Source organism: Aromatoleum aromaticum EbN1 (assembly GCF_000025965.1).
GTDB classification, from domain to species: domain Bacteria; phylum Pseudomonadota; class Gammaproteobacteria; order Burkholderiales; family Rhodocyclaceae; genus Aromatoleum; species Aromatoleum aromaticum.
Genome location: NC_006513.1, coordinates 1,079,066 through 1,135,276 on the forward strand (window position 1 = coordinate 1,079,066; position 56,211 = coordinate 1,135,276).

Below are 56,211 nucleotides of genomic sequence, written 5' to 3' on the forward strand. Positions count from 1 at the left end.
CGCCGAGCTGCGCTACCGCGAAGGCGCCGACGATCTCCTCGCGGTGCTCGACGCACAGCGCACGCTGTTCCAGGCGCAGGACCTGCTCGCCCAGCTGCGCTTCGCGCGCCTGTCCGCCGCGCTCGACCTCTTCAAGGCGCTCGGCGGCGGGTGGGAACATCCCCGCCCGACAGCTTCCGCAACGACCAGAACATCCGCCATGTATCCCGGCGATGACGCCGGGGACTGACCGGCTGCGTCCGCCCCTTCACGGGCAAGCCCCACCCAAGGTCTGCCCCGCTGGCAGTCAAACCTCACGCCGCGACGCATTCCTAGCCTGATCGGCGGGGCTGAGGTGCGCCCCCGGCGGCACTGCTCCCGCCGTCCATCCTGGACCCTGCCACCGTCGTCCCTCGCGGGCGGATATTCGTATGGTGCGACTACATCAGAAGTTCGGAGTCGACGTGACTTACATACTCGCGAGTGAATCCCATCGCTCCATGGCGCAGGCCAAGGCACCGCCGTCTTATGCTGGTGGGCGCGTGGCACGGAAGCCGATCGGGCGTGGCCACAGGTCATGGGATGGGTGTACGACACGCTCCGCGAGAAGAAACGTCCCATAATCTCCGGGAGATGGTGACTGCCGTGCTGGTCGTGCTGCGCTTGGAAGAGGGAGAACCTACCCGTGAAAAGACCCGCTGCAAGACCGATGCCATTCTGTGACAGGCATCACGGCTCGCCCCGATCCCGTTCCCGCCGCTTATGGCAAGCGGATATGATTGCTGCCTAGCGGGCAACCATGGAGGGCGAAGAGGTGGAAAACCAATGGGCGCGGGAGCGCGTGCGGAAACTCTTTACGGGTGCGCCGCACGAGCCCGAGCTAACGACGACGTACAAAGTAGGCGGAGTACCCCTCAGTGTGACCGGCGCACACGTTGCGCTGATGGTAGTGCCCCAGGCGGTGCGGCGCAGTGACGAGGACTCGGTCGATGAGTCATGAGTCGAGCGACGTTTACAAACAGGCGCGCGAGAGGGTGCGCGAGCTCATAAAGAACGCACCCGCTATCGATGTGTTAGCTCTCGCGGACTTGCGCGCCGCAATCGAGACGGTCGGGGACGAACTTCACAGTAAGCAAGAGCTGGTTTCGGGAAAGGAATTGGCGACCCGCGTCGAGTTTGTATTGCGCTGCTTTCAACAGGGTCGCGAGTTGGACCGCACATCGAAGCGCGTGCCCGACTCTGCAGCGAGGGACGAGGCGTGAAGCGGATCGGCCTGTTAGCCGTTCTCGCCGCGAGTATCCTGCCCGTTCAGGCGCAGGTCTACAAATGCCCGGAAGGTGGAAGGGTGGTGTTTTCCGACCGGCCCTGCCACGCCGATGCTGCTCCCCTCGACGTCAAACCAGCGTCAGGTGATTACAACTACCTCGACGACATGCAAGCACAAAACCGCACGCTCAACAAGAAGATCGAGCTGATGAAGATCGAGGGCGAGCGAGAGGAAAACCGGCGCGCGGGAATGATCGAAAGCGAGCGGCGCAAGAAGGCCGAATCGGACCGCTGCAAACAGATCCGCGAGGACAAGGCCGATGCCGAGCATTTGGCGAAAACGTTCATCTATGAGGAGAACATCCTGCGCGAGGAGGAGAAGGCCAGAAAGCTCGCCGAGCGGGAGTTCTTCGATTGCCAGTAGACGATCGGCTCTAAACCTCCCGAGGAATTCCGATGGCCACTTGCCCGAAATGCGATTACACCCGGCAGCCGAGCGACACGGTTCCCGACTACGAATGCCCGAAGTGCGGCGTGATCTACGCGAAGGCAATAGCGGCAATGACGCAAGACGCCTTGCGCCAACAGGAGGCTGAGCAAGCCGCGCAGGCACGCAGCGAGAGGGCCGCAAAACTCAAGGCACGACTCACACGACCGAAGACGGTCGGCATCGTGGCCGGGACGGTCTTGGTCGTTCTCGCGGGAATTGTCGGCGCGCGTCAGTACACGATCCATTCGGCACAAGAAGCGGTTGAGGCAAGGCTGTTCGATCCCGACAGCGTGAAGTTCCGCAACGTCACGTTAAGCGGCGACAGGGTGTGCGGCGAAGTGAATGCCAGGAACCGCATGGGCGGCTACGTCGGTTTTTCCACGTTTGCAGCCGACAAGATTCAAGGCGGATGGCGGGTGATTGTCGATTCGGAAGATGCGAGCAACGCTTGGCTTCTCTGCTGGGAAGAGCAATGAACGTCACATCTTCACTGTAGGCACGCGCGGCGTGTCCGGCTCCGCAGCCTTCTTGATGATGATCACCTCGCCGAACCCGAAGTAATAAACGAAGTTGCCGACCCCGAACATGCCGCACAGGGTCAGCACGATCGGCAGCCAGCCGACCAGCGCGGCAATCGCGTTCAGTGCGTCTCTCATAGCCTCCCCCGCGCGCGCGACCGCCAATAATTGAAGCGCTTCATTTATTGAGCGCGCCCCCGTGCCGCCATCCTTGCGGCATGGACACCCCCGACGAAGCCCGCCGCTGCGGCACCTGCGCGCGCTTCGGTCGCCGGGCCGACGATCGCCTGGCGGCGGTGTCCGCGTTCGGCAACTGCACGTTGATGCCGGCCTGGCAGTACCGCTCGCCGCATGCGCAGTGCCATTTCGATCCGCTGAAATGGGAGCATCACCGTGATAAAACCCCGCTTTGCCCTATGGCCGCGCCTGACTGACTGGGCGCTGGTGTTGCTCGTGCTGGTCGTGCTGGTCGTGCTGGTCGTGCTGGTGGCGCTGATCGCGCCGCACCAGCTGCCGGTGAGCCTGTACAAACTGAGCCTGGTCGCGCTGGCCGGCGTGGCCGGCTATTGGCTCGACCGCAGCATGTTTCCGTATGCGCGGCCGGACGGGTATCTGTGCGTGGACTGGCGCCGCGGCACGCTGGAGCCGCAATACGCAGCAGCGCGAGACCGCCTCCCAGACCCTGGCTGCGGTCGCCGAGCACGCGAGCCGCTGCCTACTGGATGTGCAGACCCGCGGCGATGAACTAACCACGCAACTGCACGCCGCGAACCGCGCGGCGGCACTCACCCAGGAGAAGCTCGGTGACGCGGCGTGCTCGAGATCGTCAGCAGCTACTTGGCCGGCTAGGGGGACGAGGCGAATGAAGACGTACTATTACGGCGAGCCGTCGCGTACCTTGCTCCGGGCGTTGCTACCAATCCGCAAAGGCCCCGTGGCTTCGCTGGCCGCTCGCGGCGGTGCTGGTGGCCTGCTGGATCCTGCTGCTGCCCGTCGCCTGGGTTCTCGGGCCGGCGAAGTGGGCCACGCCATCGCTGGCTGGTGCGGGCTGAACTCGCGAGACTGGTGACGCGGCGCGCGGTCACTTTTCACTGAGAAAGAATGGCCCGAAGGAATCGCCGCGCCTCTTTCGAATCCGGGCCGCGCGGTGTTTTCTGTCACGAAAGAGATTTTCCAATCCCCGCCCGATAAATCCCGCCTCGTCCCGCTAGATCCCGGATTTATCTCACCGCCGAGCCTGTGAATATCTCACTCGTTCTTATTTTTACGCGATGGCGAATCTCAAATTGGCTATTGCGAACCACTCTCATTCTCCTTATCATTCTCACGCATACCTCTCATGGGTGCCGCAGCCTGCCCATTCCAATTTTCGAAAGGATTCCCGATGCACCGTTTCCCGCTTCGCTCCCTCGCCGTCGCCGCGCTGGCCAGCCTGTCGTTCGCCGCCCACGCCCTGGAATATCCCATCGGCACGCCGCAACACCGCGACGGCATGGAAATCGCAGCCGTCTATCTCCAGCCCGTCGAGATGGAACCGGAAGGCATGATGAAGAAGGCCTCGGAGTCGGACATCCACATCGAGGCCGACATCCGCGCGCTGGCGAACAACCCGAACGGCTTCGAGGAAGGCAGCTGGATTCCGTACCTGACGGTCAAGTTCGAGATCGCGAAGGTCGGCAGCGACTGGAAGCAGTCGGGCGAATTCATGCCGATGGTGGCGAGCGACGGCCCGCATTACGGCGACAACATCAAGCTCGCCGGACCGGGCAAGTACCAGGTCAAATACACCATCCTGCCGCCGGGCGCCCACCACGGCAGCCACTTCGGCCGCCACACCGACCGCGCCACCGGAGTGCGGCCGTGGTTCAAGGAGTTCGAGGTCGAGAACGAGTTCACGTACGTCGGCGTCGGCAAGAAGGGCGGCTACTGAAATGGCGCTGACCCGATTCGCCAGGACCGCCATCGCGCTCGCGGTGCTGGGCGCAACCGGCGCGGGCCACGCCGCGTCCGGGCAGGACAAGGTCCTTGCCGAACTCCGGCGGCTCGCTGAACGGATCGAGAAACTCGAGCAGCGCAACAGCGAACTCGAAGCACGGCTCGCGGCGACAGCCACGCCCGCTCCGGCACTTGCGCAGCGCGTCGAAGCGCTGGAACAGGCGAACCAGGATCTCGCCACGAGCCTCGAGAGCGACCGCATCAGCGAGCGCGAACCAGAACTTGCGATCCGGCTCAAGGCGATTGAGGAACGGACCAATGCGATGGGCGCGCCGTCGCGCCTGGCGGAAGCCCTCGATGGCATCGCGGTCGAAGGCAGCGTCGCCACCGTCGCGCAGCGGATCGACGGCGACGCGCGCGAAGACGGCAGGCACGAATCGCAGCTGTCATGGCGCGGCGACCTCGGCATCACGCTGCCGGCCGGCGACATCGGCCAGGGCCAGGGCGAGTTCTACACGCAGTTGCGGATGGGCCAGGGCGACAGCTTCACTGGACTGAAACCCACTTTCACCGCCGCGTTCAACAGCCTCGCGTTCCAGACCGGTGGCGGCTCGGAGGAAACCTACGCGATCGTCGCACAGGCCTGGTACCAGCTGACGACGCCGCTCGGCGAAGCCGTGGAGTCGCCGCACAGCCTGCAGCTCACCGTCGGCAAGATGGACCCGTTCGTGTTCTTCGACCAGAACGCGATCGCCGACAACGAAGCCGAAAAGTTCCTCAACAACGTTTTCGTGCATAACCCGATGCTCGACTCGGGCGGCGAGGTCGGCGCCGACAGCTACGGTTTCACGCCCGGCCTGCGGCTCGCGTACCGCAACGAAAGCGGCGCGCCCGACTGGTGGCAGGCGTCGATCGCGGCGTTCGGCGCCGGCGAAGGCGCGCGCTTCGGCCGCAGCTTCGACAAGCCGTTCGTCATCGGCCAGCTGGAGTACGGCCGCAAGAGCCACGGCTTCGACGGCACGTACCGCCTGTATGCGTGGCGCAACGGCCAGTACGAAGGTTTCGATGCGACGACCCGCAGCGCCAGCGGCTGGGGCGCGAGCGTCGACCAGCGCGTGCATGAGGACGTGACGCTGTTCGCGCGCTACGGTCAGTCGAGCAGCGGCAAGGCCGCGTTCGACCGCGCCGTGACGATCGGCACCGAGATCGCCGGCAACGCCTGGGGACGCGGCGCCGACAGCGTCGGGCTCGCGTGGGGCTGGCTGCGCGCGAGCGACGAATTCCGCGACGCCGCCCCGCTGCTCGACGATTTCGGTTTCGCCGCGCGCGGCGCCGAGCAGGTTGCCGAGCTGTATTACCGCTGGCACCTGAACGACCAGCTGTCGCTGACGCCGGACCTGCAATACGTGCGTCGCGCCGCCGCCGACCCGGACGCGAAAGCGATCACCGTCGTCGGCCTGCGCGGGCTGTATGCGTTCTAGACCTGCACGCCCCTCCTGCCCCGCCCGGCTCCCCGCCGCGCGGGGTTTTCGTCATTTTCAGCACAGGAACTCCCGATCGTGATTGTTCCGCGCCTGCTCGCCCGTGTACTGGGCATCCTGGCCCTGACGGCGTCGAGCGCCGTGCAAGCCGAATTGCCGACGTTCGAAGTCGTGGCCGAAAACGGCTGCTTCACGCCCGACACGATAATGGTGCCGGCCAACACCCGCTTTCGCCTGCAGCTCACGAACCGCAACGCCGGCCCCGAAGAGTTCGAGACGACGAGCCCGTTCAAGGAACTCGTCGTCGCGCCGGGCGTGACGCGCAGCACCATCTTTCCGCCGCTGAAGCCCGGCACGTACCCGTTCTTCGGCGAGTTCCACCCCGACACGGCAAGAGGCCGGTTCGTCGCCCAGTAACCGCACGCTCGGGAAACATCATGGGTAATTCACTTTTCATCGTGTGGCGCGAGAGCGTCGAAGCGATCCTGGTGATCAGCATCCTCTACGCGTGGATTCGCACGCGCGGCGACGGCCGCATCGGCGTCCATCACCTGTGGGCAGGCGTAGCGGGCGGGCTGCTGCTCGCCGGCGTGCTCGCGCTGGCGATGCTCGGGCTGCAGAGCCAGCTCGCCGGCGACGCGCTGGAGGCCTTCCAGGCCGCCATCGTCATCGTCGCCGCCGGCCTGATCACGCACATGGTGTTGTGGATGCGCGCGCACGGCCGGCACCTGAAGCGCGAGCTCGAAGCGGGACTGACGAAAGCCGCCGACGCCGCGGGCGGGGTGTCGGTTGCGCTGCTCGCGGCGATCGCGGTCGGCCGCGAAGGGGCCGAGACCGTGCTGTTCCTGTACGGCCTCGGCGTCGAGCAGTCCGGCGAGGCGCTGAACCGCATGCTCGCCGGCGCCGGCCTCGGCTTCGTGCTGGCACTGGCGACGGCGTGGCTGATCCAGCGCGGCTCGCACTGGCTGCCGAGCCGGGTGTTCTTCCGCGCGACCGAGATCGTGCTGTGCCTGCTTGCCGCTGCGCTGCTTGTCTCGGGTGTCGAACGGCTGATCAACATGGAATGGCTGCCGCCGCTGCTCGAGCCGGTGTGGGACAGCTCCGCGCTGCTTGCCGACGGCAGCACCGCCGGCGGCATCGCCGCGGCATTCGCCGGCTACCGCGCGCAACCGTCGCTGACCGTGCTGATCGCGTGGTTCGGCTACTGGGCGCTGTTCGCATGGTTCGGCCGCCCGCCGCGGAGAACCTGACCATGACGAGCTGCAGTCTGCCCGCAATGCGCCCGCCGCGGCTCGCCCGCCTCGGCAACCTGATGCGCCGTCACCGCAGCTGGATCGTCGGGGTCCAGTGGGCAGTGCTCGTCGCCTACGTTTTCCTCATCGTCACGCCGGCTTTCCTGCCGTTGCCAGAGTCCGGCGCGCACCTGTGGGACAACCTCACGCTGTTCGCGCAGTTCGTGTTCTGGGGCATCTGGTGGCCATTCGTGCTGGTGTCGATGATGCTGATGGGGCGGGTGTGGTGCGGCGTGCTGTGCCCTGAAGGCTTCGTCGCCGAACAGGTATCGCGCGTCGGCCTCGGCCGTCCGGTGCCACGCTGGATCAAGTGGGGCGGCTGGCCGTTCGTCGCGTTCCTCGCGACGACGGTGTATGGGCAGCTTGTCAGCGTGTATGAATACCCCAAAGCCGTGCTGCTCGTGCTTGGCGGTTCGACGGTCGCAGCGGCTGCGGTCGGCCTCGTATACGGCCGCGGCAAGCGCGTGTGGTGCCGGCACCTGTGCCCGGTGAGCGGTGTGTTCGGCCTGCTCGCGCGGCTCGCGCCGGTGCATTTCCGCACCGACCGCGAAGCGTGGCAGGCGCATCCGGCAAAGCGGGTGATCCCGGTCAATTGTGCGCCCCTGGTGGACATCCGCCGCATGGAAAGCGCCTCCGCATGCCACATGTGCGGGCGCTGCAGCGGCCATCGCGACGCGGTGCAGCTGGCCGCCCGCCTGCCCGGCGCCGAAGTCGCGAGCCTGCGCAGCGATGAAACCGATGTCTGGGAAGCACGCCTGCTGGTGTTCGGCGTCATCGGCACTGCGATCGGCGCGTTCCAGTGGTCGGCGTCGCCGTGGTTCGTGCAGGCCAAGCTTGCTGCCGCCGAATGGCTCGTCGAGCGCGACGCTTTCGCGCTGCTCGACAGCGACATTCCGTGGTGGCTGCTGACGCATTACCCCGAAGCAAACGACGTGTTCACGTGGCTCGACGGCCTGATGATTCTCGGCTACATCGGCACGACGGCGCTCGTCATCGGCGGCTGGATCACGCTATGGCTGCGTGCCGCCGGGTGGCTCGTCGGCGAAGCGGGGGCGCACCGGCGGCTCGCCTACGCGCTGATTCCGCTCGGCGGCGTCGGCGTGTTCCTCGGCCTGTCGGCGCTGACCGTCACGCTGCTGAGTGCCGAAGGCGTCGTGCTCGCGAGCCTGCCGCTGGTGCGCGGACTGCTGCTCGCCGTGGCTGCCGGAGCCAGCCTGGTGCTCGGCGCGCTGCAGGTGCAGCGTACGGTATCGTCCGGCATGCGCCGGGCCGCTGCGCTGCTCGCTTTTTGCACCGCCGCCGCAGGCGCGGTTGCGCCGTGGGTGACAATGTTCTTTATCTGGTGAAACGTGGTACGGGCGAGGACAGCAGTCCGCCGCCCCGACGCCTTCAGGCAGCCAGGTCCTGAATGCGGGACGCGATCAGCGTCTGCGCCGCTGCGGACCGAGAGGCCCGCGGCCTTCAAGGTGGCGGAAAGTGATGCGCCCCTTGCTCAGGTCGTAGGGGGAAAGTTCGAGTGAAACCTTGTCGCCGCACAGGATGCGAATATGGTGCTTGCGCATCTTGCCTGCGGAGTAGGCAACGAGGTTATGGCCGTTGTCGAGGGTGACACGGAAACGGGAGTCGGGCAGGACTTCAACTACCATCCCGCTCATTTCGATCAGTTCTTCCTTGGCGATGACGATGTCTCCAAAAAGGAAAGCAGAAAGGGAAAAAGTCCGGCATGTGCCGTGATTTTTCCCTCGCGGAGGCGTTCTTGAAGGAATGCCGCGGTCCCGGCCCCGCATGGGGCCGAAGGCATGGCATTGCTGCCATGCCGCGTCCGGGAACGCTCAGTCAGCCGGACGGATGTTCGACGCCTGCTGGCCCTTCGGACCGGAGGTGACGTCGAAGCTGACGCGCTGGCCTTCGGCCAGGGTCTTGAAACCCTGTCCCTGGATCGCGGAGAAATGCGCGAAAAGATCGTCGCCACCGCTTTCCGGAGTGATGAAACCGAAGCCCTTGGAGTCGTTGAACCACTTTACGGTACCTGTTGCCATGTCTTGAATATCCTGAAGAATGAAGGGACGTGCCCTGAGGTGAGGGCGAAGCTCAAGACGGCAAGGTGATCAGGGAAAGATACCGCAGAAAAGCAGATACTGAACCGGACAACAACGGTGCTACTTGAAGATCGCTGCGGTGCACTGTGGACTGGATCGCCGGGTTTTGCAAACGGAACGAACAGTCTTACATCTGTGCAGCGCCGGATGGATGCTTCGCGCATCTACGGCTCTCGCCGTTCCGGGCCCGTCCGAAAGAGCGTGGCGGCAAACCGAAGCGCTGCTCCACGCGCTGTCGCGGCCAGTTATAATCCCGGCCTGCCGAGGAGCGCTGCGAGACTTCCGTCCCAGGCTCGGCCCTTCAAAAACTGCGCTCACCTTAACCCGTGCCGGGCACGGGGTGACAAGGTGAGCCCACCGCAGCACCCCTTCCCGGCCACACGTTCAAGGAACTCACATGAACTCTGTGGCTGAAAACTTCACTGATTACGTCGTCGCCGACCTCGCGCTCGCCGGCTGGGGCCGCAAGGAAATCCGCATCGCCGAGACCGAGATGCCCGGCCTGATGGCGATCCGCGAGGAGTTCGCCGTCGTGCAGCCGCTCAAGGGTGCACGCATCACCGGGTCGCTGCACATGACGATCCAGACCGCGGTGCTGATCGAGACGCTGACTGCGCTCGGCGCCGAAGTGCGCTGGGCGTCGTGCAACATCTTCTCGACGCAGGACCATGCCGCGGCCGCGATTGCCGCTTCCGGTGTGCCGGTGTTCGCGGTCAAGGGCGAGTCGCTCGCCGACTACTGGGATTACACGCACCGGATCTTCGAGTGGCGGGACGGCGGCTACTCGAACATGATCCTCGACGACGGCGGTGACGCGACGCTGCTGCTGCACTTGGGCGCCCGCGCCGAGAAGGACGTTTCGGTGCTCGCGAAGCCCGGTTCGGAAGAGGAGCGCGTGCTGTTCGCCGCGATCCGCGCGAAGCTCGCGAGCGATCCGACGTGGTATTCGGTGCGGCTTGCCGCGATCCGGGGCGTCACCGAGGAGACGACGACCGGCGTGCATCGCCTGTACCAGATGTTCGAGCGCGGCGAACTGAAGTTCCCGGCGATCAACGTCAATGATTCGGTGACGAAGTCGAAGTTCGACAACCTTTACGGCTGCCGCGAGTCGCTCGTCGACGGCATCAAGCGCGCGACCGACGTGATGGTCGCCGGCAAAGTCGCGGTGGTGTGCGGCTACGGCGACGTCGGCAAGGGCTCGGCGCAAGCGCTGCGCGCGCTGTCGGCCCAAGTGTGGGTCACCGAGATCGACCCGATCTGCGCGCTGCAGGCGGCGATGGAAGGCTACCGCGTCGTGACGATGGACTACGCCGCCGAACATGCTGACATCTTCGTCACCTGCACCGGCAACTATCACGTGATAAGGCACGATCACATGGCGAGGATGAAGGACCAGGCGATTGTCTGCAACATCGGCCACTTCGACAACGAGATCGACGTCGCCAGCATCGAAGGCTACGAGTGGGAAGAGATCAAGCCGCAAGTCGATCACGTGATCTTCCCGGACGGGAAACGGATCATCCTGCTCGCGAAAGGCCGCCTCGTGAATCTCGGTTGCGCAACCGGCCACCCGTCCTACGTGATGAGCTCGTCGTTCGCGAACCAGACGATCGCGCAGATCGAGCTCTTCACGCGCACCGCAGATTATCCGGTGGGCGTGTATACGCTGCCGAAGCACCTCGACGAGAAAGTCGCTCGGCTGCAGCTGAAGAAGCTCAACGCGCAGCTCACCGAACTGCGCCCGGACCAGGCGGCCTACATCGGCGTGCCGGTCGAAGGGCCATACAAGTCGGCCCACTACCGCTACTGACAGGGGCCATCATGCACAGACCCGAACTTTCGATCGAATTCTTCCCGCCGCAGACGCCCGAGGGGGAAGAAAAACTGCGGGCGACGCGCACCGCGCTCGCGGCCCTGAAGCCGACGTTCTTCTCGGTGACGTACGGCGCAGGCGGCTCGACGCGCGAGCGTACGTTCTCGACCGTCAGGGAGATCGCCGCCGACGGCTTCGAAGCCGCGCCGCACCTGTCGTGCATCGGCTCGACGCGCGCCGGCATCCGCGAAATCCTCGACGACTACGCGTCGGCCGGCATCCGGCGCATCGTCGCGCTGCGCGGCGACCTGCCGTCCGGCGTCGGCGATCCCGGCGAGTTCCGCTACGCCAACGAGCTCGTCGAGTTCATCCGCACGGAGACCGGCGACCGCTTCCGCATCGAAGTCGCAGCGTATCCCGAATGGCATCCGCAGGCGAAAAACCCGAAGGACGACCTCACGGCATTCAGGCGCAAAGCCGAGGCCGGCGCCGATTCGGCGATCACGCAGTATTTTTACAACTTCGACGCCTACCTGCATTTCGTCGATCAGGTGCGCGCGATGGGGGTGGAGATCCCGATCGTGCCCGGAATCATGCCGATTGCGAGCTTCTCGAAGCTCGCACGCTTCTCCGATGCGTGCGGCGCCGAGCTGCCGCGCTGGATGCGGCGCAAGTTCGAGGGATACGGCGACGACGCGGACTCGATCCGCGCGTTCGGCCTCGACGTCGTGACGAGCCTGTGCGAGCGCCTGCTCGCCGCCGGCGCCCCTGGTCTGCACTTCTACAGCATGAACCAGGCGGGGCTGACGACGGCGATTTGCGAGCGTCTCAAGCTGGGTTGAAGGGAGGCCTTCCGTTGAAGGCTCGTCGGACGGCAACCGAACGGAGCAAGTAATGAAGATTCGCAACAGTTTCCTGGCCGCTGCCCTCGTAACCGTCTCCCTGCTTTCGGGCGGAGCGGCAATCGCTCACGGAGAGGCGACGCACGCAAGGAACGCGGCACCGGTCAACAAGGAACAGCAGGACTGGGGCATCGCCGGGGACGCGGACGCAGTGACTCGCACGCTCCGGGTGACGATGACCGATCAGATGCGTTTCGACCCGGACCGCATTCAAGTGCGGCTGGGCGAGACGATCCGGTTCGTACACCGCAATGCCGGGAAGATGATGCACGAGATGGTGATCGGAACCAAGTCGGCGCTTGACGAACATGCCGATCTGATGGTGCGGTTCCCGGAAATGGAGCATGACGAGCCGTGGATGACACACGTGGCGCCCGGCGGAAGCGGCGACATCATCTGGACTTTCAATCGGCCGGGCGAGTTTGACTTCGCGTGCCTGATTCCCGGCCATTACCAGGCAGGGATGGTAGGCCGCATCATCGTGTCCGGCGGATGACGGGGCCTGCCCCATACCCCTTGCGGAACCAGCTCGTACCACGCCTGCAGCCAAGTTTGCATATCGGCGGCCTGCTGAGCGGCGATGATCTGCTGGCACAGCGATCGCAACGCTTCGTGGACGGCCTTCGCAGGTTTCAACTTCGAAGCCGGTGATCAAATGCAGCCGTTCGACCCGAGCCTATCGAAAAGCGTCGACACTGTCGCTCGCACGGCAGTTAGCTCATGCCGTGGCGTCGCATCCAGGTGCGGAAATCCTCTTTCGCCGCGGCGCCCCGCAAACGCCCGAGATGCAGCACGAGGTTTTCCACCATCGTGTGCGCGGCTATTGCGGCCATCACTTCCAGCCGTGCTTCGGCAGTCATGCCATGTTCGGCGAGTTTGCGGTCGATGGCGCAGAAGTGCTGAGCCATCAGGCGGCGGGCTTCATGCTCGCCGATGGCGAGGTCGCCGAAGTCGATGCGGTCTTCGGCCTCGATCTCGGCAATCAATGATTCAACGGATTGGGGCGTCATCGCGGACCTCCAGCTGACAATGGGTGGCGATTGGACCTGCGCCACCCCTCATCAGTGCCCGCCGACGCGTCATCCGTCTGCGACAGGCGACCCGTGCACGCGCAAAATCAGCGCTTGCGGCTGCTCCCGCCGAACAGCGAGCCGAGCACGCCGCGCACGATCTGCCGACCGACCGAACTGCCGATCGTGCGCGCGACGGTTTTCGCCGCGATATCGACGAGCCCGTCGCGCTTGCCGCCGCGTGGGCCGGTCGAACCGAACAGGATGTCGCCCATGCCGCCCATCAGGCCGCCTGACCCCCAACCTTCCGCGGGACCGGACCCGGAAGCCTGGGCTGCATCGGCCGCAGTCGCGGCAGCCACCTGCGCCCGCAGCAATTCGTATGCGGACTCGCGGTCGAGCAGTTTCTCGTAATGACCGTACAGCACCGAGCTGCGGATCGCCTGGCTGCGCTCGTCGGCGGTCAGCGGGCCGAGCCGCGACCCGGGCGCGATGACGGAGGCGCGTTCGACGATTTCGGGACGGCCTTTTTCGTCGAGGAAGGACACCAAGGCTTCGCCGACACCCAGCTCGGTGATCGCCGTTGCGGCGTCGAACGCCGGGTTCGCGCGCATCGTCTCGGCTGCGGTCTTGACCGCTTTCTGGTCGCGCGGCGTGAAAGCACGCAACGCGTGCTGGACGCGGTTGCCGAGTTGGCCGAGCACGGACTCGGGCACGTCGAGCGGGTTCTGGGTGACGAAATACACGCCGACGCCTTTCGAGCGGATCAGCCGCACGACCTGCTCGACCTTGTCGACGAGGGCCTTCGGTGCGTCGTCGAACAACAGGTGCGCTTCGTCGAAGAAGAACACCAGCTTCGGCCGGTCGAGGTCGCCGACTTCGGGCAGCTGCTCGAAAAGCTCCGCGAGCATCCACAGCAGGAAAGTCGAATACAGCGCCGGCGAGTGGTACAGCTTGTCGGCAGCGAGCACGTTGATGACCCCGCGGCCCTCGGCGTCAGTCTGCATCAGATCGGCGAGGTCGAGCATCGGCTCGCCGAAGAACCGGTCGCCGCCCTGCTCCTCGAGCGCCAGGAGACCACGCTGGATCGCACCGATCGACGCTGCCGAGACGTTGCCGTATTCGGTCGTGAAGGCTTTCGCGTTGTCGCCGACGTGGCGGATCATCGCGCGCAAGTCCTTGAGATCGAGCAGCAGCAGACCGTTGTCGTCGGCGATGCGGAACACCAGTTGCAGCACGCCGGACTGCGTGTCGTTGAGGTTCAAGAGGCGCGCGAGCAGCAGCGGCCCCATGTCGGACACCGTTGCGCGCACCGGGTGGCCGGACTCGCCGAACACGTCCCAGAACACCACGGTGTTGGCGCGCGGCGTGTAGTCGGTGATGCCGATCGCAGCGAGCCGCTGCAGCAGCTTGTCGCTTGCGACGCCTGGCGCCCCGATGCCCGACAGGTCACCCTTGATGTCGGCGACGAACACCGGCACGCCGATGCCCGCGAAGGATTCGGCCATCTTCTGCAGCGTCACCGTCTTCCCGGTCCCGGTCGCGCCGGCGACGAGGCCGTGCCGGTTGGCGAGACGCGGCAGCAGGTTGATGTCCTTGTTCCCGGCGCGGGCGATCAAGAGCGGCTCGACCATGGCGAAATCCTCGATGGATGAATTCGCCCGAGTTTAGCAGGATGCCGGGGCGCAGGCCCCGGGCATCCTGCGGCGATCACGTCGGAACGCGTTCGATGACCAGCGCGATGCCGTGGCCGACGCCGATGCACAGGCTGACGACCGCGTAGCGCCCGCCGCGGCGCTCGAGTTCGCGCGCCGCCGACAGCGCGATGCGCGCACCGGACGCGCCGAGCGGATGGCCGATCGCGATCGCGCCGCCGTTCGGATTGACGCGCGGATCGTCGAACGCAACGTCGAGCAGCTTCAGGCAGCTGAGCACCTGCGACGCGAACGCTTCGTTGAGCTCGATGACGTCCATGTCCTTGAGCGTCAGTCCGGCGCGCGCGAGCGCCTTCGGGATCGCGTAGGCCGGCCCCACGCCCATGATGCGAGGCTCGACGCCGGCGACCGCGCCGCCGAGGATGCGTGCCATCGGCGCTGCGCCGGCCCGCTCGCCTGCTGCGCGGCTACCGACGATCAGCGCGGCCGCGCCGTCGTTGATGCCTGAAGCGTTGCCGGCGGTGACGACGCCGTCGGCGAACAGCGGCTTCAGTTTCGCGAGCGACTCGTACGTCGATCCGGGCCGCGGGTGCTCGTCCTCGGCGACGACCAGCGGCGGTGTCTTGCGCCCGGTCGGCACCGAGATCGGAAGGATCTCGCCCGCATAAAAACCGGCTTCTTTCGCCGCCGCGTATTTCGCCTGCGACGCAGCGGCGAAGCGATCCGCGGCGTCCCGCGTGATGCCGAACTCGGCAGCGACGTTGTCGCCGGTCTCCGGCATGCTGTCGTTGCCGTACTCTTCGACGAGGCGCGGATTCGGGAAGCGCGCGCCGATCGTCGTGTCGAACACCTTGAAATCACGGCTGTACGCGGATTCGGCCTTCGCGACGACGAAAGGCGCACGGCTCATGCTTTCGACGCCACCGGCAACGTACAGATCGCCTTCGCCGCAGGTCACTGCGCGCGCGCTGTCGAGCACTGCGGCAAGCCCGCTGCCGCACAGGCGGTTGATCGTCTGGCCGGCGACCGTCACCGGCAGGCCGGCGAGCAGCGCCGCGTGGCGGGCGACGTTGCGCGAATCCTCTCCGCCCTGGGCAGCGCAACCGAGGATCACGTCCTCGACGTCGGCGCCCTGGAACGGCGAGCGGGCGAGCACTTCGCGGATCACGGTCGCGACGAGGTCGTCGGGGCGGACTGCGGCGAGCTTGCCGGCGTGGCGGCCGATCGGGGAGCGCAGGCCGGCGTAGATGTAAGCGTCGAGCATCAATAGTCCTTGTAGGAAAAACAGGTTCAGTTTTCGGGAGTCAGCAGCGACACGCCGAGGCGTGCGCGCCGGATCAGCCACGGACTCGGGCGGTAGCGCGGGTCGCGGTAGAAATCGTGGAGCCGCTCGAGGATCGTCAGCACCGTCGCGGCGCCGAGCGCGTCGCCCAGCGCGAGCGGGCCTTTCGGGTAGCCGAGGCCAAGCCGGACCGCGCAGTCGATGTCGTCGGGAGTGGCAATGCGCTGCTGCGCGATATCGCAGCCGATATTGACGATCATCGCGACGACGCGCTGCGCGACGAAGCCCGGGCTGTCGTGGATCACCGAAACCATGGTGTCTTCGCCCGCGAGCGCGGCCCACGCGGCATCACGCGCGTCGGGCGTCGTCAGCGGGTTCGTCATCAGCGTCAGGTGCCCGTCGAGAAACAGCGGATCGAGCGCGAGCGTGCGCGACGGATCGAGATCTTCGGCGAGCGCAGTCGTCGTGGTGTCGTTGCCGACCGGCAGCACGAGGCACACCGAGCTGTCGCCCGGACGCTCGCCGTAATCGATCGGGATGCCGCGCCCGGCGAGCAGCGTCAGCACGCGCGCGTGCCGGACCGGATCGCTCGGGCTGACCCAGATCGGCGTCTGCGTCAGCGCCGGCACCTCCGGCGTCGCGACCGGCTCGGCCCGGCCGTTCGTGTACGTATAGAAGCCGCGCCCGCTCTTGCGCCCGAGCAGCCCCGCGGCGAGGCGCGTGCGCGTCAGCGGCGACGGACGGAAACGCGGCTCCTGGTAATACTGCGCGTAGATCGACTCCATGACCGGGTGCGAGACGTCGAGTCCGGTCAGGTCGAGGAGCTCGCACGGTCCCATGCGGAAACCGGCGGCTTCGCGCAGGATCGCATCGACTGCCGGGACTTCGGCAATGCCTTCGCCGAGGACGCGCAGCGCTTCGGTCAGATAGCCGCGCCCGGCGTGATTGACGATGAAGCCCGGCGTGTCCTTCGCGCGCACCGGCGTGTGCCCCATGCGCCGCGCGAGCGCCGTCAGCGCTTCGCCGGCCCACGGCGCGGTCAAGGCGCCGTCGATGACTTCGACGATCTTCATCAGCGGCACGGGGCTGAAGAAATGGAAGCCGGCGACGCGTTCAGGCACGCGGCAGCCGGCGGCGATCGCCGTCACCGACAGCGACGACGTGTTCGTCGCGAGCAGGCATGCGTCGGGGACGATCGTTTCGAGGTCGCGGAACAGCTGGCGCTTGGCGTCGAGATCCTCGACGATCGCCTCGACGACGATCTCGCAGTCGGCAAGATCCTGCGGCGTATCGGCGATGTGCAGGCGCGCGACCGCGGCCTGCGCGTCGTCGGCGCCGAGCTTGCCTTTCTCGGCGAGCTTCGCGAGCATCTGCGCGACCGCATCACACGCTTCAGCCGCCGCGCGCGGGCGGCTGTCGAAAAGCCGCACCTGCACGCCGCCCTGCACGGCAATCTGCGCGATACCGCGGCCCATCAGGCCGGTGCCGACGACTCCGAGAGTCAGGTTCTGGCGTGTCGCGTCGAGCATGATTCACCTTCCTTCAAAGTTGGCTTTCCGTTTCTCGAGGAAGGCCTGCATGCCTTCCTTCTGGTCCCGGCTCGCGAACAGCAATTGGAATGCCTTGCGCTCGAGCATCAGCGCCGTCTCGAGCGAAGCGTCCTGGCCGGCGATCAGCACTTCCTTGATCTGCGCGATCGCCAGCGGCGGCAGCGCGGCGATCTGGGCGGCAAGCTCAACGGCGTGCGCCTGCACGTCCGCGTCGGCGACGACTTCGCTCGCCAGGCCCATTTCCAGCGCGTCGCGGCCGTTTACCGGCTGCCCGGTGAGGACCATCTTCATCGCCTTGAACTTGCCGACTGCGCGGGTGAGCCGCTGCGTGCCGCCCGCGCCGGGCATGATGCCGACTTTCACTTCCGGCTGGCAGAACGATGCGGATTCGCCTGCGACGATGATGTCGGCATGCATCGCAAGTTCGCAGCCGCCGCCCCAGGCGTAGCCGTTGACCGCGGCGATCACCGGCTTGGGGCAGCTCGCGATCGCCTGCCACAGGCGATGGGTGTGGCGCAGCATCATGTCGATCGCCCCGGCATCGGCCATCGCGCGGATGTCCGCTCCCGCGGCGAAGAACTTGTCGCCGCCCGTCAGGACGATGCAGCGCACGTCCGGGTCCTGCCCGAACGCGGTGAAATGCGTGGCGAGCTGCTGCCGGACTTCCTGGTTCAGCGCATTGCGGGCGTCGGGCCGGTTCAGGCGCAGCAGCACGATGCCGGGCCCCGGGCGCTCGATGAGGACTTCGTCCATGGTCTTCCCCTTTTTGTTTCGCTGTGCGAACGATACGTTTGCACAACACGTTAAATGAACGATACGGTCTTTGCCGTCCGGTGTAAATACTGCGCCGAGAACGGGCACACCGCACTCGCCGTAGTGTTTCGCTGTGCGAATCATAGTGCCGCATTTGCATTGACACGTGCGAATTCGCCATGCCACCATGCCGACGGAAAACGAAACTGAAAACCGCCACGCGGAACCCCTGGGACTTCTTATGGATGACGACATCCAGGTATTTGCCGACGACGAGGAAAGCAAGGACCGCCAGTTCGTCAACGCGCTCGCGCGCGGCCTCGAGCTGCTGCGCTGCTTTCGCCCCGGCGACACCGAACTGAGCAACGCCGAACTCGCGCGCCGCACCGGCCTGCCGAAGCCGACCATTTCACGGCTCACCCATACGCTGACCAAGCTCGGCTACCTCGGTTTTTCCGAGAGCCGCGGCACCTATCGTCTCGCTGCCGGCGTGCTCGCGCTCGGCTACGCGCTGCTGTCGAACCTCGACGTGCGCAAAGTCGCGCGGCCGTACATGGAAGAGCTGTCCGAGTACGCGCAGGTGTCGGTGTCGATCGGCGCACGCGACCGCCTGAGCATCGTCTATATCGAGAGCTGCCGCAGCAGCGCGAACGTCACGCTGCGCCTCGATGTCGGCTCGCGCATCCCGCTCGCAACTTCCGCGGTCGGGCGCGCGCTGCTGTGCGGCCTGCCGCAGGGCGAGCGCGACTACCTGATGGATCACATCCGCCTGCGCGACGAGGAAAACTGGCCGCGCGTCAAAGCCGGCATCGAGCAGGCGCTGCGCGACTACCACGAGCGCGGCTTCGTCGTGTCCGCTGGCGACTGGCAGAAGGACGTCCACGCGGTCGGCGTGCCGATGACCGGCGTCGACGGCGAGCGCGCGATGGCGTTCAACTGCGGCGGCCCGGCTTTCCTGCTGTCGCGCGAGCGGCTCATCGGCGAGGTCGGCCCGCGTCTCGTCGAGCTCGTGCACAAGGTGGAAGCCGATCTCGGGCGCGCCTGAAACACGCGCCTGAAACATTCTCGGATCGAGTCGTTCCGCCCTGCAAATCGGGGCGGAACGCGACGAAATACAGCCTGTGGAGATGCAAAGATGAGTCGTGAAGCAATGGAATTCGACGTCGTGATCGTCGGCGGCGGCCCGGCCGGGCTGTCCGCGGCGATCCGCCTGAAGCAGCTCGCCGCGGACGCTGGCAGCGAGCTGTCGATCTGCGTCATCGAGAAAGGCTCGGAAGTCGGCGCGCACATCCTGTCGGGCGCGGTGATGGACCCGCGCGCGCTCGCCGAGCTTTTTCCCGACTGGCAGGCGCTCGGCGCGCCGCTAAAAGCCGCGGTCACCGAAGACCGCTTCCTGCTGCTCGGTGACACCGGCGGGCGGCAGCTGCCGAACGCGCTGCTGCCCCAATGTTTCCACAACCACGGCAATTACGTCGTCAGCCTCGGCAACGTGTGCCGCTGGCTCGCGACGCAGGCCGAAGCGCTCGGCGTCGACGTCTATGCCGGCTTCGCCGGGGCCGAGATCCTGTACGACGCCGAAGGCCGCGTGACGGGTGTTGCGACCGGCGACATGGGACGGCTGAAGGACGGCTCGGAAGGCCCAAACTTCCAACCGGGCATGGAGCTGCAGGCGAAATACACGCTGTTCGCCGAAGGCTGCCGCGGCCACCTCGGCAAGCAGCTCGAGGCGAAGTTCGACCTGCGCCGCGACTGCGATCCGCAGACCTACGGCATCGGCATCAAGGAGCTGTGGGAACTCAAGCCCGAACGCCACCGCCAGGGCCTCGTGATCCACACCGGCGGCTGGCCGCTCGAGCCGGACACCTACGGCGGTGGCTTCCTGTACCACATGGAAGACAACCTGGTGTCGGTCGGCTTCGTCGTCGGCCTCGGCTACCGCAACCCGCACCTGTCGCCGTTCGACGAGATGCAGCGACTCAAGACTCACCCGCTGCTGAAGGATTTCTTCGCCGGGGCGCGTCGCGTCGCGTACGGGGCGCGCGCGATCGCGGCCGGCGGCCTGCAGTCGATGCCGAAGCTGGTGTTCCCGGGGGGAGCGCTGATCGGCGACGACGCGGGCTTCCTCAACGCGAGCCGCATCAAGGGTTCGCACTGCGCGATCAAGTCCGGCGCGCTCGCCGCGGAAGCCTGTTTCGCCGCGCTCGCGACGGGCCGCACGCACGACGAGCTCACCGCCTACCCCGAAGCGTTCCGTGCGAGCTGGCTGTACGACGAACTGCACAAGGCGCGCAACTTCAAGCCGTGGATGAGCAAAGGCCTGAAGACGGGCTCGTTGATGTTCGGCATTGACCAGATCGTGCTGCGCGGGCGCGCGCCGTGGACGCTGAAGAACAGCGCCGACCACGGCAAGCTGCGACCTGCGGCCGAAACTGCGCCGATCGTCTATCCGAAGCCGGACGGCGTGCTGACGTTCGACCGGCTGTCGTCGGTGTTCATCTCGAACACGAACCACGAGGAAGACCAGCCCTGCCACCTGACGCTGGGCGATGCCGCGGTGCCGATCGCCGTGAACCTCGCGCAGTTCGACGCGCCGGAGCAACGCTACTGCCCGGCCGGCGTCTACGAGATCGTGCGCGACGCGGACGCCTCATCTGCCAGCAGCGCGCGGCTGCAGATCAACGCGCAGAACTGCCTGCACTGCAAGACCTGCGACATCAAGGATCCGACGCAGAACATCACGTGGGTCGTGCCGCAGGGCGGCGAAGGACCGAACTACCCGAACATGTGAGCGCCATCGCGGCTGCCGGCAACCGCGTTCGCGGACCGGCGCCGCCCGCCGCGCGTGTCGTGATGCCGTGCCATCCCGACCCCGCGCCATCCGACCCATTTCGCCCGCACGAGCGCGGGCAGCAAGGAGACAGCATGAAACCGCCCCGCGTCTATGCCATCGACGGCGTCGTCCCGGTCGTCGACCCGAGCGCCTATGTCCACCCCTCCGCCGTGCTGATCGGCGACGTCATCGTCGGCCCCGGCTGCTATGTCGGCCCGTGCGCGAGCCTGCGCGGCGACTTCGGCCGGCTGATCCTGATGGCCGGCGTCAACGTCCAGGACACCTGCGTCATCCACAGCTTTCCGGACCACGACACGGTGATCAACGAGAACGGCCACATCGGCCACGGCGCAGTGCTGCACTGCTGCACGATCGGGCGCAACGCGCTCGTCGGCATGAACGCCGTCGTCATGGACAACGCGGTCGTCGGCGAGAACGCGTTCGTCGCCGCGTGCAGCTTCGTCAAGGCCGGCATGCAGGTGCCGCCGGCCACCCTCGTCGCCGGCACGCCGGCCAAAGTCGTCCGCCCGCTGACCGAACAGGAAATGGCGTGGAAAGTCCAGGGCACCGGCATCTACCAGAACCTCACCCGCCGCTGCCTCGCGACGATGGTCGAGACCGACGCACTCGCGGCGGTCGAGGCCGACCGCAAGCGCATCGTGATGCCGGAAATTGTCCCGCTGAGCGAGCAGAAACAGCGCAGCTGACGGAGCGGCTCACGAGAGCCGAAGTCTCTTTTGCCCGCGAGCCGCAGGCAAAGGAGACGCTATCCTTCGCCGAAAGAAATATGCTGCTTCAGGAAGGGGTGACCACTCCGTTACACACTGGGCAGAATCTCGCCGACTTCCTGCCTCGCTCCGAAAGCCTTACTTTCCCGGACGGGAAAGCCATCTACAGTCGCGGCAATGGCTGCTCGTGAGCATCGCCAGTTGAATCAGCTCACCCAATGATTTGACCCCGAGCTTGCTCATCAGCCGACCCCGATGCGCCTCCACGGTCTTATGGCTGATCCCCAGAATTCGTGCAACTTCCTTGCTGCTGTTCCCACCGACAACCAGATCGAGAATTTCCTTCTCTCTCTGTGAAAGGCTTTCGAGGCAGTCGCGATATTTGAGCTTCTCGCTTTGCTTGCCCATCGCCTCCTTGCTCAGCGTCAGCGCCGCATTGACCGCGTCGAGCAGATCCTGATTGCGGTAAGGTTTCTGCAGAAAGTCGATGGCACCTTTCTTGATCGCTTGCGCCCCGATCTGCGCATCGCCGTATGCCGAAAGAAAAATGATCGGCAGGCTGAACCCTCGTGCGCAAAGTGCCTCCTGAAGTTGCAAACCGCTCAGCGCCTGCATCCGGACATCGAGAATGAGACAGCCATAGGAACAGGAAATATCGGCGTCGAGAAACGCCTGCGCCGAGTCGTACATTTTCACATCGAGCGCAATCGAGCTGAGCAACCAGTTCAGGGAATGCCGAACCGACTCTTCGTCGTCGACGACGAACACGGTCGGCAAAGTATCTTCCACCTGCATCGACTCCTCCTTTGTTCATTACCGGCGCCGCGGACGAAGGCTCTTCGGCCTCCATGCCTGCACCGGATCTCCTCCTACATCGGCAAGGTAAATTGAAAGCGCGATCCTCCTTTGCCGATTCTCGAAAAAGAAAGCTGCCCGCCGTGCGATTCGACGATCGACCGGCAAATCGTCAGCCCTATCCCCATCCCGTCCGGCTTGGTCGAAAAGTAGGGTTCGAAGACACGCTTGGCGGCCTCTCTCTCGAGCCCCGTCCCGTGGTCCTGAACGAACACCTTCACCGCCCTGCCCTCGCCGACGATTTCGCTGCCGATGACCAGCTTCCGCGCCTCGGCCGGCAGCGTCGTCATGGCCTCCATGCCGTTCTTCATCAGGTTGAACAGTACCTGCTGGATCTCGACCTTGCACAGCGGCACCAGCGGCGGATTCGGCAGCAGTCGGAGGTCGACCTCGACGTCGTGACGGCGGACTTCGAAATTGAGAAACGAAAGCGCGTCCCTGATCACTTCGTTGATGTCTTCCGGTTCCTTGTCCGGCTTGTGCTTGCAGACAAACTCCTTGACGTGACGCAGGATCTCGCCGGCCTGCTCGAGATACTTGAGCGCCAGGCCGACGGACTCGGTGATCTCCTCCACGCCTTCGACGCGCTCGAGCCGAAGCCGGCAGCCGTTCAGGTAATTGACGGCGGACACCAGCGGCTGGCCCATCTGGTGCGCGAGGGCCGCAGCCATTTCGGCCATCGAATTGATCCGGCCGAGTCGGGTCAGCTCCGCATGGCGCAGGCGTTCCAGTTCTTCAATGCGCTTGCGGTAGGTGATGTCGGTAAAGGCCGCGACGACGAACTGCTTGTGCTTGCGTTCGAGGAGGGATGAACTGACGCTCAACCAGCGCAGCTTGCGGCCCTTCTCGTCGCGCATGCCGATTTCGATGTTGTTGATCGAATCCTTCTGACAGTCGCGGATCTGCCAAGGCAGTTGGTGGCGGGGGATTTCCGTCCCGTCGTGCAAAAAGAATCGCAGCGGCAGCTTGCGCCAGCTCTCCGGTTGAATTCGCCGCGCGCCGACCATCTCCGCGAACTGGCAATTGGCCTCGAGAATGTCGCCATGCGCATCGGTAATCGAGATTCCGATCGGCAGCATGTGAAAAAGCTTCTGGTATTTCTCGCGGTTCTCGTTGGCGACTTCCTCGGCGCGCTTGCGCGTGACGACTTCCTGCTTGAGGCTCGCGACGTGCCGGCTCAGCTCCACGGTGCGCTGCTGCACCAGAATTTCGAGTTTTTCGACGTCGGCCTTCAGTTCGTCTTCGAGCCGTATATGTTCCGATATGTCCTGCACCACCCAGATGCTGCCGAGCTTCGGCTCGGCGGGGTCGAGCAGCGTGCCGCTGACGATGCACCAGATCAGCGTTCCGTCCTTGCGGACGAACGGCCGCTCCTCCTTGAAAGTATGGTGCCGCTCGAAGAAGTGGCCGTATTTCTCGCCGATCGTCGCAAACGAGTCGTCACTCGGGTAGTGCACCCGCACCGACTGCTTGTCGAGCTCACCGCGTCCGTAGCCGAACAATTCCTCGTATCGCGTGTTGCAGCGCCTGATTATGCGGTTGCGCAAATGGCAGATCGCCACAGGCGTGTTGCGAAAGATCGCCTCGTAGCCGACCGAGGCATCCTCGTCCTGTTCGTCGTCCTGCTCCACATCGAACGCGTAACCCATCATGCGCATCGCCTCCTTGCGTCCGCCCAAGATGTTCCGTTGACCAAACAGTCAGTCTCCGTACAGTCGGCTACTTATACAGTACGATAGTGCTCGGCCCGGCGCAACCGGCGCGCCGACGGCCGCGGAATATCGTTCCCGTTGCGCGGCCCGACGCTGCCACGATTGGAGCGCACTGCGCCGACGCCATTAAGGGCAATCCCTCCTCTCCTTAAGTGTTCGCACCAATTGGTCGCACCGAGAGCCGATGCTTAAATACACCACATCGACGTTAGGCCCGGGTGCTCCGGAAACGGATTCCTCCGATGCACGCGGATCAACAACCTTCGCAAGAAACGCAGGGGCTGTCGTGAGAATTCCTCTTGTTACCGAAATACAGAGGTTCAGCCTGCAGGACGGGCCGGGAATCAGGACCACCATCTTCCTGAAAGGCTGCCCGCTGCACTGTCCATGGTGTCACAACCCGGAAACCCAGGACGCGCGACAGGAATTCTATTACTACCCTGCCCGCTGCGTCGGCTGCGGCCGGTGCGTCGCAGTCTGTCCGGCCGGAACATCCCGCCTGGTGCATCATTCGGACGGCCGCACGAGGATCGAGCTCGACCGCACGAACTGCCAGCGGTGCATGCGCTGTGTCGCTGCCTGCCTGACCGAGGCCAGGTCGATCGTCGGCCAGCGCATGAGCGTCGAGGACATACTGCGCGAAGCGCTGTCGGATTCGGCGTTCTATCGCAACAGCGGCGGCGGCGTCACGATCAGTGGCGGCGAGCCGCTCTATTTCCCCGAATTCACGCGGCAACTCGCGGGCGAATTGCACGCCGCCGGCGTGCACGTCGCGATCGAAACCTCGTGCTTTCCGAAGAACAGGGAGACCGTCGAATCGCTTCTCGATGTCGTCGACCTGTTCATCGTCGATCTCAAGTCGCTCGATCCGCGCAAGCACTTCGAGGTCATCGGCTGGCCGCTCGCGCCGATTCTCGCGAACCTCGAAATGCTGTTTGCCGCCGGGGCGAACGTACGCATCCACATTCCGTTGATTCCTGGTTTCAACGATTCGCCCGCCGACTTCGACGCCTATGTCGACTATCTCGGCAGCCGTGCGGAATCGATCACCGGCGTCGACCTGCTCAGTTTCCACAGCTACGGCGAAGGCAAGTACGCGTTTCTCGGCCGATCCGACAGCTATCAGTACAGCGGCGTGGAGGAGCCCCCCGCCGAGAAGACCATGCCGTTGGCACGGGCGTTGAAGAACAAGGGGCTTGCCGTCACCGTCGGCGGCATCGTCGGCATCATCGATAGCAAAAGCGAGCTGACCGATGGCGACATCCTTGAAGTGCACCAATGATCCGCAATAGGAGGAAACCAAATGACAACGTGCAAGGACTGTGAATTCTTCTTTTCCGTTCCTGAAGATGCCGACGATTTCGAGAAATCCAAGGGAGATTGCGTCACCCAAAAGGAAGATGAAAAAGGCAAGTACTGGCTGACCCGGCCGGTCTTCGAGAACGACCAGTGTTGCGGCACGTTCCACAAACGCTGAGCACCGCCACCGAATAACAGGACAAGGTAGGAGACAGGAATGACCGGCGCACAAACGATGGAGTACAAGGGTAAAGTCCTGCAGTTCACCCCGGAGAATCCGGCCGAGGCCGATATCCCGGCTGACGAACTGCACGAGCACTTGCAGAATCCGTCCACCGAGCGCACCCGCCGCCTCAAGGCGCGCTGCCGCTGGAAGCACGCATCGGCCGGCGAATTCTGCGAGAAGGGCGTGACCGCCGGCATCGAGCGCATGCGGCTGCTGACCGAATCGCACTGGGACACCCGCGGCAAGCCCGAGCCGATCCGCCGCGCACTCGGGCTGAAAAACATCCTCGACAAATGCACGCTCGTGCTGCAGCCCGACGAATTCATCGTCGGCTACCACGCCGAGGACCCGAACATGTTCCCGCTGTATCCGGAACTGTCGTACATGGCGGTGCAGGATTACCTCAAGAGCAAGTACTCGCCGCAGCCGGCCAAGGAAGCCCAGGAGATCGTCGATTACTGGAAGCCGTTCAGCCTGCAGGCCCGCTGCGAGCCCTATTTCGACCCGGTCGACCTGCGCCGCGGCTACCAGGTCAGCACGATCGAAGGCCCCGTGTTCGCGTCCGGCTACAACAGCGTGATCCCGCCCTACGAGACGATTCTCGAAGACGGCCTCCTTGCGCGGATCGCGCTGGCCGAAAAGAACATCGAGCATGCGCGCGCGGAAATGGAGAAATTCCCGTGGAACGCGCCCACCGGCCTGGAATGGATCGACAAGATCGACAACTGGGAAGCGATGGTGATCGCCTGCAAGGCGGTCATCGCGTGGGCGCGCCGCCACGCGCGGCTGTGCAAGATCGTCGCCGAACGGTTCGAGACTGACCCGAAGCGCAAAGCCGAGCTGCTCGAAATCGCGGACATCTGCCAGCGGGTGCCGGCGGAACCCGCCCGCGGCCTGAAGGACGCGATGCAGGCGAAGTGGTTCACATTCCTGATCTGCCATGCGATCGAGCGCTACGCGAGCGGCTACGCGCAGAAGGAAGATTCGCTGCTGTGGCCGTATTACAAGGCGAGCGTGATCGACAAGACCTTCCAGCCGATGGAGCACAAGGACGCGGTCGAACTCATCGAGATGGAACGGCTCAAGGTCTCCGAGCACGGCGCCGGCAAGTCGCGCGCGTACCGCGAGATCTTCCCCGGCTCGAACGATCTCTTCATCCTGACCTTGGGTGGCACCAACGGCGACGGCTCGGATGCCTGCAACGACATGACCGACGCCATCCTCGAAGCGGCCAAACGCATCCGCACGACCGAGCCGTCGATCGTCTTCCGCTATTCGAAGAAGAACCGCGCCAAGACGCTGCGCTGGGTCTTCGAGTGCATCCGCGATGGCCTCGGCTATCCGTCGATCAAGAACGACGACCTCGGCATCCAGCAGTTGCTCGAGATGGCGAAATACAGCCGCAACGGCAACGGGGTGACGCCGGAAGAGGCGCACTACTGGGTCAATGTGCTATGCATGGCACCCGGTGTCGCCGGTCGGCGCAAGGCGCAGAAGACGCGTTCCGAAGGTGGCAGCGCGATCTTCCCGGCGAAACTCCTTGAAATCACGCTCAGCAACGGCTACGACTGGTCGTACGCCGACATGCAGATGGGCCCCGAAACCGGGCACGCGAAGGATTTCGCGACTTTCGACCAGCTCTGGGAAGCGTTCCGCAAGCAGTACCAGTACGCGATCGCCCTGGCGATCCGCTGCAAGGACGTGTCGCGCACGATGGAGTGCCGTTTCCTGCAAATGCCGTTCGTCTCGGCGCTCGACGACGGCTGCATGGAACTCGGCATGGATGCGAACGCGCTGTCGGAGCAACCCAACGGCTGGCACAACCCGATTACGACGATCGTCGCCGGCAACTCGCTCGTCGCGATCAAGAAGCTGATCTACGACGAGAAGAAGTACACGATGGAGCAGCTCATGGACGCCCTGAAGGCGAACTGGGAAGGCTACGAGGAGATGCGCCGCGACTTCAAGAACGCGCCGAAGTGGGGCAACGACGACGACGCCGCGGACACGCTTATCTCGCGTTTTTACGAGGAAATCCTCGGCGGCGAGATGATGAAGAACATCAACTACTCGGGTGGCCCGGTCAAGCCGGTGGGACAGGCGGTCGGCCTCTACATGGAAGTCGGCTCACGCACTGGTCCCACGCCGGACGGGCGCTTCGGCGGCGAAGCGGCCGATGACGGAGGCATTTCGCCGTATTCGGGCACCGACAAGAAAGGGCCGACCGCGGTGCTGCGCTCGGTGTCGAAAGTGCAGAAAAATCAGAAGGCCAATCTGCTCAACCAGCGTCTGTCTGTCCCGATCATGCGCAGCAAGCATGGGTTCGACATCTGGCACGCCTACATGGACACCTGGCACGAGCTCAACATCGACCACGTGCAGTTCAACGTGGTCAGCACCGAGGAAATGAAAGCTGCGCAGCGCGAGCCTGAAAAGCACCAGGACCTGATCGTGCGGGTATCCGGGTTCAGTGCCCGCTTCGTAGACATCCCGACTTACGGGCAGAACACGATCATCGCCCGCAACGAACAGGACTTCAACGCACAGGATCTCGAATTCCTGAACGCCGAACTGTGACGGCGTGGGCCGGGAACGCGGCGAAACGACCCGCGTTCCTGCCCTCTCCCGCGGCTTCCACGGATTGATCGACAACCTTGTCATTGGGATACCCATCATGAGCGCAACCCCGCATACCCAGGTGCACTGGGAAGAAAACACGCCAAGCCCCTGTCGCAAGTGCAAATGGCAGACGCCCGACCCGACGGATCCGCTGCGCGGTCAATGCACCGTCAACCGGCACGCGATGGGCGGCGTCTGGAAACGCTGGATCCGCGACGTCGAGCACATGACCTGCAGCCGTCACGAGGAAGGCGAACTGAGCTTCCGCGACCACGTGTAACGCCACGCGTGCCGGAATGATCCGACGGCCGTGCGGGGGCGACATCCTCCCGCCGGCTGTCGAACCGGACGGGCCGGCGTGCCCGAAATGCTTCCCCTCCCCCAACAGGGCCAGACATCATGAAGACCAGCGGACTCCTCGACAGCGTGCACGTCCCGGCCGCCGACCCCTACTACTACCTGAATACCGAGACCCTGAGCCTGCTCAACCGCATTCACCGGATCTCGGAGAAACATCCGGTCAATGTGCTGGTCGTCGGCAAGCAGGGCTGCGGAAAATCTTCCCTCGTGCGGCAATACGCTGCCGTGCACCGCCTGCCGCTGGCGACTTTCCAGATCGGCGTGCTGTCCGAACCCGGGCAGCTCTTCGGCGAATACGCGCTCGAAAACGGCGAGACCCGCTACAAGCAGTTCCTGTTTCCGCAGGCGATCCAGACGCCGCGCTGCGTGATCCACCTCGAGGAGATCAACCGCCCGGAGCATCCGAAAGCGCTCAACATGCTGTTCTCGATCCTGTCGGACGACCGCCAGGTGTGGATGGACGAGCTCGGACTGCTGAAGGTCGCCGACGGCGTGGTGTTCTTCGCGACGCTCAACGAAGGCGACGAATTCGTCGGCACCGAACTGCTCGACCCGGCACTGCGCGACCGCTTCTACGTCACCGCGATGGACTTCCTACCCAACGACGTCGAGAAGGAAGTGCTGCAGAAGAAGGCCGGCGTCACGCCCGCGCAGGCGAGCGAGATCATCAACGTCGTCAATAGCCTGCGCGCGAGCCCGGAACTCGGCGTCGAGGTGTCCACACGCAAGACGTTGATGATCGGCGAGATGATCGCGGCCGGCGGCAGCCTGCGCGAAGCGATCGCCGCGAGTCTGCAGACGGACCGCGAGACGCTCGAGTCGGTGCTGCTGTCGCTGCACGTCGGTCTCGGCAAGATCGAGCGGGGCAAGACCGAATACGTGCTGTTCACGCCGCGCCCCTGACCCGTTTCGCCCGCGCTCCCTCCTCCACACAAGGGATTCCGTCGATGCCTTCAACTCCCGCCTCGCCCGTGATCGAACGCTTCGAGATTCCCGGCGCGGAAGGCCATTCCGAGTTCTGGCGCCGCGACAGGTCGCCGATCGAACCGCTGGAGCTCGCGAAGCTGCTGCGGGCGCTGCGCAAGGTGGCCGCGTTCGTCGGCCGCAACACCGGCGACATCATCTGGTCCGGCATGGCCGAGGACGGCTCCGGGACGATCGCGATCGACCCGTCACCCGTTCTCGGCTGCTACCCGGTCCCGGCGGCGCTGACCGACCTGATGGTCGGCATCACCGCCCACGAAGCCACCCTGCGCACCGAATGGAGCGCGCGGGTCCACGAACTCGCGCACGCCCGGCTCGAGCCGCCGCCGCAATACGAGTACAAGTTCAGGCTCTTCGTCGACCTGTGCGAAGCCGTCTACGTCGATAACCTCGCGAACCGCAACGTCCTCGGGCGCTACACGGAGATCGCGCGGCGCTGGCGCGTCGAGAACAACGCGCGCAAGCTGCTGTCGCCGCCGACGCTGTCCGAGTTGCTGCACCTGTGGTGGGTTTTCGCGACCAACGGCGACGCGGAGCGGTACCGGACGCGATGGCTCGATCCGTGGCTCGAAGGCCTGCTCGACCGGGCCGCGTTCGACAAGTTCTACCGCGAACCGCTCGAACAGCTCGCTACGCTCGTGCCTGCGCTGCGCGAGCAGTGCCCGGCGATTCCCGGGATCGCCGAGCGCGTCGAGTTCCGTGTCGAGCGCTACCTGGCATTGTGGAAAACGCTGCTGCCGCGCGTGCGCTTCTGGATCGGCGACAGCGGCGACCGGTTCATGGTGCCTGCCGAGTGCGACGACGACGCCGCAACCGAGGACGCCGAGCGCAAGGCGGTCAAGGCGACCATCGTCAGCTACGCGAAACTGATCGAGCGCGCGCTGCCGGCGAAGAACCGCGACCTCACCGGGCAGGTGCTCGACAACGTGATGAACGCCGAAGGCGTCGTCCGTATCGAGGGCAGCGACATCCTGATGCCGGCGCAGAACCTCGTCGACGCAGTGTTGCGGCGCAAGCTCGAGCGTGTCGTGCGCAGCGCCGCGCAGCGCACAGCCGCGTTCAACCGCGGGCTCACCTCCGGCAAGATCCACAGCCGCCGCCTGTATCGCGCGCATACCACCGGCACGGTGTTCCAGGAAAAGAAGAACGAATTCGACCTGCGCAACGACGTCGTGCTGCTCGTCGATGCGACCGGCTCGATGGCCGATCCAGCGAAATGGAACCAGGCCGAGACGCTGTTCCAGACCCTGTTCATGGCCATTCACGCGTACGCGAAGAACGCGCGTCTCTTCGCCTACAACGAGGCGCGCGGCGCGTGCCGGATCTCGGAGCTGTTCCGCGGCGGGCGCATGCACACGGTGCTGCCGCAAGGCAAGACGGCGTCCGGCGAGGCGATCATCGCCACCGTGCTGGCGAGCCCGAGTCGCGCGCGGCGCCGCATCGTCGTGCACATCACCGACGGCGCGTCGAACTGGGGCTGCGGCGTGGCCGAGGCGATCGCGTTCTGCCGCCGGCGCAACATCGGCCTGCTGACGCTCGGCATGGGCTGCAGCCCGGCCGCGAAGCAGTCGCTGCGCGACGAGTACGGCAAGCTCGTGCAGTTCGTCGACGATCCGGGCGAGCTGCCGCCCCTGCTCGCGAGCCTGCTCAATTACGACGCTCGCCACTGAGGACGCGCCATGACGGAAACGCTCGTCGCTCACGTGCTCGACTATGAATGGGGGCTGTTCATCCAGGTGCGCGGCGCCGGTCCCGCTCCGTGCCAGAGCGCTCCCGACAGTTTCCGCGCGATTCGCGGCAGCCTCTTCGCGCTATGGACCGACGAAATGCTCGCGGCCTACCTCGAAACGCTCGAACGCGCGGTCGCGCAGGGGCGCAACCCGCTCGCCGAGAAATACGCGCGCATGGACGGGCTGATCCCGCCGCTGTCCGACAACCCGCTGATTCCAACGATCGTCGCGATCGAGGAGCGCTGGCAGGGCGAGCTGCAGGCGCGTTTCCCGGCGCTGTACCGCCGCTGCTGCCGCAGCCGCGCGCCGACCGGGGACGGGCGGGAGTTCTCGGTCTATCTGCATTGCGAGCTAGAGACGTACGGCGAGCGGACCGTGCAGCTCTACTACGAGAACGTCGCGCGCGCCGACGCCGCCGGCCGCAATCTCGCGATCGACGCGCTCGACCGCCTCGTCGCGCAAAGCGGCTACGCCGATCTCGAACAGGCCGAGCGCGTGCTGGCCGGGCAGGCGTCAGGGTGAACGGCTCGAGTCCGCGCTTCGCTCGCGCTCCAAGGCCCGCGCCGGCCGAGACGCGCGTTGCCGCCGTGCTGCTGCCGGGCCGCACGCGCCCCGCGCATCTGCTGTGGCTGATCACCGGCTTCTGGATGCTGCAGCCGTTGTCGACGGACCTGTATCTGGCGTCGCTGCCGGAACTGGCGTCGTATTTCCATGCGTCGCCGGCGCTCGTGCAGCAGACGCTGTCGATGTTCGCGCTCGGCGTCGCGGTGTCGCAGCTCGTCAGCGGACCGCTGTCGGACCGCTTCGGCCGGCGTCCGATCCTCCTCGCCGGCGTGCTGGTCTACGCCGCGGCGAGTCTCGCCTGCACGCTCGCGACGCGCATCGACGCGCTGCTCATCGGCCGCTTCATGCAGGCTGCCGGTAGTTGCACGGTCGCGGTGATCGCCCGCGCGGTGGTCCGCGACACCTACCCGATCGGTGAAGGCGCGCACGTGATCGCCCGCTCGACGAGCATCCTCGCGGTGGCGCTGCTGCTCGCCCCCGTCGTCGGTGCGCAGCTCCAGGCATCCTTCGGCTGGCGCGCCAACTTCGCGCTGCTGACGCTCGGCGGCGCGGCGCTCGGGCTCGCGTCGGTGCTGCGCTTCGCCGAGACGATTGCGCGTCGCAACCCCGCTGCGATGCGGCCGGCCACACTGCTCGGTAACTACGGCGCGCTGCTGCGCAGCCCGGCGTTCTGGGCTTACGCGTTGCCGGGCAGCCTCTCCTTCGGCATGGTGTTCGTCTACATTTCCGGCGCCTCGTTCGCGCTGATCGACGTGCTGCACGTGCCGACGCGCTACTTCGGCTACTGCTTCGCGCTGGGCGTGCTCGGCTATCTCTTCGGCACGCAGGCGTGCCGGCGCCTGCTGCGGCACTACGGGCTGTCGCGCACGCTTCGCGTCGGCAGCACGCTCGGGCTCGCGGCGGGCACGACGTTCGCCGCAGGGCTCGCGCTGGACCTGCAGCACTGGGCCACCGTCGTCGTCGCGCACTTTCTCGTCACGCTCGCGCATGGCATCAACAGCCCGTGCGCGCAGAGCGGCGCCGTCGCGCCATTCCCCGAAAAGGCCGGCGCCGCGGCGGCCTTGCTGGGGTCGCTGACGATGCTCTGCGCCTTCTCGGTCGCGACGCTGCTCGGCGCGACCTACGACGGCACGCTCCAGCCGCTGGCGACCCTGTCCGCGCTGCTCGCGATCGCGCTGTTCGTCGCCGAGCGCGCGCTCGCCGCGCATCGCCTGCGGGACAAGGCCCTGTCATGACGCATTCCGGATCCGGCCCGGACGCCGCATGGATCGCCGCGCACGCCGAAGCCTCGCGCTACGTCCTGTCCGAACACGTGATCCGCTCGCTGATGGCGGGACGGATCGAGGTCGCGCAGATCGAAGCGGCGCTGCGCGGCGGCCGCATCATCGAGGAGCACCGGCACCCGGAGCGCAAGACCGCCTACCTGCTGTGCGCCCTCCACGACGGCCGGCCGGTGCACGCGATCGCGGCCCCCGCGGCCGACGGCTGGCTCGTCGTGACCCACGCCTACGTGCCGGCACCGCCGCTCTGGCGCACTGCCCTGCATCGTTCCTCCGGAGAACCGACGATGTCCGATTCGATCACCCAGTGTTTCTTCTGCGGCGGCGCCATCAAGCAGGTGACCGTCGGCAATTTCGACTACCGTCTCGAAGGCCGGCTGTACGTCATCAAGAAGGTTCCCGCCGGCCTGTGCGGGCAGTGCGGCGAAAAATACGTCGACGCCGAGGTCGGCCGGCGCCTCAACGCGCTGATCGTGCGGCAGGCCTTTACCGGCAGCGAAACGGTCGGCGTCATCGACTACGCGACCGCGCCGTGAACGGCCTGACGCTCGCCGAACGTTACTTCGAGCGCTACGGCGACGAATTGCTCGGGGGCGAGTTCGCGCCTTGGCGCGAACGCGTCGCGGTCGGGCTCGCCGGTGACGGTTCCGACTGCCTCGGCTTCGACGACGAACAGTCGCGCGACCACGACTGGGGTCCGGGCTTCTGTCTGTGGCTGACCAATACGGATTACGCCGCGATCGGCGCGTCGCTGCAGCAGGCCTATGACCGACTGCCGAAGTCGTTCGCGGGCTTCGAGCGCTCGACCACCGAGTGGGGCGGCGGACGTGTCGGCGTGCTCGAGATCGGCGCCTGGTACAAGCAGTATCTCGGCCATCCGGACGGCCCGCAGACGCTCTTCGACTGGCTGCGCATCCCGGAAAAGAATCTCGCTGCGTGCACCTCCGGACGCATCTTTCACGACCCGCTCGACGAGTTCTCGCGGCGCCGACGTGAACTGCTCGCGTTCTATCCGGAAGACGTCAGGCTCGCGAAGATCGCCGCCCGCTGCATGTCGATCGGCCAATCGGGCCAGTACAACTTCGCGCGCTCGCTCGCCCGCAGCGAGCTTTTCGCGGCGCGATATGCGGAAACCAAGTTCTGCAACGATCTGATGTCGCTCGTCTATCTGCTGAATCGTCGCTACGCGCCGTATTACAAATGGCTGCACCGCGGCCTGCTCGCGCTGCCGCGGCTAGGCTGCATCGTTCATTCGCAGGTCACGGCGCTGGTGTCGTCGACCGACCCGAACCTGAAGCACGCGCGCATCGACACGCTGTGTGAGGCCGTGATCGCCGAGCTTCGCGGCGAAGGGCTGACCGACTCGGACAGCCCATTTCTTGTCGATCACGGTCCGCTCATCCATGAGCGCATACACGATCCATCATTACGCCCCCTGAGCGTCCTGATCGGCTAGGGCAGCAACGGGAGAGATCCTCATGGCGAAACGGATACTGATCATTGGCGGCAGCTATTTCTCCGGCCGAGTCTTCGTCGAGGAAGCGCTGAAGATGGCGGACGCCGAACTGCATGTCTTCAACCGCGGCAACCTGCCCTTGCGCATGGAGCGCGTGACCGAGCACGTCGGCAACCGGGAGCACCCCGACCGGGTGCGCGAGGGCATTCCGGACGGGGCATGGGACGCCGTCGTCGATTTCTGCGCCTACACCCCGGCTCACGTCGAAACCCTGCTGCGCAATCTGCGTGGCACGGTCCGCCAGTACCTGCTGATCAGCACCACGACCGTGTACCAACAGTCCGCTGGCCGGCCGGTCGACGAGAACGCCCCCCTGCTCGACGGCCCGCAGCCGGAACTGGGCGACTACGCCGATTACGGCTACGACAAGTGCCTCGCCGAGCGCGCCGCGCGGCGCGAATGCGAGCGGCTGGGGATCGCGCTCACGGTGCTGCGACCGGCCATCATCTACGGCTATTACAACTACGCGCCGCGCGAGACGTATTTCTTCGACCGACTGCGCAATCGCGAGCCCGTCGTGATCCCCGAGCCCGCCCGCTCGTCGTTCAACTTCATATGGGTCGTCGACATGGCGCACCTCTTGTGGCGGTGCATCGGCGATCCGCGCGTCTTTGGCGAAACCTTCAATCTCGCCTCGGGCGAAGCGGTGACTCACGCGCGCATCGTCGAAGCGCTCGGCGAGATCGTCGGCAAGACCATCGAAACGCTGCCCCTGCCGGTCGAGGAGATCGCCCGTCGCAACATTCCGCTCCCCTTCCCGCTCGACGAGCACCTTCTCTACAGCGGCGCGAAGATCGACCGCCTGTTCGGCTTCGAGCACACGCCATTTCGCGCCGGCCTGCGCGAAGCGCTGAAGTACTACCTGATGACGAAACGCCGGCAAGAGGCCCTCGCCGGCGAGGCGCGATGAACGCCGACCTGATCCTGTGCAATCTCGTCGCCTTCACGCCGGAGCGCGCACAGAACGCGCGCCGCGCCGAGCTGATCGCGATCAGGGACGGCCGCATCCTTCACGTCGGTGACCGCAGCGCGCGCGCGGCGCTGGCGGGACCGCACACACGCTTCGTCGACTGCCAGGGCGCGACGGTGGTCGCGGGCTTCAACGATGCCCATTGCCATCCGGTCGCATTCGCGATGACGACGCGCTACGTCGATTGCTCGCCGGCACGCGTCGGCAGCATCCCCGAGCTCATCGACGTGCTTCGCGCCCGTGCTGCCGATATGCGGCCCGGCAACTGGCTGCGAGCCGCGAATTACGATCCGGCGACGCTCGCCGAACAGCGCCCGCCGAACCGCTGGGAGCTGGACCGCGCCTCGCCCGCGCATCCGGCGATCCTCGTCGAGCGCGCGGGGCAGCATTGCATCCTCAACAGCCAGGCGCTTGCCTTATGCGGCATCGAAGAGTCGGCGCAGACATCGGATGCCGGACTGATCCACCGGGATCCGGCGAGCGGCCGGATCAACGGCATCGTCTCCGGCAACCACGCGCAGATCGCCGCGGCGATCCCGCCGCTCGCACGCGACGAGATCGATGCCGGCCTGCGCGCGGCGAACCGCATCTTCCTCGAATCCGGCATCACCTCGCTGCAGGACACGAGCTGGTCGAACACGCCGGCGCACTGGCAGGCGATGGCCGACTACAAACGGCGCGGCCTGCTCGCCCCGCGCGTGTCGCTATGCGTCGGCGCCGATGCCGTGGCCGCCTTTGCGGAACAGGGACTGCGTTCGGGAAGCCCCCACGCCGACTGCGAGCCCGACGCACTGCGCATCGGCGCGGCGAAGATCGCGCTCGACGAGAGCACCGATAATCCAGACCCGCCGCAAGAGCTGCTCGACGACACCGCGCTCGCCGCGCACCTGGCCGGCTTCCAGCTGGCGTTTCACGTCCCGGACCTCGGCCTGCTGCAGCGCTCGCTGAACACCCTCGCGTTCTTGCGCGAAAGCTGTTTCCAGTCGTGTTGCCGTCCGCGTTTCGAGCACTGTCCGGTATGCCCGCCCGAATGGATGGACCGCCTGGCGTCCAGCGGCGCAGTGGTCGTCGCGCAGCCCGCGCTGCTTCAACTGGCCGGCCCTGCCTACCGTGAGAGCGTGCCGGCCGATCAGCAGCACCAGCTTTTTCCGTTCCGTTCGTTTCTTCGTCACGGCATTCCGCTGGCGTTCGGCTCCGACGCGCCGCTGGTTTCCTGCGCCCCGCTCAACGGGCTGCAAACCGCAGTCACCCGCCGGGACGACGCAGGCGGTCGCGTCGCGGCGGAGGAAGCCATTTCCGTGGCCGAGGCCCTGCACCTTTACACCTGCGGCGGTGCCTATGCAGCCGGAGAGGACGACGCGAAAGGCACGATCCAGGCCGGCAAGCGCGCCGATCTGGTAGTCATCGCCGGTGCCGGGGAATGGGCGACCGCCGACGACCTCGAGCGCGCGCAGGTCGTCATGACGCTGATTGACGGCAAGATCGCTTGGGCGCAATAGCGCCGAAGCGGAATCGTTTCGGATCGGATTGCGACCGGGGGAGATGTTAGCTCTTCCCGGACCCCATCGAGTAGGTGAATCTCCTCAATTTCCTCCCCTTTCTGCTCATAAATGAGTAGATTATATTTATTCCCTCATTTTTTTGAGGAGATAAAGGAGATCTTCTCAATGACGCAGAAACTACAGCCGGACGCCATTCTTGAAGCGGTCAAGGCGCTTGAAGCGGAAGGCGCTCAGGGTGCCTCGTCGTCCGAAATTCATGCACGAGTCGGCGCCAGCTACGCCACGGTCGGGAGGCTTCTGGACAAACTCGTTCAGGCCCATGCCCTTGTCCGGACCGGGAAAGCGCGGGCCACCCGGTATTTCCTGGCACCGGTCGAAACCGACGTAAGAGAAACGCTCCGCGTCACGGACTTCGTAACCGCGACCGTATCGCCCCCTTGGTCCGACAGAGCGCGGTCATTGCTGGAAGTTCTCAACCGCCCGCTTGGGGCACGAACGCCCGTGACCTACCAGCGCCGGTTTCTCGATGATTACGCTCCGAACGAATCCGCCTTGCTGCCCCGCGAACTCGCGGACGGCTTGGCACAGGAAGGCCGGATGCAGGGGCAGCAACCGGCGGGGACCTATGCCCGGAAGGTCCTCGAACAGCTCCTGATCGATCTGTCCTGGTCGTCGTCCCGGCTGGAGGGCAATACCTATAGCCTGCTGGCGACGGAAGCGTTGTTCAAGAGCGGTGACCCACCGACGGATTCGGAAGGCGTGATGCTGCTCAACCACAAGCGCGCCATCGAATTTCTGGTCGACGCGGTGCCGACCTACGGTCTCAGCGATATCGTCATCCGCAACCTGCACGCGCTGCTGATGCAGGACCTGCTGGCCGATGCCGCAGGGCTGGGCGCGATCCGGACCAAAGTGGTCAATATCTCGGACACCACTTATGTCCCCTCACAGGTGCCCCAGCTTCTTGACGAGATGCTCTCCCGGATCGTTGCCAAGGCCCAGCTCATCAAGAGTCCGGCGGAGGCCGCGTTCTTTCTGTGGGTGAACCTCGCTTACCTGCAGCCCTTTGAAGACGGCAACAAACGCACCAGCAGGCTCGCGGCGAATATCCCGCTGATGCTCTATAACTGCGCGCCGCTTGCCTTTCTCGATGTCGATCAGCAGGACTATGCGAAAGCGATGCTGGGCATCTACGAACTGATTGACGTCACGCTGGCAGCTGAACTCTTCACGTGGACGTACCGGCGGTCCATCCGCAAATACAAAGTGATCCTGGAAGCGATGGGATCGCCCGATCCCTTCAGGGTTCGCCACCGCGAACACTTGAGCGAAGCCGTGCAGCGCGTTGTGAAAAACGGCCTGCCCCTGCAGCAGGCGGTCGCGGCCCTGGGGCTACTCCCCGAGGACATCGGGCCGTTCGTCGAGGCGCTGGAAGCGGAACTCAAAACACTAACCGCGCACAACTGCGCGCGGTACCGGTTGACCATCGGGGAGGTGCAGGCCTGGATCGAACGCGGCAAGCCGATCTGAGCGCCCCCAGGAAACGGCTTTGCCGTTTCCGCCCCCCCGAGGGGGACAAGAAAACTTGGGGCGGCCCGGCGTTTTCTTGAGCACTTGGGTATGGACGGACAATAGAACGATCGTGTGCCGTCCGGCGCCGCACCGCGCGGATTGCTTGCGGCCGGCAGCGACTCGCCGGCTGGTCATCAGGCGCCGCGGAATTCCGGCGCGCGGCGCTCGCCAAAAGCCTTGAAACCTTCCTTGCGGTCCTCGGTATCGCGCAGCACGCCCCACAGCAGGTGCGAAAAGAGAATCCCGTGCTCGAGCGGCATGTCCTGGCCGAGCACCGCGGCCTGCTTGGCCGCCTGCACGCTCAACGGCGCCGCGCTGGCGATCTTCTCGGCGTACGATTTCGCCAGATCCGCGAGGCCGGAGGGTTCGACGACGTCGCTGACCAGGCCGTAGCGCAGTGCCTCGTCGGCCGAGATCATCTCCCCGGTCAGCAGCATCTTCATCGCCACCGCCTGCGGCATCGCGCGCGGCAGCACCTGCGTGCCGTTGAGGCCGGCGAGGCTCGCGACCTTGACTTCGGTCAGCCCGAACTTCGCGTTGGACGACGCGATCCGCAGGTCGCATGCGAGCGCCATCTCTAGCCCGCCGCCCACCGCGTAGCCGTTGATCGCGGCGATGATCGGCTTCCACATCTTCATGTGCGGCAGGATCGGCTGGCCGTCGCGAAGATAGGTCGCGGCCATGCACTCGGTCGGCGGCGGCGCCTTCTTCATGTCCGTCCCGGTGCAGAACGCCTTCTCGCCCGCGCCGGTCAGCACGGCGACGCGGATGTCGGGATCGGTGCGCACGCGGGCCCAGATTTCGGTCAGATCGGCGGTCGATTCCGGATCCAGCGAGTTCATCGCTTCGGGACGATTCAGGGTCACGTACGCGACGTGGTTCGATATTTCCAGCATTACCGGCATGCGATTCTCCTCTGCTCTTCGTGTCCGGCGCCCGTTCAGGCGACGACGAACGGACTGTAGGGCCTGCCGTCGGTCAGCAGCTTCTTCGCGATCGACAGGCGGTGGATTTCGGAGGCGCCCTCGACGATCCGCCAGATCCGGACCATGCGCGCGACGTATTCGACGCCCAGCTCGCGCGACAGGCCCAGCCCGCCGTGCAGCTGGATCGCGCGGTCGGCGACGCGCGTGAGCATTTCGGTCGCCGCGACCTTCAGCGACGACGCTTCGATGCGCAGATCCTTGTGCCCCTGGTCCGACTTCCACGCGGTGTAATAGAGCTGCAGGCGGACCTGTTCGAGCTCGATCGTCGAATCGGCGATCCAGTTCTGCACCGTCTGTCGGTCGGCGAGCGGCTCACCGAAGGTGCGCCGCAGGTTCGCCTGGTCGATCATCATCTGGATCAGCCGCTCGGCCATGCCGGTGCAATGCGCCGCGAGTTCGATCCGCCGCACGCCGAAGCGGTTCTGCAGCGGGATGAACGCGTCGCCGACCTCGCCCAGCACCGCTTCGTCGCCGACGCGGACGTTGTCGAGGTACACCGTCCAGCTCGGCATCGCGCCGATCACCGGGATCTCGGCGCCGATGCGCACCCCCGGCGTGTCCTTGTCGAGGATGAACGCGGTGAAGCGCCGCTTGGTTGCCGCCGCCTTGTCGGTCACGGCGATGCAGATGAAGAACAGCTCGTCCTTGTCGCACTTGCTGATGAAGATCTTCGACCCGTTGATCACCCACTTGCCGTTTTCGCGCACCGCCGTCGTCGCGAGTCCGCTGATATCGGAGCCCGCGGCCGGCTCGGTCGCCATCATCGCCGAGTCGATTTCGCCCCGGCAGTAGCGGCGCACGTATTTCTCGCGCTGCGCGGGGGTGCCGCATTCGTTGAGGTAATAGAGGTTGGGCGCATCGGGCGGCAGCGTAAAGCCGTGGTGCGAGAAGCCGACCAGCGACTTCGACATTTCCTCGACGACCAGGGTCTTGGCGAACATGCCGAGCCCCTGGCCGCCGAGCTTCTCGTCGACCTCGATGCCCCAGAAGCCCATCTCCCGGGTGATATGCATCAGACGCTCGTGATCGGCGGCCGGCAGCAGCGTGTACCCGTCGGTCCACATCCGCATTTCCCGCTCCAGCAGGACCTTTTCCAGCGGCATCAGCTCGTTGGTGGTGAACCGCAAGGCCACCTCCTTGAGCATCGTCTGTTCTTCGGATAGGGAAAAATCCATTTTTCGTCTCTTGTCCTGTGTTTATCGGGCCCGCTGCACCAATTCCGGCCTTCAATCGGTGTCCGAGCGCATCAACGACTCGATCTTGTCCGCCAGCGCCTCGCCGCCCCCGCAGCGGCATTTCGCCGCGGCCACCCGCATGCCATCTTCGAAAACGGCCATCAGCGCCTCGCGGATCGTCGCGCCGTCGTGACAGCCGCCGACCATCAGGCAGGCCGCATACGGGTGGTATTCGCCGGCGCCCACGGACATGCCGCATTCGGGACAGGTGTATTGCGAGAGGCCGACTGGAACGGAAGCGGTAGCTCCGGTTTGACGCAGGTCTTGCTCATGCATGATTCATCCTCCTTTTGGCTGGACTCGCGGCCGCCCGTCTGGCTTCATCGGCGCCCGCCCACAACACTGGCCGGGGTCCCTCACACCAGGACTTCGTGACTGACCAGATTCTCGATTTCGTCATGCGAATAACCGAGCATCCCGCCGAGCACCTCGCGGGTGTGCTGCCCGATCGACGGCGCCGCGGTCTTCATCTCGAGCGGCGTGCGCGAGAACACGATCGGCGCGCGGTTGTAGAGCGTGACGCCGACTTCGGGGTGGTCGAGGTAAGCCCAGAAGCCGCGCCGGCGCAGATGCTCGTCCTCGATCGCCTCGCGTGCGTCGCGCACTTCGCCCGCCGGCACGCCGGCCTTCAGCAGTTCGGCCATCAGCCAGTCGCCGTACTGCGTCGCGGTCCAGGCCTCGATGCGCTCGTCGAGCTCGGCCGCGTTCCGCCGGCGCATTTCCGCGCTCGCGAAGCCGTCGTCCTCGGCCCACGGCGGATTGCCCATCACGCGGCGCAGCGCGGCCCACTGCGCGTCGTCGAACACCGCGATCGCGATCCACTTGCGGTACCCGAGCGTCGTATAGACGCCGTGCGGGGCGGCCTCCGCGTCGCCGTAACCCTGCGGTCCGAGCACCTCGCCATTGGCGGCGAAAGCCATCGGCGCGCTCGGCGTCATCGAGATCGCCGACTCGAGCTGCGACAGGCTGACCGTCTGGCCCCGCCCGGTCACCTCGCGCTCGAGCAGTGCCGCCATGATCCCGAACAGCGTATGCGTCGGCACCATCACGTGGTCGGTGTAGTTCGTGCCGGTGCCGAACGGCGGCGCGCCGGCAAAGCCCGCGCGCGCGGTCAGGCCGCACAACGCATTGAGGTTCACCCCGTAGCCCATGTAGCGGCTGTGCGGCCCGTCGGTGCCCTGCATGCTCATCGTCACGTAGATCGCGCGCGGGTTGATTTTCTGCACCTCGTCCCAGCCGAGCTTCCACTTCTCCATCTGGCCGACGCGGAAGTTGTTGATGACGATGTCGCTCTTTGCGATCAGCCGCACCGCGACTTCGCGGGCACTCGGATGGTTCATGTCGAGCGCGATGTCGCGCTTGTTCGCGTTGCGCGCCGCGAAGTAGCCGCTGCGGTCGAGGCCCGTGCCGATACCGTCCTTGAACGGCTCGCCGCGGCGCAGCGTGTCCGGGCGCTTGACGCTCTCGATCCTGATCACGTCCGCGCCGCACTGCGCCAGCACGCTCGTCGCGATCGGCCCGGCGCCGACCCACGAGAAATCGCACACGACGATGCCCTCCAGGGCACGCTCAACGCTGTTCGGCATACACCGCCCCCTCCCGCACCAGATTGTCGATTTCCGACGCCGAATAGCCGCATCCGGCGAGGACTTCCCGCGTGTGCTCGCCGAGCCGCGGCGCATTGCGCCCGAGCCGCCACTGCATCTCGCCGAATTCGTACGGCGCACCCGGATAGGTGACGTTAGCGCCGAGCGTGTCGTTGAACTGCGTCTGCCAGAATCCCCGATGCGCGAGCTGCGGGTTCGCGAGCAGATCGCGGCCGTCGCTGACCGGTGTCACTGCGACGTTGAAACGCTGCCCGATCTCGTACAGATAGGCCTTGCTGCGGGTGCGCGTGTAGCGCTCGAAGACGCGGCAGAAGGTCGCGTAACCCTCCTCCGAAGTCCGGTACGCGTAGTCGATCCACTTGTCGTCGTCGAGGACTTGCCACTCCTCGACGCCTTCGGCCTCCATCCAGCGCACGAACGGCGTCCACATCGGCTTGTTGCGGCCCATGATCGCCACCAGCGCGATGAACCCGTCGGCACAGGGGTGCAGCGTCGCGCTGCCTGCCTCACGGCCGCGCCCGCGCCGGATCTTGCCCTCGAGGTCCCAGAACTGCGCGGCGTTCTCGAGCGCCATCGCCTGGGCTTCGATACAGGCCACATCGACCACCTGGCCGCGACCGCTGCGCTGCGCGCTGAACAGCGCGATCGCGCTGCCTACGGCCGCATACGCCTCGGCCATCCGGTAGGCCTGGTTGTCCGGCGCGCGCACCGGCTTGTCGCCATCGACGCCGGCGAGGTAGAGAAAGCCGCTCAGCGCCGAACAGGTGAGGTCCGAGCCCGGATACGGGGCCAGCGGGCCGGTGCGCCCGAACGGCGTGATCGACGTCTGCACGAGGCGGGCGTTGTCGCGGCTCAGGACCTCGTAGGACAGACCCAGCCCGTCCAGCCAGCCCGGGCGGCAGCTCTCGATCAGCAGATCGGCGCCGTCGCACAGCCGGCGGAACGCGGTGCGTCCCGCCTCGTGCTCGAGATCGACGGCGATGCCGCGCTTGCCCGCGTTGTAGTAGAGGTACTGCAGGCTCGCCTGAGCGTCGCGCCGATCACCGAACCACGGCCCGACGCGGCGCAGCGGATCGCCCGCGGGCGACTCCACGTGAATCACGTCGGCACCGAGTCCGGCGAACATCTTGGCCGCGTACGGCCCGAGCTCGCCAGTCATGTCCAGCACCCTGAAGCGGGAGAAATCCTGTCCCATGTCACCTTCCCCTTGCCGACCGACCGCCGAGTATCACCGCATCAGCCCGCGAACAGGCTCCGCCCGCCGCACACGTACAGCACCTGGCCGGTAACGAAGCCGGTGTCGTCGTCGGCGAGGAAGAGCAGCGTGTTGGCGATGTCGTCGGGCTCGCCGAGCTTGCCGGTGGGTTGCCGCGACAGCAGGAAATTCCGGTCCTTCTCCGGCAGCTCCTCCCACATCGGCGTGTGGATCAGCCCCGGCGCGACACAATTGACCGTGATCCCCGAGCGCCCAAGCTCGATGGCGAGCGCCCGCGTCATGCCGACGACACCAGCCTTCGCGGATGAGTACGGCGTCTGGCCGGCGCCGCCGAGCCACGCGCGGGACGCGATATTGACGATGCGCCCGTGCTTGTTCTCGACCATGTGCCCATGCACCGCCTGCGTGCAGAGGAACGTGCCCTTCAGGTTAACGTCGACGGTGATGTCCCAGTCGGCCTCGCTCAACTTGCGCAGCGCGCCCGCCCGCTCCATGCCGGCGTTATTGACGAGGATGTCGATGCGGCCGAACGCCTCGACCGTCTGCTGCACCATGCCATCGACGGCCGCCTTGTTGCTGATGTCGGCGACCGTGCCGAGCACGCGATGCCCAAGCCGGCTGAACTCATCGACCGTCGTGCGCACCTTCTCCGCGTCGATGTCGTTGATGACGACCGCCGCCCCGCGCTCGGCGAAGCGCAGCGCCGTCTGTTTTCCCATGCCGCTCGCCGAACCGGTGACCAGCGCGACCCTGTTCTGAATTCCCATTGCCGTCTCCGTGGTCAAATCGACATCGAAAAGTACGCGCTCTTGCCGCCGCAGACGAAGAGCGTCTGCCCGGTGACGTACTTCGAGCTGTCGGCCGCGAGAAAGCCGACCGCGTTGGCAACGTCGGCGGGCGTACCCAGCCGCTTTACCGGAATGCTGCCGGCGAGCTTTTCCCGCTCGGCCGCGGGCGTGGCGTCGCTGTCGAGATCGCCGATGACGACCGTGCTCACCGTAACGCCGTCGCGCGCCGATTCGAGCGCCAGCGCCCGCGTCAGTCCGAACAGGCCCGAGCGCGCGGCCGCGACGTTGGCGGTGTTGGCGAGCCCGAGATAGCGCAGGTCGCTGAGGCACACGACGCGACCGAAGCCGCCCTTGCGCATCCCCGGCACGACTTCGCGCAGATAGTGGAACGGCGCAGCGAGCCCCGCGTCGAGCGCAGCACCGACGTCGGCGTCCGCAATCTCCTGCAGCGGCTTCGCAGCGAGCGCGGCCTCGTTATGGACCAGGATGTCGATCCGACCGTAGCGCGCCATCACCCGCGCCACCGTGTCCCGGATCTCTCCCGGTTCGACCGCATTCGTTACCATTGCGATCACCGTCACCCCCTTCTCGACCAGTCGCGACGCGAGCCTGTCGAGCCTGCCCGCGTCGGCGCCGACGAGCGCGAGTTGCACGCCGGGGCGGGCGAGCCGCAACGCGACCGCCTCGCCCACTGCATCGTCGGCATTGACGATCAACGCCACTCTTTCCTTGCCTTTCGATTCCATCACCCCACCCCCTCGGTTACCAGTCGCTCACCAGCATGTGCATCGTGCATGCCGCGTGTTCCGTGCCCGACAGGCCGCCGCCCGTCACGTGCGTCATCGCCACGCGCGGCACCGGATCGACCTGGTAGCCGGGGCACTGGTTGCGCATCTGCTTGACGCTGGCGGCGATCTGCGCCGCGCCCGAGGCGCCGATCGGGTGTCCGTACGACAGCATGCCTCCGCGCGGACTGACGACGCATTTGCCGCCGTGCGTTGCGTTGCCGTCGCGCAGGAACTTCAACCCTTCGCCTTTCGGGCACAGGCCGAGGCACTCGTAGTACAGCAGCTCGGCGATCGTGAAGGCGTCGTGCAGTTCGACGATATTCACGTCCTGAGGTCCGATGCCCGACTCTTCGTAGAGCTGCGCCGCCGTCTCCTCGGTGATGTCGTCGCCGGTGATGTCGCGCGGCCGGTTGTGGTACGGCCCGGAGCGCACGACCGAGCCGGCGACGAGGATCGGCTTGTCGATGCCGAGCTTCTTCACCATCCGTTCCGAGCACACGACAACCGCGCCGGCGCCGTCGGCGATGCCGCAGCACTGCTGCAGCGTCAGCGGCGAGGCAACGACGCGCGACTTGACGACCTCCTCGACCGAAATCTCGCCCTTGAACCACGCATACGGGTTGTTGGTCGCGTGGCGGCGGTTCTTCACCGTGATCATCGCCAGGTCCTCGGCCGTGGCGCCCGTTTCGTACATGTAGCGCTGCGCGCGCATCGCGTACTTGCCGGTCATTACCGCGCCATGCACCGTCTCGATGTCCGACATCGCGGTCGCGAACGCCGTGCCCTGCGCCATGTGCAGCGTGTGGTTCTCGCAGCCGATGCCGATCGCGACGTCGGCGAGCCCCATCGCGACATCGCGCACCGCCAGGTGGATCGCCATGCCGCCCGCCGAGCAGGCGCTCTCGACGTTGATGATCGGCAGATGGCCGCACATGCCGAGGTCCTTGAGCACCGTCTGCCCGGTGACCATGCCGTTGGTGCCGTTGCCGATGTAGGCGCTCTGCACCATCGTCGGGCGGTCGATGTTCGACGCCCTCAACGCCTCGAGTGCGGCGGCCCGCCCGAGCACGTCGAAATCGACTTCATGTCGCCCGAATTTCGTCTCGCCGACGCCGGCGATATAGACTTTGCGCTGCAGTTTCATTTGTCGTCACTCACCGGAATTTAGCTTGCGGAACTTGTAGCTGATCAGCGGCACGCCGTCGCGGTTGTCGCGCACGGGACCGACGGTCAGCTCGACGTCGTCGTCGCAGCAGAAGCTGCCCGGCTCGCCTTCCAGCTGCGCGAAGATCCGCAGATCCTCCGGCAGGTCGATATAGCCGAACGAATATGGCGTTTTCATTCCCGCTTGGCCGATGAAATTGTCGCTGAAGCTGTAGAGTTTCCCCTGCCGGCTCAGCGACACCACATCGAATTCCTCGCCCCAGCAGCTCGGGCACGGGCTCAGTTTCGGGAAATCCAGCTGTCCGCATTTCTTGCAGCGGTATCCCTTGAGATAGGGCGCGCCGCCATCGGCAGGCGCCTCGAGCAAATCCGGATGAAAGAACGTGATATCGGGCTTCTTTTCCGGTTTCTTGTTCGGCTTTTGATCTGACATGACGCCTCCGCAGCAATCGTTTCCTTGTTCGACGTGAGTTCATTAGAACGCGCCGGCCTACACGGCAACAATTGGTGCGAACACCTAAACGCTAGGGGGCAACCCCCGACGGGCAAGGCCGCGGAGCGAGTGGCGCCTGATCGGCCCGCGTCTGGCCGGGGTGATCGTGCTGCTGGCGCTGCGCATGCGGCTGTCGCGGGCGCGCATTCGCGAACTACTGATGGCCCTGTTCGCGCTGAGCGTGAGTACCGCCTGATCAACCAGACGATCCGTGAAGCGGGCCGCGCCAGCGCGCCGCTGGAGGAAACGCTGGTGGCGGAGATCCAGCAGGCGGCGCAGCTGCATGTGGACGAAACCCCGTGGCCTGAATCCGGCACGCTGTTGTGGCTGTGTGCGGATTCCGACCCAACGTGACCGCTGACTCCGAAATAGTGTGACCGGTGAATCCGCGGTCGTGACCGCGGATTCCGATTTGATCGTGACCGATTTCGGCGAGTTGTCGGAATGGGCGGTCACGATGTCGGAATCAATGGTCACGATCAAATCGGAACGGGTTTGTGAGGCCAAGCGTGGCAACGTCGTTTGTCAGGCCGGCTACCCTCGCGCGCTTTGCGCGGAGACCGAGGATGCCGGCGGAGCGGATTGCCATGCACAAGATCAGGGAGCTGTTACGGCTCAAATACGACTGCGCGCTGTCGCATGAGCGCATTGCCCGCGCGCTGTCGATTTCCAAAGGCGTGGTCGCCAAGTATGTGAAGGCGGCCGAGGAGTGCGGCCGGCCGTGGGCCGAGTTGTCGGCGGCCGACGAGGCAGAGTTGCGCCGGGTGCTGGGGGTCGCCCGGCGTGGACGTGGCGCGAGCGTCGCGAATGTGCCGCCGGATCTGGCGGCGGTGCATCAGGGGCTCAAGCGAAAGAACGTTACGCTGGCGCTGCTGTGGGAAGAGTACGTGCAGACGGCCGACGGGCCGAGCTATCAGTACTCGCGCTTTTGCGACCTGTACCGCGCGTTCGCCCGGCACCTGAAGCGCTCAATGCGCCAGGTGCACCGCGCCGGCGAGAAGCTCTTCATCGACTACGCCGGCGACACGGTGCCGATTGTTGACGCCGGCACCGGCGAGATTTCCCGCGCGCAGATCTTCGTCGCGGTCCTCGGGGCCTCGAGCTACACCTTCGCCTGTGCCACGGCGACGCAGTCGCAGGCGGATTGGCTGGGGTCGTTGGCGAAGGCGCTGACCTTCATCGGTGGCGTGCCCGAGCTCGTCGTGCCCGACAATACGCGCTCGCTCGTTGGCCAAGCCGACCGCTACGAGCCGCAACTGCAGCGCACCACCGCCGAGTTCGCCGCGCACTACGGCGTGGCGATCCTGCCCGCGCGCCCCTACAAGCCGCAGGACAAGTCCAAGGTCGAAGTCGGCGTACAGATCGTGCAGCGCTGGATTCTGGCGCGGCTGCGTCACCGGCGCTTTTTCTCGCTGGGGGAGTTGAACGAGGCGATCGCCGCGTTACTCGAGCCGCTGAACACGCGTGCCTTCCGGCGCCTGCCAGGCTCGCGCCACGAAGCGTTCGAGACGCTCGATCGGCCGGCGCTGCGCCCGTTGCCCGCCACCGCGTTCCAGTTCGCCCAATGGAAACGGGCCAAGCCCAACATCGACTACCACGTCGAGTTCGACGGGCATTACTACAGCGTGCCGTATGCGCTCGCCGGCCAACCGGTGGAGTTACGCATCACCGCGAGCAGCATCGAATGCTTTGCCGCAGGCCGTCGCGTTGCGGTGCATGCGAGAAGCCACCGGCACGGGGCTTTCACCACGCTCACCGAGCACATGCCCGCATCGCATCAGGCGCACCGTCAGTGGTCCCCGGGCAAACTCATCGCCTGGGGCGCCACGGTCGGGCCTCACACCGAGCAGGTGGTCAGCCACCAACTCGAACGCATGCCGCACCCCGAGCAGGGCTACCGGGCGTGCCTCGGGCTGATGCGCCTCGGTCGTCAATACGGCAACGAACGCCTCGAAGCCGCGGCGACCCGCGCCGTCACCCTCGGGGCGATGCGTTACCGCAACGTCGCCTCGATCCTCAAGAGCGGGCTCGACCGCGCGCCGCTCCCCGCATCCACTGCGCAGCAAAGCGAGCTCGCGCTACCGGCCGCTCACGAGAACCTGCGCGGTGCGCGCTACTACCACTGATTCCACCCACCGGAGAACATCGATGCTGATGCAACACAGCCTGCAACAACTGCGCACCCTGCGCCTGGAAGGCATGGCCCGCGCCTTCGAGGAGCAGCTCACCCAGCCCGCCATCACCGCGCTCAGCTTCGAGGAGCGTTTCGCCCAGCTCATCGATCGCGAGATCCTGCTGCGCGACGGCAAACGCATCGATCGGCTGCTCAAGGCCGCCCGCATCAAAGCCGCTGCCGCCTGCCTGGAGGACGTCGACTACCGCGCCGGCCGGGGCCTCGAGCGCAGTCAGATCGCCGCGCTCGGAACCGGCCAGTGGATTCGCCACCACCAGAACTGCCTCATCACGGGCCCCACCGGCAGCGGCAAGACGTGGCTCGCCTGCGCGCTCGCCAACGCGGCGTGCCGGCAGGGCCTCGCGGCCTACTACGTGCGTCTGCCGCGGCTCTTCGAAGAGCTGCGCATCGCGCATGCCGATGGCAGCTTCAGCCGACGCCTGATGCAGCTCGCGCGCATGGATCTCATCGTCATCGACGATTGGGGCCTGGCCGCGCCGTCGGCGCAGGAGCGAAGCGACCTGCTGGAGCTGCTCGACGACCGCGTCGGCACGCGTTCGACCGTGATCACCAGCCAGCTGCCGATCGAGCACTGGCACACCTACCTGGGCGACCCGACCTTCGCCGATGCGATCCTCGATCGCGTCGTGCACGCCGCGCACAAGCTCGCCCTCAAGGGCGAGTCGATGAGAAGAAAGGAAAAGGCATGAGGCCGTGCGCGCGAGACGCCTTACCCACAGGCGCCCGCCCGCCAGCGTATGAGGCGCGCTGGCGGCCGCCTGTGGATAAGCCTGCGCCGTGCCCCGAATTGACCGTGATCGTGACCGACACGGTTAGAATCTGAACACCACGCTTCGCGCGCAGACCCCCCGGTCACGTTCGTCGGTGCAGGCGGTCACGTTCGTCGGAATGCGCAGGCTGTGGACGCTGGTCAGCGCGTCGGCGGTGCTGTACCAGATCGACCCCAGGTGCGCAGCGATGCTGGAGAACGTTCTGGAAGACCGCTTTCACGGCATCCTCGTGAGCGACGGTACGGCGTCTATCGGGCCTAGCCCAATCGCCTGCGCTGCTGGCCACACCTTGCGCCACAGGCGCGCGGGCTGGCCGAATCGACCGACGGGCGCATCGCGCGAGCCGGTGCGGCGATCGAAGCCTTGATGCGCACGCTGATGGGCGCGATCTACGATGCGCGCCAAAAACCGCCGCCGCAGCCGCTCCCGGCTCTGCACGCCGCCGACATCGAACAGCTGCGCAAGCTGTGCGAAGCGCATCACGGCGATGCCCACGACGCGCTGCGCAGCTTCGCGCGCGAACTGCACCATGATTGGGGCGTCATTCTGCGCCCGCTCGCCGAGCCGCATCTACCGTTCTCGAGCAACGCCGTCGAGCAGGCCCTGCGGCACTGGGTGACCTCACGCCGGATCAATCATGGCACCCGCTCCCCGCCGGGCTCCCGCGCCTTCGCCGTGCTCGCCAGTGTGGTCGAAACCTGCCGCCGACGTGGCGCCTGCGTCTGGCGCTATCTCGGATAGGTCATCAGCGCAGCACGCGAAGGTTCAACGCTGCCTCCCCTGCCCACTGTTGGGGCGTAGGGGACTGAACGATTACCCGTGTTTGTCCTGCGGGTAAAAAAAGGGGGCATGCAACCGCCCCGAAAGTCTTCGGAGGAGACCGAAGCAAAAATGTTTGATCAACGTGAGGTGCTGGCTATGGCTACAAAAACCGGGAGGTGCGAGTGAGTCAGGACTTTATGTGTTTGTGACCCAAGCGCCAGGGCCTTCAGACCCCGCCGGCCATGTGATGCCATGTAAATCAGGTCGCACTCTTTTTCCTTGGCAACCTGAAGAATCTCCTCGTAGGCGTCTGTGCCTATTCGTACTACACCTTCACAGGCCAGTTCCGCTGCTTGACCAACAGCCACGGCTTTGGAAATAACGGTCGAAGCTCTCTGCTTCAACTCATTTTCAAACGCTTCGGGAGACAGGGTGCGCATCAGCGCCCCCTCCTGGGTGGCGCCGTAATCCTCGACCATCGTGAAAAAGGTGATTCGGGCCCCGAGGCCGAGGGCGAACTCCACCGCTTGCGCAACCAGAGAGGTCGTCAATTCCGAACCATCGAGCGGCACCAATATGTGACGGTACATTTCATAACACTCCGTATGTTTAGGCCAACGCAGCTTTTTTCGGCCGCAGCAGGAAATGCCCCAGCGCGGGCAGCAGGATCAGCGCGCCGAGCATGTTCCAGACGAACATGAAGGCGAGGAGTATCCCCATATCGGCCTGGAATTTGATCGGCGAGAAGGCCCAGGTGGCCACGGCCAGACCCAGGGTGATCCCGGTCAGCACCACCACCTTGCCGGTGAAGATTAAGGCCTTGTAGTACGCTGCGGACAGGCTCATGCCTTCCTTGAGTCGCGCCAGGGTGACCGTCATCACGTACAGCGCGTAGTCGACGCCGATCCCCACCCCGAGGGCGATCACCGGCAGGGTCGCGACCTTGACGCCGATGTTGAGCCACACCATCAGCGCCTCGCACAGCACCGAGGTGATCATCAGCGGCACCACCGCGCACACCACGGCCCGCCACGAGCGGAACGCGATGAAGGCGAGCACGATCACCGCCGCATAGACCAGGAACAGCATCTGCACGTTGGCCTTGCGCACCACGATGTTGGTTGCCGCTTCGATGCCCGCGTTGCCCGCCGCGTTCAGGAAACGCACCTCATCGGTGCCATGGCGCGCGGCGAAGGCTTCGACCACGTTGACCACGCTAGCGAGCGTATCGGCCTTGTGATCCTTGAGGTAGGCATAGACGGTGAGCAGGTCGCAGTTCTGGTTGAACATCTCCCGCGGGGCGCGGGTGATGATCGCGTTGAGCATGTCCTGCGAGCGCGGAATCTCGAACCACTTCAGGCTGCCCTCGTTCATGCCGGCGTTCGACACCTTGGCCAGGCCGGCTAGCGAGCTGGTCGCCTCCACTCCCGGCAGCTGCTGCAGCTCGCGCTCGAGCGCATCGACCGCCATGAGCGTGTCGTACTGGCCGCAGGCATATTGCGGCGTGCGGACCATGACGATGTACACGTCGCTGCTGGCCGCATAGTTGGCAGTCATGAACGCGTTGTCGCGGTTGTAGCGCGAGTCCGGGCGCAGCTCGGGGGCGCCGGGATCGGTGTCGCCGATCTTGAGCTGAAAGCTCACTGCAAGGCCCACCACTCCCATCGCCAGCCCTGTCAGCACCGCGATGCTGGCCCATTTGCGCTGCGTGAACAGATCGAGGAAGGCCCAGAACGGATGCTTGCCGTGCCCGGCATCCTGCGCGTCGCGCAGCTCCGCGCGCAGGCTGCGCTGGGCAGCCACCGGGCTCACCCCGGTATAGGACAGCAGGATCGGCAGCAGCACGAGGTTGGTGAAGATCAGCACCGCGACCCCGATGCTGGCGGTGATCGCCAGATCCTGGATGACCTGGATGTCGATCACCATCAGCACCGCGAAGCCGACCGCGTCGGCCAGCAGGGCGGTCATCCCGGCGAGGAACAGGCGGCGGAAGGTATATCGTGCCGCCACCAAGCTGTGCGTGCCGCGCCCGATGTCCTGCATGATGCCGTTCATCTTTTGCGCGCCGTGGCTCATGCCGATGGCGAAGACGAGAAAGGGCACCAGTACCGAGTATGGGTCGAGCTCGTAACCGAGCGTGGGCAGCAGGCCCAGCAGCCACACCACGGCCACCACCGAGCACGCCACCACCAGCAGCGTGCTGCGCAGGCAGCGGGTGTACCAGTACAGCACGGCGGTGCAGATGACGATCGCCCCGGCGAAGAACATCATCACCTGCTGCAGGCCGTCGATCAGATCGCCCACCACCTTGGCGAAACCGGTGACGTGGATCCTGATCTTCTCCGACTCGTACTTCGCGCGCAGCACCTCGATGCGCTTTGACAGCGCGTGGTAGTCGATCCGCTCCCCGGTCTCGGCGATCTTGTCCTGCAGCGGGACGAAAATGATGCTCGACTGATAGTTGGCGGCGACCAACTGGCCGATCTCGCCCGAGCGCTCGACGTTGACGCGCACCTGCTCGATCGATTCGGGCGAGCCGTCGTAGTCGTCCGGAATCACCGGCCCGCCGTCGAGCCCTTCCTCGGTCACGCCGGTCCAGCGCACGGCGGGCGCCCACAGCGACTTCATGTAGGGCCGGTCGACGCTCGGCATCAGGAACAGCTCGTCGCTCATCTTGCGCACGGTATCGAGATACTCTGCGTCGAAGATGTCCCCTTCCGTCGCCGCCACGGCGATGCGCAGGCTGTTGCCCATGCCCGCGAGCTGGCTGCGGTTGTCGAGGAAGTTCACGATGTAAGGGTGGCTGGTCGGGATCATCTTGTCGAACGCGGCGTTCAACTTGAGTCCGAACGCCTGGTAGCCGAGCACCAGCGTGGCCAGAAAGCACAGTGTGACAATGACCAGGCGGTTGTTGAAAAGCGCGCGCTCGGCAAACGAACCGGAGCGTGTATCGAAGTCTGCGAGATCGACAATGACCGCTTCGGCCGGAAGTGAATGTGCAACAGCCATTATTGATTTTCCGTAACAACGAGTTGAGCTGCGTCGACGCGGCTCAGGCCGCGTGCTCCGGACATGACGAGTGCTCCGTCGTCGATCTGCACCAGCGCGGTGACCGCGTTGGGGGCCTTTGCTTTAAGTGCGCTGAAACTGCGCCCTTGGTCGTCGCTGCGCAGCAGGCGGCCGCTTTCGTCCGCAAGCACGACGGCGCCGTCCTTGAGCCGCACCCCACTTGTGATCGTAATGTCGTGATCGAGGGCGATTTGTGTCCAGGCCGTGCCCCCGTCCCCGCTGCGCCAGACATTGCCCCTCAAGCCGTACGCCAGAACGGTGTCTTCAGCGAGCGAAAGCGCACCAAAGAACGTGCCGGGGTAGGGCGTCCTGACTTCGGCGAAGGACAGTCCGGCATCATCCGAGCGAAACAGCGCCCCCTGTTCTCCTGATACGAGCAGCCGGGCACCGTCGGCACGAATCTGATAAAGGTGCTTGCCGCGCGGATTCGGCAGACGTGCCATGAAAGCCTGCCAGGACTGGCCTCCATCCTCGGTGGCAAGGGCGAGTCCGTAGGCGCCGACCGCATAGCCGCGACGTTCGTTCGTGAAACTCACGCTCAGCAGCGGTTTGTCCGGACCGTCTTCGACCATCCTCTGTGCGTCGCGCAGCAGTCGCTCGGCGCCTTCCCTGCCGGTCGCTTCGAGGGCCTTGGCTTCTTCCAGCACCTGTTGCGCCGCCTGGCGGCCCTCCAGTTGGCGCACCCAGGTTTCGCCGCCATCCCGGGAATGCAGCACGATGCCGCTGTGGCCGACCGCCCAGCCCAGCTTGTCGTTGACGAAGCAGACAGCGGTCAGCGCCACGCTCGACGGCACCGAACCTGCCTGCCGCCAGGTTTTACCGCCGTCGTCCGAAAGGAGCACTGTTCCCCGGGGGCCCACTGAAACCAGGCGATCACCCGCCCGTGTAACCGCCAGCTGGACAGCGCTGGTGGCGCGCACATCTGCACTTGCCGCCACCTCCATCAGATCGGGCACAGGCTGGCCGGTCGTCGCCGCCACCGCAAGCTGACACATCAAACTCAAAAGGGTGGCAGCCATCAGGGGCCGCACCGCAGTGTTCAGAACCATGTTGCCTACTCTCATTCGCGCTTCGCCACTCCAGGGCAGACCCTGTGGATCCGCGCGGTGGACGGAGCGTCGTTCAACAGCGAAAAACCCGGCCTGAAAATCAGGGGCCTGCCTGCCTACGCCCAGGCAGGCCCTTTGACGACTGCCAGGCAGCCAGGCAGCCAGGCAGCCAGGCGAGATCAGCGTGAAGCGTCGGCGGCGACGGCATCTCCGGTGAAGAAGGTCTCAGGTTTGCGCGGCACGACACGGTACGACTCGTCGTTCAGGCCCTGCACCGTGCTCATCGTGCCCGCCTGCAGGTTGAATACCGTCACCTGTTGGACCAGTAATGCTGGAACGGCGGGCACGAAGAAGTTCGGCATCTGCGAGGTGCGCCACAGCTTGCCTTCGGCGTCGTAGCCGTCCATCAGCACCATCAGCGCCGTATCCTCATCGAAGTAATACTTGCGCTTCGGCACCGCATGGCGCCTGCCTGCAACCACCGTGGCTTCGACTTCCCACACGCGATGCAACTCCCAGCGCACCTTGGCGGGGTTCAGATGGAACTTGTCGTAGGCTTCGGAAACCGTGGCAGTGACCAGTTCATTGTTGTTATAGGGAACGTACATCTCCCGCTTGCCGACCAGCTTCCATTCGTAGCGGTCAGGATGACCGTAGAAACCTTCCACCTCGTCGAAATAGTTCGCGCCCGAGGCAACGAAGTCCGGCGTGTCGTAGGCAACGGTCGGGGCGCGGCGCACGCGGCGCTGGCCGACCAGATACTGCCAGGCTTGGCGCGGGGTTTTGGGATCGATGCCGTCGCGAATGACCAGCGACTCGCCCACTTTGAAGGATGGTGCCGTAGTACTGAAACGAAACATGGTGTATTCGCCCTCCCCGTCCTTCGACCACGTCTCCCACGACCCATCTTTGTAGTTGTAGGGTTGCTGGAAGAACATGTCGTTGCGGGTGGCCAGGGTGTGATTGCCATCCGAGGAGCCGACAATGTTCTTGAACCCAAACTCCTTCGATTCGGGTTCGACCCGCAGCAGGTAATTCCAGACCACCTCCACGCCGGTCTGCGGGATCGGGAACGGGAGGCCGCCGAAACAGCCCTCGATCGAATTGCCGCCTTCTGTCGTCTTGCAACGGGTTGCATTCTTGAAGGTATTGGCGGCGACGTGCTCTGGTACCGTCGCCGTGCGATGCGTCGGGTAAACATCAAGACGGAAGGTATCCGGGTATTTCTTCAGCAGGGCCTGTGTACCCTCGGAGAGCTTGCCTGCATGCTGGGCCATATTGGACGCAGTGATTTGCAGGACCGGCTTTTCATTCGGAA

56 protein-coding genes and 1 riboswitch (2 of these 57 only partly in view) are annotated in these 56,211 nt (G+C 65.5%); of the genes, 33 read left to right on the forward strand and 23 right to left on the reverse strand.

The annotated features are described in order from the left end of the window. The 4 genes from EBN1_RS05145 to EBN1_RS05160 all read left to right on the forward strand — a co-directional run. Positions 1-229 carry the end of an efflux transporter outer membrane subunit gene (locus tag EBN1_RS05145; protein WP_011236852.1) on the forward strand. 1,277 nt of this gene lie to the left of the window's left edge, so the window shows 229 of its 1,506 coding nt (coding positions 1,278-1,506); its start codon lies off the left edge, out of view; it ends in the stop codon at positions 227-229. Positions 230-968: 739 nt separating this feature from the next. After that, on the forward strand, positions 969-1,241 hold the full coding sequence (locus EBN1_RS05150; RefSeq protein ID WP_011236854.1) for a hypothetical protein: 273 nt from the start codon (positions 969-971) through the stop codon (positions 1,239-1,241). Further along, complete coding sequence (locus EBN1_RS05155; RefSeq protein ID WP_011236855.1) at positions 1,238-1,669, forward strand: DUF4124 domain-containing protein; 432 nt, start codon at positions 1,238-1,240, stop codon at positions 1,667-1,669. The genes EBN1_RS05150 and EBN1_RS05155 overlap by 4 nt, the downstream gene beginning before the upstream one ends. A 32-nt stretch (positions 1,670-1,701) precedes the next feature. Then, positions 1,702-2,211: a hypothetical protein gene (locus tag EBN1_RS05160; protein WP_011236856.1), complete on the forward strand. Its 510-nt coding sequence runs from the start codon at positions 1,702-1,704 to the stop codon at positions 2,209-2,211. Between the two features lie 3 nt (positions 2,212-2,214). Here the strand turns inward: EBN1_RS05160 and EBN1_RS05165 are convergent, their stop codons facing one another. Further along, entirely contained in the window at positions 2,215-2,391 is a 177-nt protein-coding gene (locus EBN1_RS05165) for a hypothetical protein (RefSeq protein ID WP_011236857.1), read from the reverse strand. An 80-nt stretch (positions 2,392-2,471) separates the two neighbouring features. Between EBN1_RS05165 and EBN1_RS05170 the strand changes: the two genes are divergently transcribed. The 7 genes from EBN1_RS05170 (at position 2,472) to EBN1_RS05200 (ending at position 8,307) form a co-directional block, all read left to right on the forward strand. Continuing rightward, positions 2,472-2,687, forward strand: a complete 216-nt coding sequence (locus EBN1_RS05170) for a hypothetical protein (RefSeq protein WP_041645845.1) — start codon at positions 2,472-2,474, stop codon at positions 2,685-2,687. Further along, on the forward strand, positions 2,647-2,997 hold the full coding sequence (locus EBN1_RS05175; protein ID WP_011236859.1) for a putative holin: 351 nt from the start codon (positions 2,647-2,649) through the stop codon (positions 2,995-2,997). The genes EBN1_RS05170 and EBN1_RS05175 overlap by 41 nt, the downstream gene beginning before the upstream one ends. A 640-nt stretch (positions 2,998-3,637) precedes the next feature. Further along, on the forward strand, positions 3,638-4,183 hold the full coding sequence (locus tag EBN1_RS05180) for an iron transporter (protein WP_011236861.1): 546 nt from the start codon (positions 3,638-3,640) through the stop codon (positions 4,181-4,183). A gap of 1 nt (position 4,184) precedes the next feature. After that, positions 4,185-5,669 carry a carbohydrate porin gene (locus EBN1_RS05185; protein ID WP_011236862.1) on the forward strand — a complete coding sequence of 495 codons (1,485 nt, stop codon included), beginning with the start codon at positions 4,185-4,187 and terminating at the stop codon, positions 5,667-5,669. Between the two features lie 78 nt (positions 5,670-5,747). After that, on the forward strand, positions 5,748-6,086 hold the full coding sequence (locus tag EBN1_RS05190; protein WP_011236863.1) for a cupredoxin domain-containing protein: 339 nt from the start codon (positions 5,748-5,750) through the stop codon (positions 6,084-6,086). 20 nt (positions 6,087-6,106) lie between these two features. Then, positions 6,107-6,919 (forward strand): FTR1 family iron permease, encoded by an 813-nt coding sequence (locus EBN1_RS05195; RefSeq protein WP_011236864.1) that lies wholly within the window; start codon positions 6,107-6,109, stop codon positions 6,917-6,919. A gap of 2 nt (positions 6,920-6,921) precedes the next feature. Next, positions 6,922-8,307 carry a 4Fe-4S binding protein gene (locus tag EBN1_RS05200; protein ID WP_011236865.1) on the forward strand — a complete coding sequence of 462 codons (1,386 nt, stop codon included), beginning with the start codon at positions 6,922-6,924 and terminating at the stop codon, positions 8,305-8,307. Positions 8,308-8,382: 75 nt separating this feature from the next. On the opposite strand, the gene infA is transcribed toward EBN1_RS05200, so the two are convergent. Next, positions 8,383-8,640 (reverse strand): translation initiation factor IF-1, encoded by a 258-nt coding sequence (infA, locus tag EBN1_RS05205; protein WP_011236866.1) that lies wholly within the window; start codon positions 8,638-8,640, stop codon positions 8,383-8,385. A 153-nt stretch (positions 8,641-8,793) separates the two neighbouring features. Further along, positions 8,794-9,000: a cold-shock protein gene (locus EBN1_RS05210; RefSeq protein WP_041645847.1), complete on the reverse strand. Its 207-nt coding sequence runs from the start codon at positions 8,998-9,000 to the stop codon at positions 8,794-8,796. A gap of 317 nt (positions 9,001-9,317) precedes the next feature. Continuing rightward, positions 9,318-9,383: riboswitch (S-adenosyl-L-homocysteine riboswitch) on the forward strand. A gap of 74 nt (positions 9,384-9,457) precedes the next feature. Between EBN1_RS05210 and ahcY the strand changes: the two genes are divergently transcribed. The 3 genes from ahcY to EBN1_RS05225 are packed head-to-tail and all read left to right on the forward strand — an operon-like array spanning position 9,458 to position 12,271. After that, entirely contained in the window at positions 9,458-10,870 is a 1,413-nt protein-coding gene (ahcY, locus tag EBN1_RS05215; RefSeq protein ID WP_011236869.1) for an adenosylhomocysteinase, read from the forward strand. Between the two features lie 11 nt (positions 10,871-10,881). Beyond that, entirely contained in the window at positions 10,882-11,715 is an 834-nt protein-coding gene (gene metF / locus EBN1_RS05220; RefSeq protein WP_011236870.1) for a methylenetetrahydrofolate reductase [NAD(P)H], read from the forward strand. Positions 11,716-11,767: 52 nt separating this feature from the next. Further along, the gene (locus EBN1_RS05225) at positions 11,768-12,271 is read left to right on the forward strand and encodes a cupredoxin domain-containing protein (RefSeq protein WP_011236871.1); all 504 of its coding nucleotides are present in this window, start codon (positions 11,768-11,770) and stop codon (positions 12,269-12,271) included. A 217-nt stretch (positions 12,272-12,488) separates the two neighbouring features. On the opposite strand, the gene EBN1_RS05230 is transcribed toward EBN1_RS05225, so the two are convergent. The 5 genes from EBN1_RS05230 to EBN1_RS05250 all read right to left on the reverse strand — a co-directional run bounded on the left by EBN1_RS05230 (position 12,489) and on the right by EBN1_RS05250 (position 18,025). Continuing rightward, positions 12,489-12,785 (reverse strand): hypothetical protein, encoded by a 297-nt coding sequence (locus tag EBN1_RS05230; protein WP_041645848.1) that lies wholly within the window; start codon positions 12,783-12,785, stop codon positions 12,489-12,491. Positions 12,786-12,892: 107 nt separating this feature from the next. Continuing rightward, a complete protein-coding gene (locus EBN1_RS05235; RefSeq protein WP_011236873.1) occupies positions 12,893-14,419 on the reverse strand; it encodes a helicase HerA-like domain-containing protein in 1,527 nt (508 codons plus the stop codon). Positions 14,420-14,495: 76 nt separating this feature from the next. Further along, positions 14,496-15,704, reverse strand: coding sequence for a 3-oxoadipyl-CoA thiolase (locus EBN1_RS05240; RefSeq protein WP_011236874.1), 1,209 nt, complete (start codon positions 15,702-15,704; stop codon positions 14,496-14,498). A 26-nt stretch (positions 15,705-15,730) separates the two neighbouring features. Further along, positions 15,731-17,251 (reverse strand): 3-hydroxyacyl-CoA dehydrogenase, encoded by a 1,521-nt coding sequence (locus EBN1_RS05245; protein WP_011236875.1) that lies wholly within the window; start codon positions 17,249-17,251, stop codon positions 15,731-15,733. A 3-nt stretch (positions 17,252-17,254) separates the two neighbouring features. Then, the gene (locus tag EBN1_RS05250; RefSeq protein ID WP_011236876.1) at positions 17,255-18,025 is read right to left on the reverse strand and encodes an enoyl-CoA hydratase; all 771 of its coding nucleotides are present in this window, start codon (positions 18,023-18,025) and stop codon (positions 17,255-17,257) included. Between the two features lie 241 nt (positions 18,026-18,266). On the opposite strand from EBN1_RS05250, the gene EBN1_RS05255 reads away from it, so the two are divergent. From EBN1_RS05255 to EBN1_RS05265, 3 genes are all read left to right on the forward strand, one after another. Further along, complete coding sequence (locus EBN1_RS05255; protein WP_041645849.1) at positions 18,267-19,070, forward strand: IclR family transcriptional regulator; 804 nt, start codon at positions 18,267-18,269, stop codon at positions 19,068-19,070. A gap of 90 nt (positions 19,071-19,160) precedes the next feature. Beyond that, a complete protein-coding gene (locus EBN1_RS05260) occupies positions 19,161-20,813 on the forward strand; it encodes an electron transfer flavoprotein-ubiquinone oxidoreductase (protein WP_011236878.1) in 1,653 nt (550 codons plus the stop codon). Positions 20,814-20,947: 134 nt separating this feature from the next. Further along, the gene (locus EBN1_RS05265) at positions 20,948-21,562 is read left to right on the forward strand and encodes a transferase hexapeptide repeat family protein (RefSeq protein WP_011236879.1); all 615 of its coding nucleotides are present in this window, start codon (positions 20,948-20,950) and stop codon (positions 21,560-21,562) included. A 159-nt stretch (positions 21,563-21,721) separates the two neighbouring features. Here EBN1_RS05265 and EBN1_RS05270 read toward each other — a convergent pair whose 3' ends face one another. Then, the gene (locus EBN1_RS05270) at positions 21,722-22,378 is read right to left on the reverse strand and encodes a response regulator transcription factor (protein WP_011236880.1); all 657 of its coding nucleotides are present in this window, start codon (positions 22,376-22,378) and stop codon (positions 21,722-21,724) included. 74 nt (positions 22,379-22,452) lie between these two features. Then, positions 22,453-24,090, reverse strand: a complete 1,638-nt coding sequence (locus EBN1_RS05275; protein ID WP_162014367.1) for a PAS domain-containing sensor histidine kinase — start codon at positions 24,088-24,090, stop codon at positions 22,453-22,455. A gap of 346 nt (positions 24,091-24,436) precedes the next feature. On the opposite strand from EBN1_RS05275, the gene bssD reads away from it, so the two are divergent. From bssD to EBN1_RS05340, 13 genes are all read left to right on the forward strand, one after another. Continuing rightward, the gene (bssD, locus tag EBN1_RS05280) at positions 24,437-25,432 is read left to right on the forward strand and encodes a [benzylsuccinate synthase]-activating enzyme (protein ID WP_011236882.1); all 996 of its coding nucleotides are present in this window, start codon (positions 24,437-24,439) and stop codon (positions 25,430-25,432) included. A gap of 21 nt (positions 25,433-25,453) precedes the next feature. Further along, entirely contained in the window at positions 25,454-25,627 is a 174-nt protein-coding gene (gene bssC / locus EBN1_RS05285) for a benzylsuccinate synthase subunit gamma (protein WP_011236883.1), read from the forward strand. 39 nt (positions 25,628-25,666) lie between these two features. Beyond that, entirely contained in the window at positions 25,667-28,252 is a 2,586-nt protein-coding gene (bssA, locus tag EBN1_RS05290; RefSeq protein ID WP_011236884.1) for a benzylsuccinate synthase subunit alpha, read from the forward strand. Between the two features lie 97 nt (positions 28,253-28,349). Further along, a complete protein-coding gene (gene bssB / locus EBN1_RS05295) occupies positions 28,350-28,574 on the forward strand; it encodes a benzylsuccinate synthase subunit beta (RefSeq protein ID WP_011236885.1) in 225 nt (74 codons plus the stop codon). Between the two features lie 119 nt (positions 28,575-28,693). Then, complete coding sequence (locus tag EBN1_RS05300) at positions 28,694-29,557, forward strand: AAA family ATPase (RefSeq protein ID WP_011236886.1); 864 nt, start codon at positions 28,694-28,696, stop codon at positions 29,555-29,557. Positions 29,558-29,601: 44 nt separating this feature from the next. Beyond that, positions 29,602-31,308 carry a vWA domain-containing protein gene (locus tag EBN1_RS05305; protein WP_011236887.1) on the forward strand — a complete coding sequence of 569 codons (1,707 nt, stop codon included), beginning with the start codon at positions 29,602-29,604 and terminating at the stop codon, positions 31,306-31,308. Positions 31,309-31,317: 9 nt separating this feature from the next. Beyond that, positions 31,318-31,890, forward strand: coding sequence for a DUF4125 family protein (locus tag EBN1_RS05310; RefSeq protein ID WP_011236888.1), 573 nt, complete (start codon positions 31,318-31,320; stop codon positions 31,888-31,890). After that, complete coding sequence (locus EBN1_RS05315) at positions 31,887-33,167, forward strand: multidrug effflux MFS transporter (protein WP_011236889.1); 1,281 nt, start codon at positions 31,887-31,889, stop codon at positions 33,165-33,167. Before EBN1_RS05310 ends, EBN1_RS05315 begins: the two co-directional genes overlap by 4 nt. After that, positions 33,164-33,748 carry a DUF4258 domain-containing protein gene (locus tag EBN1_RS05320; RefSeq protein WP_011236890.1) on the forward strand — a complete coding sequence of 195 codons (585 nt, stop codon included), beginning with the start codon at positions 33,164-33,166 and terminating at the stop codon, positions 33,746-33,748. Before EBN1_RS05315 ends, EBN1_RS05320 begins: the two co-directional genes overlap by 4 nt. Continuing rightward, positions 33,745-34,668 carry a DUF4037 domain-containing protein gene (locus EBN1_RS05325; RefSeq protein ID WP_011236891.1) on the forward strand — a complete coding sequence of 308 codons (924 nt, stop codon included), beginning with the start codon at positions 33,745-33,747 and terminating at the stop codon, positions 34,666-34,668. Before EBN1_RS05320 ends, EBN1_RS05325 begins: the two co-directional genes overlap by 4 nt. A gap of 22 nt (positions 34,669-34,690) precedes the next feature. Beyond that, positions 34,691-35,638, forward strand: coding sequence for an SDR family oxidoreductase (locus tag EBN1_RS05330; protein WP_011236892.1), 948 nt, complete (start codon positions 34,691-34,693; stop codon positions 35,636-35,638). Next, positions 35,635-37,197, forward strand: coding sequence for an amidohydrolase (locus tag EBN1_RS05335; protein ID WP_011236893.1), 1,563 nt, complete (start codon positions 35,635-35,637; stop codon positions 37,195-37,197). Before EBN1_RS05330 ends, EBN1_RS05335 begins: the two co-directional genes overlap by 4 nt. Positions 37,198-37,365: 168 nt before the next feature. Next, positions 37,366-38,730: a Fic family protein gene (locus EBN1_RS05340; RefSeq protein WP_011236894.1), complete on the forward strand. Its 1,365-nt coding sequence runs from the start codon at positions 37,366-37,368 to the stop codon at positions 38,728-38,730. 176 nt (positions 38,731-38,906) lie between these two features. Here EBN1_RS05340 and EBN1_RS05345 read toward each other — a convergent pair whose 3' ends face one another. From EBN1_RS05345 to bbsA, 9 genes are all read right to left on the reverse strand, one after another. Continuing rightward, positions 38,907-39,677 (reverse strand): enoyl-CoA hydratase/isomerase family protein, encoded by a 771-nt coding sequence (locus EBN1_RS05345; protein ID WP_011236895.1) that lies wholly within the window; start codon positions 39,675-39,677, stop codon positions 38,907-38,909. 35 nt (positions 39,678-39,712) lie between these two features. Continuing rightward, positions 39,713-40,933, reverse strand: coding sequence for an acyl-CoA dehydrogenase family protein (locus EBN1_RS05350; protein WP_011236896.1), 1,221 nt, complete (start codon positions 40,931-40,933; stop codon positions 39,713-39,715). A 51-nt stretch (positions 40,934-40,984) separates the two neighbouring features. Next, entirely contained in the window at positions 40,985-41,269 is a 285-nt protein-coding gene (locus tag EBN1_RS05355; protein WP_011236897.1) for a hypothetical protein, read from the reverse strand. A gap of 80 nt (positions 41,270-41,349) precedes the next feature. Further along, the gene (locus tag EBN1_RS05360) at positions 41,350-42,579 is read right to left on the reverse strand and encodes a CaiB/BaiF CoA transferase family protein (RefSeq protein ID WP_011236898.1); all 1,230 of its coding nucleotides are present in this window, start codon (positions 42,577-42,579) and stop codon (positions 41,350-41,352) included. Next, positions 42,563-43,795 carry a CaiB/BaiF CoA transferase family protein gene (locus EBN1_RS05365; RefSeq protein ID WP_011236899.1) on the reverse strand — a complete coding sequence of 411 codons (1,233 nt, stop codon included), beginning with the start codon at positions 43,793-43,795 and terminating at the stop codon, positions 42,563-42,565. The genes EBN1_RS05360 and EBN1_RS05365 overlap by 17 nt, the downstream gene beginning before the upstream one ends. A 41-nt stretch (positions 43,796-43,836) precedes the next feature. Continuing rightward, positions 43,837-44,583 carry an SDR family NAD(P)-dependent oxidoreductase gene (locus EBN1_RS05370; protein ID WP_011236900.1) on the reverse strand — a complete coding sequence of 249 codons (747 nt, stop codon included), beginning with the start codon at positions 44,581-44,583 and terminating at the stop codon, positions 43,837-43,839. A 14-nt stretch (positions 44,584-44,597) separates the two neighbouring features. Continuing rightward, the gene (locus tag EBN1_RS05375; RefSeq protein WP_011236901.1) at positions 44,598-45,350 is read right to left on the reverse strand and encodes an SDR family NAD(P)-dependent oxidoreductase; all 753 of its coding nucleotides are present in this window, start codon (positions 45,348-45,350) and stop codon (positions 44,598-44,600) included. Positions 45,351-45,366: 16 nt separating this feature from the next. After that, entirely contained in the window at positions 45,367-46,536 is a 1,170-nt protein-coding gene (bbsB, locus tag EBN1_RS05380) for a benzoylsuccinyl-CoA thiolase subunit BbsB (protein WP_011236902.1), read from the reverse strand. A 6-nt stretch (positions 46,537-46,542) separates the two neighbouring features. Further along, a complete protein-coding gene (gene bbsA / locus EBN1_RS05385; protein ID WP_011236903.1) occupies positions 46,543-46,989 on the reverse strand; it encodes a benzoylsuccinyl-CoA thiolase subunit BbsA in 447 nt (148 codons plus the stop codon). 626 nt (positions 46,990-47,615) lie between these two features. Here bbsA and istA point away from each other — a divergent pair. From istA to EBN1_RS05400, 3 genes are all read left to right on the forward strand, one after another. Then, the gene (gene istA, locus EBN1_RS05390) at positions 47,616-49,175 is read left to right on the forward strand and encodes an IS21-like element ISAzo4 family transposase (RefSeq protein WP_011236905.1); all 1,560 of its coding nucleotides are present in this window, start codon (positions 47,616-47,618) and stop codon (positions 49,173-49,175) included. A 22-nt stretch (positions 49,176-49,197) separates the two neighbouring features. Beyond that, positions 49,198-49,932, forward strand: a complete 735-nt coding sequence (gene istB, locus EBN1_RS05395) for an IS21-like element ISAzo4 family helper ATPase IstB (RefSeq protein ID WP_011236010.1) — start codon at positions 49,198-49,200, stop codon at positions 49,930-49,932. Between the two features lie 351 nt (positions 49,933-50,283). Continuing rightward, the gene (locus tag EBN1_RS05400; protein WP_083782938.1) at positions 50,284-50,754 is read left to right on the forward strand and encodes an IS66 family transposase; all 471 of its coding nucleotides are present in this window, start codon (positions 50,284-50,286) and stop codon (positions 50,752-50,754) included. Positions 50,755-50,912: 158 nt separating this feature from the next. Here the strand turns inward: EBN1_RS05400 and EBN1_RS05405 are convergent, their stop codons facing one another. The 4 genes from EBN1_RS05405 to EBN1_RS05420 form a co-directional block, all read right to left on the reverse strand. Beyond that, a complete protein-coding gene (locus EBN1_RS05405; RefSeq protein WP_011236908.1) occupies positions 50,913-51,365 on the reverse strand; it encodes a universal stress protein in 453 nt (150 codons plus the stop codon). Positions 51,366-51,384: 19 nt separating this feature from the next. After that, positions 51,385-53,784 carry an efflux RND transporter permease subunit gene (locus EBN1_RS05410; RefSeq protein WP_011236909.1) on the reverse strand — a complete coding sequence of 800 codons (2,400 nt, stop codon included), beginning with the start codon at positions 53,782-53,784 and terminating at the stop codon, positions 51,385-51,387. After that, positions 53,784-54,893, reverse strand: a complete 1,110-nt coding sequence (locus EBN1_RS05415; protein WP_049780193.1) for a WD40/YVTN/BNR-like repeat-containing protein — start codon at positions 54,891-54,893, stop codon at positions 53,784-53,786. Before EBN1_RS05415 ends, EBN1_RS05410 begins: the two co-directional genes overlap by 1 nt. Positions 54,894-55,072: 179 nt before the next feature. Beyond that, positions 55,073-56,211: the 3' portion of a DUF1329 domain-containing protein gene (locus EBN1_RS05420; protein WP_011236911.1), read on the reverse strand. The gene runs 226 nt beyond the window's last position; the window shows 1,139 of its 1,365 coding nt (coding positions 227-1,365); its start codon lies off the right edge, out of view; its stop codon occupies positions 55,073-55,075.

Coding starts and splice junctions, on each gene's coding strand:
- EBN1_RS05150 (WP_011236854.1), top strand. CDS start 969: ATGAGTCATGAGTCGAGCGACGTTTACAAACAGGCGCGCGAGAGGGTG.
- EBN1_RS05160 (WP_011236856.1), top strand. CDS start 1,702: ATGGCCACTTGCCCGAAATGCGATTACACCCGGCAGCCGAGCGACACG.
- EBN1_RS05165 (WP_011236857.1), bottom strand. CDS start 2,391: ATGAGAGACGCACTGAACGCGATTGCCGCGCTGGTCGGCTGGCTGCCG.
- EBN1_RS05170 (WP_041645845.1), top strand. CDS start 2,472: ATGGACACCCCCGACGAAGCCCGCCGCTGCGGCACCTGCGCGCGCTTC.
- EBN1_RS05180 (WP_011236861.1), top strand. CDS start 3,638: ATGCACCGTTTCCCGCTTCGCTCCCTCGCCGTCGCCGCGCTGGCCAGC.
- EBN1_RS05185 (WP_011236862.1), top strand. CDS start 4,185: ATGGCGCTGACCCGATTCGCCAGGACCGCCATCGCGCTCGCGGTGCTG.
- EBN1_RS05195 (WP_011236864.1), top strand. CDS start 6,107: ATGGGTAATTCACTTTTCATCGTGTGGCGCGAGAGCGTCGAAGCGATC.
- EBN1_RS05200 (WP_011236865.1), top strand. CDS start 6,922: ATGACGAGCTGCAGTCTGCCCGCAATGCGCCCGCCGCGGCTCGCCCGC.
- EBN1_RS05210 (WP_041645847.1), bottom strand. CDS start 9,000: ATGGCAACAGGTACCGTAAAGTGGTTCAACGACTCCAAGGGCTTCGGT.
- ahcY (WP_011236869.1), top strand. CDS start 9,458: ATGAACTCTGTGGCTGAAAACTTCACTGATTACGTCGTCGCCGACCTC.
- metF (WP_011236870.1), top strand. CDS start 10,882: ATGCACAGACCCGAACTTTCGATCGAATTCTTCCCGCCGCAGACGCCC.
- EBN1_RS05225 (WP_011236871.1), top strand. CDS start 11,768: ATGAAGATTCGCAACAGTTTCCTGGCCGCTGCCCTCGTAACCGTCTCC.
- EBN1_RS05230 (WP_041645848.1), bottom strand. CDS start 12,785: ATGACGCCCCAATCCGTTGAATCATTGATTGCCGAGATCGAGGCCGAA.
- EBN1_RS05235 (WP_011236873.1), bottom strand. CDS start 14,419: ATGGTCGAGCCGCTCTTGATCGCCCGCGCCGGGAACAAGGACATCAAC.
- EBN1_RS05240 (WP_011236874.1), bottom strand. CDS start 15,704: ATGCTCGACGCTTACATCTACGCCGGCCTGCGCTCCCCGATCGGCCGC.
- EBN1_RS05245 (WP_011236875.1), bottom strand. CDS start 17,251: ATGCTCGACGCGACACGCCAGAACCTGACTCTCGGAGTCGTCGGCACC.
- EBN1_RS05250 (WP_011236876.1), bottom strand. CDS start 18,025: ATGGACGAAGTCCTCATCGAGCGCCCGGGGCCCGGCATCGTGCTGCTG.
- EBN1_RS05255 (WP_041645849.1), top strand. CDS start 18,267: ATGGATGACGACATCCAGGTATTTGCCGACGACGAGGAAAGCAAGGAC.
- EBN1_RS05260 (WP_011236878.1), top strand. CDS start 19,161: ATGAGTCGTGAAGCAATGGAATTCGACGTCGTGATCGTCGGCGGCGGC.
- EBN1_RS05265 (WP_011236879.1), top strand. CDS start 20,948: ATGAAACCGCCCCGCGTCTATGCCATCGACGGCGTCGTCCCGGTCGTC.
- EBN1_RS05270 (WP_011236880.1), bottom strand. CDS start 22,378: ATGCAGGTGGAAGATACTTTGCCGACCGTGTTCGTCGTCGACGACGAA.
- EBN1_RS05275 (WP_162014367.1), bottom strand. CDS start 24,090: ATGATGGGTTACGCGTTCGATGTGGAGCAGGACGACGAACAGGACGAG.
- bssC (WP_011236883.1), top strand. CDS start 25,454: ATGACAACGTGCAAGGACTGTGAATTCTTCTTTTCCGTTCCTGAAGAT.
- bssA (WP_011236884.1), top strand. CDS start 25,667: ATGACCGGCGCACAAACGATGGAGTACAAGGGTAAAGTCCTGCAGTTC.
- bssB (WP_011236885.1), top strand. CDS start 28,350: ATGAGCGCAACCCCGCATACCCAGGTGCACTGGGAAGAAAACACGCCA.
- EBN1_RS05300 (WP_011236886.1), top strand. CDS start 28,694: ATGAAGACCAGCGGACTCCTCGACAGCGTGCACGTCCCGGCCGCCGAC.
- EBN1_RS05305 (WP_011236887.1), top strand. CDS start 29,602: ATGCCTTCAACTCCCGCCTCGCCCGTGATCGAACGCTTCGAGATTCCC.
- EBN1_RS05310 (WP_011236888.1), top strand. CDS start 31,318: ATGACGGAAACGCTCGTCGCTCACGTGCTCGACTATGAATGGGGGCTG.
- EBN1_RS05320 (WP_011236890.1), top strand. CDS start 33,164: ATGACGCATTCCGGATCCGGCCCGGACGCCGCATGGATCGCCGCGCAC.
- EBN1_RS05330 (WP_011236892.1), top strand. CDS start 34,691: ATGGCGAAACGGATACTGATCATTGGCGGCAGCTATTTCTCCGGCCGA.
- EBN1_RS05335 (WP_011236893.1), top strand. CDS start 35,635: ATGAACGCCGACCTGATCCTGTGCAATCTCGTCGCCTTCACGCCGGAG.
- EBN1_RS05340 (WP_011236894.1), top strand. CDS start 37,366: ATGACGCAGAAACTACAGCCGGACGCCATTCTTGAAGCGGTCAAGGCG.
- EBN1_RS05345 (WP_011236895.1), bottom strand. CDS start 39,677: ATGCCGGTAATGCTGGAAATATCGAACCACGTCGCGTACGTGACCCTG.
- EBN1_RS05350 (WP_011236896.1), bottom strand. CDS start 40,933: ATGGATTTTTCCCTATCCGAAGAACAGACGATGCTCAAGGAGGTGGCC.
- EBN1_RS05355 (WP_011236897.1), bottom strand. CDS start 41,269: ATGCATGAGCAAGACCTGCGTCAAACCGGAGCTACCGCTTCCGTTCCA.
- EBN1_RS05360 (WP_011236898.1), bottom strand. CDS start 42,579: ATGCCGAACAGCGTTGAGCGTGCCCTGGAGGGCATCGTCGTGTGCGAT.
- EBN1_RS05365 (WP_011236899.1), bottom strand. CDS start 43,795: ATGGGACAGGATTTCTCCCGCTTCAGGGTGCTGGACATGACTGGCGAG.
- EBN1_RS05370 (WP_011236900.1), bottom strand. CDS start 44,583: ATGGGAATTCAGAACAGGGTCGCGCTGGTCACCGGTTCGGCGAGCGGC.
- EBN1_RS05375 (WP_011236901.1), bottom strand. CDS start 45,350: ATGGAATCGAAAGGCAAGGAAAGAGTGGCGTTGATCGTCAATGCCGAC.
- bbsB (WP_011236902.1), bottom strand. CDS start 46,536: ATGAAACTGCAGCGCAAAGTCTATATCGCCGGCGTCGGCGAGACGAAA.
- bbsA (WP_011236903.1), bottom strand. CDS start 46,989: ATGTCAGATCAAAAGCCGAACAAGAAACCGGAAAAGAAGCCCGATATC.
- istA (WP_011236905.1), top strand. CDS start 47,616: ATGCCGGCGGAGCGGATTGCCATGCACAAGATCAGGGAGCTGTTACGG.
- istB (WP_011236010.1), top strand. CDS start 49,198: ATGCTGATGCAACACAGCCTGCAACAACTGCGCACCCTGCGCCTGGAA.
- EBN1_RS05405 (WP_011236908.1), bottom strand. CDS start 51,365: ATGTACCGTCACATATTGGTGCCGCTCGATGGTTCGGAATTGACGACC.
- EBN1_RS05410 (WP_011236909.1), bottom strand. CDS start 53,784: ATGGCTGTTGCACATTCACTTCCGGCCGAAGCGGTCATTGTCGATCTC.
- EBN1_RS05415 (WP_049780193.1), bottom strand. CDS start 54,893: ATGGTTCTGAACACTGCGGTGCGGCCCCTGATGGCTGCCACCCTTTTG.